50 protein-coding genes (1 of these 50 cut by a window edge) are annotated in these 57,025 nt (G+C 69.0%); 23 read left to right on the top strand and 27 right to left on the bottom strand.

Features of this window, described 5'->3' with window-relative positions:
• The 6 genes from FHS55_RS01020 to FHS55_RS00995 form a co-directional block, all read right to left on the bottom strand.
• A protein-coding gene (locus FHS55_RS01020) for an HlyD family secretion protein (protein ID WP_183187822.1) crosses the window boundary here: on the bottom strand, positions 1–717 show its 5' portion. Its footprint begins 264 nt before the window's first position; only the first 717 of its 981 coding nucleotides appear in the window; it begins with the start codon at positions 715–717; the stop codon falls past the left edge of the window.
• 109 nt (positions 718–826) lie between these two features.
• Positions 827–2,407: a D-aminopeptidase gene (locus FHS55_RS01015; protein WP_183187821.1), complete on the bottom strand. Its 1,581-nt coding sequence runs from the start codon at positions 2,405–2,407 to the stop codon at positions 827–829.
• Between the two features lie 24 nt (positions 2,408–2,431).
• On the bottom strand, positions 2,432–3,925 hold the full coding sequence (locus tag FHS55_RS01010; protein ID WP_183187820.1) for a carboxypeptidase M32: 1,494 nt from the start codon (positions 3,923–3,925) through the stop codon (positions 2,432–2,434).
• A 129-nt stretch (positions 3,926–4,054) separates the two neighbouring features.
• On the bottom strand, positions 4,055–4,384 hold the full coding sequence (locus FHS55_RS01005) for a hypothetical protein (RefSeq protein WP_183187819.1): 330 nt from the start codon (positions 4,382–4,384) through the stop codon (positions 4,055–4,057).
• 201 nt (positions 4,385–4,585) lie between these two features.
• Entirely contained in the window at positions 4,586–6,076 is a 1,491-nt protein-coding gene (locus FHS55_RS01000; protein WP_183187818.1) for an MFS transporter, read from the bottom strand.
• Positions 6,077–6,235: 159 nt separating this feature from the next.
• Positions 6,236–7,555: an MFS transporter gene (locus FHS55_RS00995; RefSeq protein WP_183187817.1), complete on the bottom strand. Its 1,320-nt coding sequence runs from the start codon at positions 7,553–7,555 to the stop codon at positions 6,236–6,238.
• 197 nt (positions 7,556–7,752) lie between these two features.
• On the opposite strand from FHS55_RS00995, the gene cyoA reads away from it, so the two are divergent.
• The 5 genes from cyoA to FHS55_RS00970 are packed head-to-tail and all read left to right on the top strand — an operon-like array spanning position 7,753 to position 12,770.
• Positions 7,753–8,943: a ubiquinol oxidase subunit II gene (gene cyoA / locus FHS55_RS00990; RefSeq protein ID WP_183188577.1), complete on the top strand. Its 1,191-nt coding sequence runs from the start codon at positions 7,753–7,755 to the stop codon at positions 8,941–8,943.
• Positions 8,944–8,951: 8 nt separating this feature from the next.
• Positions 8,952–10,964, top strand: coding sequence for a cytochrome o ubiquinol oxidase subunit I (cyoB, locus tag FHS55_RS00985; RefSeq protein WP_183187816.1), 2,013 nt, complete (start codon positions 8,952–8,954; stop codon positions 10,962–10,964).
• Positions 10,961–11,587, top strand: coding sequence for a cytochrome o ubiquinol oxidase subunit III (gene cyoC / locus FHS55_RS00980; RefSeq protein WP_183187815.1), 627 nt, complete (start codon positions 10,961–10,963; stop codon positions 11,585–11,587). The genes cyoB and cyoC overlap by 4 nt, the downstream gene beginning before the upstream one ends.
• Positions 11,584–11,976, top strand: coding sequence for a cytochrome o ubiquinol oxidase subunit IV (gene cyoD / locus FHS55_RS00975; RefSeq protein ID WP_183187814.1), 393 nt, complete (start codon positions 11,584–11,586; stop codon positions 11,974–11,976). Before cyoC ends, cyoD begins: the two co-directional genes overlap by 4 nt.
• Before the next feature lie 44 nt (positions 11,977–12,020).
• A complete protein-coding gene (locus FHS55_RS00970) occupies positions 12,021–12,770 on the top strand; it encodes an SURF1 family protein (protein ID WP_484477010.1) in 750 nt (249 codons plus the stop codon).
• A 74-nt stretch (positions 12,771–12,844) separates the two neighbouring features.
• Here the strand turns inward: FHS55_RS00970 and FHS55_RS00965 are convergent, their stop codons facing one another.
• The 7 genes from FHS55_RS00965 to FHS55_RS00935 form a co-directional block, all read right to left on the bottom strand.
• Positions 12,845–13,435 (bottom strand): DUF1989 domain-containing protein, encoded by a 591-nt coding sequence (locus FHS55_RS00965; protein ID WP_183187813.1) that lies wholly within the window; start codon positions 13,433–13,435, stop codon positions 12,845–12,847.
• A gap of 86 nt (positions 13,436–13,521) precedes the next feature.
• The gene (locus FHS55_RS00960) at positions 13,522–15,447 is read right to left on the bottom strand and encodes a hypothetical protein (protein ID WP_183187812.1); all 1,926 of its coding nucleotides are present in this window, start codon (positions 15,445–15,447) and stop codon (positions 13,522–13,524) included.
• Between the two features lie 368 nt (positions 15,448–15,815).
• Complete coding sequence (locus FHS55_RS00955; RefSeq protein ID WP_183187811.1) at positions 15,816–16,667, bottom strand: transporter substrate-binding domain-containing protein; 852 nt, start codon at positions 16,665–16,667, stop codon at positions 15,816–15,818.
• A 128-nt stretch (positions 16,668–16,795) separates the two neighbouring features.
• Entirely contained in the window at positions 16,796–17,626 is an 831-nt protein-coding gene (locus FHS55_RS00950) for an amino acid ABC transporter ATP-binding protein (protein ID WP_210286807.1), read from the bottom strand.
• 16 nt (positions 17,627–17,642) lie between these two features.
• The gene (locus FHS55_RS00945; RefSeq protein ID WP_183187810.1) at positions 17,643–18,314 is read right to left on the bottom strand and encodes an amino acid ABC transporter permease; all 672 of its coding nucleotides are present in this window, start codon (positions 18,312–18,314) and stop codon (positions 17,643–17,645) included.
• Entirely contained in the window at positions 18,311–18,955 is a 645-nt protein-coding gene (locus FHS55_RS00940) for an amino acid ABC transporter permease (protein WP_425485776.1), read from the bottom strand. Before FHS55_RS00940 ends, FHS55_RS00945 begins: the two co-directional genes overlap by 4 nt.
• Positions 18,956–19,036: 81 nt before the next feature.
• Entirely contained in the window at positions 19,037–20,407 is a 1,371-nt protein-coding gene (locus tag FHS55_RS00935) for an LLM class flavin-dependent oxidoreductase (protein ID WP_183187808.1), read from the bottom strand.
• 472 nt (positions 20,408–20,879) lie between these two features.
• On the opposite strand from FHS55_RS00935, the gene FHS55_RS00930 reads away from it, so the two are divergent.
• The 6 genes from FHS55_RS00930 (at position 20,880) to FHS55_RS00905 (ending at position 24,790) form a co-directional block, all read left to right on the top strand.
• A complete protein-coding gene (locus FHS55_RS00930; protein ID WP_183187807.1) occupies positions 20,880–21,101 on the top strand; it encodes a hypothetical protein in 222 nt (73 codons plus the stop codon).
• A 167-nt stretch (positions 21,102–21,268) separates the two neighbouring features.
• Positions 21,269–21,685 (top strand): VOC family protein, encoded by a 417-nt coding sequence (locus FHS55_RS00925; protein WP_183187806.1) that lies wholly within the window; start codon positions 21,269–21,271, stop codon positions 21,683–21,685.
• 12 nt (positions 21,686–21,697) lie between these two features.
• Entirely contained in the window at positions 21,698–22,783 is a 1,086-nt protein-coding gene (locus FHS55_RS00920; protein ID WP_183187805.1) for a WD40/YVTN/BNR-like repeat-containing protein, read from the top strand.
• Positions 22,784–22,809: 26 nt separating this feature from the next.
• Positions 22,810–23,118 (top strand): ubiquitin family protein, encoded by a 309-nt coding sequence (locus FHS55_RS00915; protein WP_210286806.1) that lies wholly within the window; start codon positions 22,810–22,812, stop codon positions 23,116–23,118.
• A 50-nt stretch (positions 23,119–23,168) separates the two neighbouring features.
• Positions 23,169–23,540: a YciI family protein gene (locus FHS55_RS00910; RefSeq protein WP_183187804.1), complete on the top strand. Its 372-nt coding sequence runs from the start codon at positions 23,169–23,171 to the stop codon at positions 23,538–23,540.
• Positions 23,537–24,790 (top strand): RNA polymerase sigma factor, encoded by a 1,254-nt coding sequence (locus tag FHS55_RS00905; RefSeq protein WP_183187803.1) that lies wholly within the window; start codon positions 23,537–23,539, stop codon positions 24,788–24,790. The genes FHS55_RS00910 and FHS55_RS00905 overlap by 4 nt, the downstream gene beginning before the upstream one ends.
• Positions 24,791–24,832: 42 nt before the next feature.
• On the opposite strand, the gene solA is transcribed toward FHS55_RS00905, so the two are convergent.
• The gene (gene solA, locus FHS55_RS00900; RefSeq protein WP_183187802.1) at positions 24,833–25,990 is read right to left on the bottom strand and encodes an N-methyl-L-tryptophan oxidase; all 1,158 of its coding nucleotides are present in this window, start codon (positions 25,988–25,990) and stop codon (positions 24,833–24,835) included.
• A 154-nt stretch (positions 25,991–26,144) separates the two neighbouring features.
• Between solA and FHS55_RS23205 the strand changes: the two genes are divergently transcribed.
• From FHS55_RS23205 to FHS55_RS00885, 4 genes are read left to right on the top strand one after another with little or no spacing between them, the layout of a single operon-like run.
• Positions 26,145–27,803, top strand: a complete 1,659-nt coding sequence (locus FHS55_RS23205; RefSeq protein WP_210286805.1) for an ABC transporter substrate-binding protein — start codon at positions 26,145–26,147, stop codon at positions 27,801–27,803.
• A 7-nt stretch (positions 27,804–27,810) separates the two neighbouring features.
• Positions 27,811–28,776 carry an ABC transporter permease gene (locus FHS55_RS00895; RefSeq protein ID WP_210286804.1) on the top strand — a complete coding sequence of 322 codons (966 nt, stop codon included), beginning with the start codon at positions 27,811–27,813 and terminating at the stop codon, positions 28,774–28,776.
• Positions 28,773–29,651, top strand: coding sequence for an ABC transporter permease (locus tag FHS55_RS00890; protein ID WP_183187800.1), 879 nt, complete (start codon positions 28,773–28,775; stop codon positions 29,649–29,651). Before FHS55_RS00895 ends, FHS55_RS00890 begins: the two co-directional genes overlap by 4 nt.
• Positions 29,648–31,681 (top strand): ABC transporter ATP-binding protein, encoded by a 2,034-nt coding sequence (locus tag FHS55_RS00885; protein ID WP_183187799.1) that lies wholly within the window; start codon positions 29,648–29,650, stop codon positions 31,679–31,681. Before FHS55_RS00890 ends, FHS55_RS00885 begins: the two co-directional genes overlap by 4 nt.
• A 16-nt stretch (positions 31,682–31,697) precedes the next feature.
• Here the strand turns inward: FHS55_RS00885 and FHS55_RS00880 are convergent, their stop codons facing one another.
• From FHS55_RS00880 to FHS55_RS00870, 3 genes are read right to left on the bottom strand one after another with little or no spacing between them, the layout of a single operon-like run.
• Positions 31,698–32,534 carry a phosphate/phosphite/phosphonate ABC transporter substrate-binding protein gene (locus FHS55_RS00880; protein WP_183187798.1) on the bottom strand — a complete coding sequence of 279 codons (837 nt, stop codon included), beginning with the start codon at positions 32,532–32,534 and terminating at the stop codon, positions 31,698–31,700.
• Positions 32,535–32,563: 29 nt separating this feature from the next.
• The gene (locus FHS55_RS00875; protein WP_183187797.1) at positions 32,564–33,511 is read right to left on the bottom strand and encodes a DMT family transporter; all 948 of its coding nucleotides are present in this window, start codon (positions 33,509–33,511) and stop codon (positions 32,564–32,566) included.
• Complete coding sequence (locus tag FHS55_RS00870; protein WP_183187796.1) at positions 33,508–34,455, bottom strand: fatty acid desaturase; 948 nt, start codon at positions 34,453–34,455, stop codon at positions 33,508–33,510. The genes FHS55_RS00875 and FHS55_RS00870 overlap by 4 nt, the downstream gene beginning before the upstream one ends.
• Positions 34,456–34,581: 126 nt before the next feature.
• Here FHS55_RS00870 and FHS55_RS00865 point away from each other — a divergent pair, with 126 nt between their 5' ends.
• Positions 34,582–35,430, top strand: coding sequence for a helix-turn-helix domain-containing protein (locus FHS55_RS00865; protein WP_183187795.1), 849 nt, complete (start codon positions 34,582–34,584; stop codon positions 35,428–35,430).
• 70 nt (positions 35,431–35,500) lie between these two features.
• On the opposite strand, the gene FHS55_RS00860 is transcribed toward FHS55_RS00865, so the two are convergent.
• From FHS55_RS00860 to FHS55_RS00840, 5 genes are read right to left on the bottom strand one after another with little or no spacing between them, the layout of a single operon-like run.
• The gene (locus FHS55_RS00860; protein WP_183187794.1) at positions 35,501–36,655 is read right to left on the bottom strand and encodes an NAD(P)/FAD-dependent oxidoreductase; all 1,155 of its coding nucleotides are present in this window, start codon (positions 36,653–36,655) and stop codon (positions 35,501–35,503) included.
• Positions 36,655–37,827 carry an NAD(P)/FAD-dependent oxidoreductase gene (locus FHS55_RS00855; protein WP_183187793.1) on the bottom strand — a complete coding sequence of 391 codons (1,173 nt, stop codon included), beginning with the start codon at positions 37,825–37,827 and terminating at the stop codon, positions 36,655–36,657. Before FHS55_RS00855 ends, FHS55_RS00860 begins: the two co-directional genes overlap by 1 nt.
• A gap of 11 nt (positions 37,828–37,838) precedes the next feature.
• Complete coding sequence (locus tag FHS55_RS00850) at positions 37,839–39,440, bottom strand: FAD-dependent oxidoreductase (protein ID WP_183187792.1); 1,602 nt, start codon at positions 39,438–39,440, stop codon at positions 37,839–37,841.
• Positions 39,437–40,711 (bottom strand): cystathionine gamma-synthase family protein, encoded by a 1,275-nt coding sequence (locus FHS55_RS00845; protein WP_183187791.1) that lies wholly within the window; start codon positions 40,709–40,711, stop codon positions 39,437–39,439. Before FHS55_RS00845 ends, FHS55_RS00850 begins: the two co-directional genes overlap by 4 nt.
• A complete protein-coding gene (locus FHS55_RS00840) occupies positions 40,708–42,060 on the bottom strand; it encodes an aromatic ring-hydroxylating oxygenase subunit alpha (protein ID WP_183187790.1) in 1,353 nt (450 codons plus the stop codon). Before FHS55_RS00840 ends, FHS55_RS00845 begins: the two co-directional genes overlap by 4 nt.
• 103 nt (positions 42,061–42,163) lie before the next feature.
• On the opposite strand from FHS55_RS00840, the gene FHS55_RS00835 reads away from it, so the two are divergent.
• Positions 42,164–43,168: a LysR substrate-binding domain-containing protein gene (locus FHS55_RS00835; protein WP_210286803.1), complete on the top strand. Its 1,005-nt coding sequence runs from the start codon at positions 42,164–42,166 to the stop codon at positions 43,166–43,168.
• Between the two features lie 15 nt (positions 43,169–43,183).
• Here the strand turns inward: FHS55_RS00835 and FHS55_RS00830 are convergent, their stop codons facing one another.
• The 3 genes from FHS55_RS00830 to FHS55_RS00820 form a co-directional block, all read right to left on the bottom strand.
• Positions 43,184–44,272, bottom strand: a complete 1,089-nt coding sequence (locus FHS55_RS00830) for a hypothetical protein (protein WP_183187788.1) — start codon at positions 44,270–44,272, stop codon at positions 43,184–43,186.
• On the bottom strand, positions 44,266–45,678 hold the full coding sequence (locus FHS55_RS00825; protein WP_183187787.1) for a hypothetical protein: 1,413 nt from the start codon (positions 45,676–45,678) through the stop codon (positions 44,266–44,268). Before FHS55_RS00825 ends, FHS55_RS00830 begins: the two co-directional genes overlap by 7 nt.
• 125 nt (positions 45,679–45,803) lie before the next feature.
• On the bottom strand, positions 45,804–46,790 hold the full coding sequence (locus FHS55_RS00820; protein WP_183187786.1) for a hydrogen peroxide-inducible genes activator: 987 nt from the start codon (positions 46,788–46,790) through the stop codon (positions 45,804–45,806).
• 176 nt (positions 46,791–46,966) lie between these two features.
• On the opposite strand from FHS55_RS00820, the gene katG reads away from it, so the two are divergent.
• The 6 genes from katG to FHS55_RS00790 all read left to right on the top strand — a co-directional run bounded on the left by katG (position 46,967) and on the right by FHS55_RS00790 (position 54,830).
• Complete coding sequence (gene katG / locus FHS55_RS00815; protein ID WP_183187785.1) at positions 46,967–49,144, top strand: catalase/peroxidase HPI; 2,178 nt, start codon at positions 46,967–46,969, stop codon at positions 49,142–49,144.
• Between the two features lie 525 nt (positions 49,145–49,669).
• Positions 49,670–50,818, top strand: coding sequence for an ABC transporter ATP-binding protein (locus tag FHS55_RS00810; RefSeq protein ID WP_183187784.1), 1,149 nt, complete (start codon positions 49,670–49,672; stop codon positions 50,816–50,818).
• Complete coding sequence (locus tag FHS55_RS00805) at positions 50,815–51,741, top strand: carbohydrate ABC transporter permease (RefSeq protein ID WP_183187783.1); 927 nt, start codon at positions 50,815–50,817, stop codon at positions 51,739–51,741. Before FHS55_RS00810 ends, FHS55_RS00805 begins: the two co-directional genes overlap by 4 nt.
• Positions 51,741–52,604 carry a carbohydrate ABC transporter permease gene (locus FHS55_RS00800; protein WP_183187782.1) on the top strand — a complete coding sequence of 288 codons (864 nt, stop codon included), beginning with the start codon at positions 51,741–51,743 and terminating at the stop codon, positions 52,602–52,604. Before FHS55_RS00805 ends, FHS55_RS00800 begins: the two co-directional genes overlap by 1 nt.
• Before the next feature lie 62 nt (positions 52,605–52,666).
• Positions 52,667–53,959 (top strand): ABC transporter substrate-binding protein, encoded by a 1,293-nt coding sequence (locus FHS55_RS00795; protein WP_183187781.1) that lies wholly within the window; start codon positions 52,667–52,669, stop codon positions 53,957–53,959.
• A 70-nt stretch (positions 53,960–54,029) separates the two neighbouring features.
• Positions 54,030–54,830 carry a phosphodiesterase gene (locus FHS55_RS00790; RefSeq protein WP_183187780.1) on the top strand — a complete coding sequence of 267 codons (801 nt, stop codon included), beginning with the start codon at positions 54,030–54,032 and terminating at the stop codon, positions 54,828–54,830.
• A 26-nt stretch (positions 54,831–54,856) separates the two neighbouring features.
• Here FHS55_RS00790 and FHS55_RS00785 read toward each other — a convergent pair whose 3' ends face one another.
• Positions 54,857–56,413, bottom strand: a complete 1,557-nt coding sequence (locus tag FHS55_RS00785) for a UxaA family hydrolase (RefSeq protein WP_246339742.1) — start codon at positions 56,411–56,413, stop codon at positions 54,857–54,859.
• 159 nt (positions 56,414–56,572) lie between these two features.
• Positions 56,573–57,025 (bottom strand): FadR/GntR family transcriptional regulator (locus FHS55_RS00780; RefSeq protein ID WP_183187779.1); only part of this gene is annotated, 453 nt, incomplete at its 5' end.

Here is a 57,025-nt window from a genome sequence, read left to right as displayed (position 1 = left end):
GCGCTCGAACACGTTGGCGACCACGCGCCGGCGATCCCCGGTCACCACCGCCAGCACTTCCGTGCCGGGCTGGAGATAATCCCCCTGCCGGGTGACGAAGGGCGCGATGCGGCCGGCGCGGGGCGCCGCCACGGTGGTCTTGGAGAATTCGTACTGCGCCCGCGCAAGATCGGCCTGCGCCGAGGCGATGACGGCGCCGGCCACCGCGACGCGGCGGTTGGCGACGTCCAGCGCGGCCTGCGCGGTGAGCACGTTGGCGGTGGCGGTGGCGACATCGCGGGTGGCGACGTCGAGACTGGCCTCGGTGGAGAAGCCCTCGTTGTTGAGCGACTTTGTGCGCCCAAGCTGGGCCTGCGCATTGGTCAGCACCGCCTGCGCGGAACCGACGCCGGCCTGCGAGGCCTTCACCTCGTCCCGCGCCAGATCGAGGTCGGCCTGGGCCTGCGCCAGCGCCGCCTGCGTCTGCTGCACCTTGAGACGATAGGGCGTCTTCTCGATCTCGAACAGCAGCTGGCCTTCATCCACCGGCTGGTTGTCCTGCACCGCGAGCCTGGAAACCGGCCCCTCGATCTCGGAAGCCATGACGATGATGTTGCTCATCACATAGGCGTCCGCCGTATAGGCGACATAGCGGACGCTGATCTCGTAGAGAACGAACAGCCCCACCAGAACGCCGACGATCAGCATCACGGGGTGGCGCAGCAGGCGGTTGAGCATGAGGCGACGAATCTCCGGAACCGCGCGGGCTTTGGGGGCGCATCATCGCGGCTTTGCCGGCAGGCCTCAATCCACTGCCGCGACGCACCCGCTCGATCCACCGGAAGGATCAACCACCGGAGCGGGCGAATAGAACATCGCGGGCGAGCCAGCAGCCCACGCTCACCCCGGTCACCGCTCCATTCGCGCGGCTCAGCCGCACCGTCCAGTCGCCAGGCGCGGGCGCGTCGAGCGAGCGGTGGCAGGCCAGCCGCCACACATCCTCGCCCACCGGCATCAGCGCCATCATCGGCCCGGCGCCGAGAAAGCCACGAAAGCCGGCGAACCAGCTGCCGCCCGCCTCCACGATCTCCATCTCCGATTCCAGCTCCGCCGAGCGATACAACCCGGCGATGTCCGCGCCCGCGCCGGGCCCCTGTGCCCGGGTCAGCGGGCGGGCCAGCGCACGGATGGCATCGTCCGGCCGCTCGACGAGGATGCCCTCCGGCTGCCGGGTCAGGCTCATGTCCAGCCCGCGCGCGACGCCGTCCTCGCCGACGCTCAGAAGCTCGGCCCCGCCATCATAGGTGGCGGAGAGCGTCCCGTCGGCATTGACGGCGACCTCCAGCAGCAGGCCGGTCGCGTCGTCGAGAAAGCTCCCGGCGAAGCCCCACGCATCCGCCGCGACAGAGCGCGCGGGCCGGTCGCTCTCGCCCAGCGCGGCGGCAATGACGTGCATGGCGGCACCGAAGCTGTCGCTCTCGTGATTGAAGGCGATGGCGACCGACAGCCGCTCGGAGGGCACCCAGTGCCGCGCCAGCCGCCAGCCGCGGATCGCCCCGCCATGCCCGCTCATTGCCCGCCCCCAGCGGGTGCGGCGGATGAGGCCGAGATGATAGCCGGCCGGCGAACCGTCCCGGAACGTCGCGGGCGGGCGGCACAGGCGCTGATAGGGGCTGTCGGGATCTTCGCGCGTGCGGTCGATGAAGCGCTCCCAGGCGATCATGTCGTCCAGCGAGGCGCACAGGCCCGCGTCGCCGGCCCAGTGCAGGCGGTTGATGCCGGCCCGCCAGCCGGTGGCAAGCGTGCCCTCATAGCCGACGGCCCCGCCCGGCAGCGCACCGGTCTCGGGGGCGAACACCGCCGTTTCCATGCCCGCCGGTTCCACCAGCCGCTCGGCGAGAAGGTCGCCGAAATCGCGGCCGCTGGCCTGCTCGATGGCCAGCGCCAGCATGCGGAAATTGCCGTTGGAATAGGAATAGGCCGTGCCCGGGCGGAAATGCAGGCTGCGCGTGAGCCCGATCAGCCGCACCGCATCGGCCGGGCGGAAGGCGCCCTCCGGCATCGCCCCGCACAGCACGCTCAGCGCCCAGTAGTCGCGCAGGCCCGACTGGTTGTTGGCGAGATCGCGCGTCGTCGGCACCTCGCCGTCAAGCCGCGGCAGCTGGGCGGCGACCAGCGGATCGAGCGCGGCCGGGTCGGGCGCCACCGCGAGCAGCGTCGCGCAGGTGAACTGCTTGGTGATGGAGCAGAGCGGGGCGATGGTCGCCGGGCTATAGGGCTGGCGCGTCTCCAGATTGGCGAAGCCCCAGCCATGGCGCACGATCGGCACGCCGTCCTTCACCACCGCCACCGCCCCGCCCGGACCGGGGTAGCGGCGCGGCAGGTCCGCGATGACGCGATCGAGCGCGGCGGTGTCGACGGAGGTCATGACGGTTCCCTTGAGGATCGCGGATCACGCCGCGCCGAGATAGCGGCGGGCGAGGTGCGCCTTGAACACGCCGGCATCGAGCGGCCGGCCGGTGGCGCGGGTCAGCAGCTCGTCCGTCGCGTAGCGGGAGCCCTGCGCGTGGACATGGGTGCGCAGCCAGCCGACCAGCGGGGCGAAATCGCCGCGCGCAATGCCGGGCAGCACGTCCGGCTCGGCGCGGCAGGCCGCGTCGAACAGCTGCGCCGCGGTCATGGCGCCGAGCGTGTAGGTGGGGAAATAGCCCCAGCCGCCCGAGGGCCAGTGAATATCCTGCAGGCAGCCCAGCCGGTCGTTCGGCGGGGTGATGCCGAGCAGTTCCTGCATGCCGGCGTTCCACGCCGCCGGCAGCTCGGCCAGCGGCATTTCGTCGGCGATCAGCGCCTTTTCCAGCCGGTAGCGCAGGATGACATGGGCGGGGTACGTCACCTCGTCGGCATCGACGCGGATGAAGCCGCGCTCGACCCGCGTATAGCGCCGCCACAGGGCCTCGGCTTCCCAGCCGGGGCCGCTGCCGCCGAAGGTCTCGCGCATCAGCGGGGCGGCGAAGGCGAGGAACTCCGGCGAGCGGCAGGCCTGCATCTCCATGATGAGCGACTGGCTCTCATGCAGGCTCATCCCGCGCGCCTGCCCGACCGGCTGGCCCATATAAGCGGCGGGCCGGCCCTGCTCGTAGAGCGCGTGGCCGGTCTCGTGGATCACGCCCATCAGCGCCTTGCCGAAATCGGCCTCGTCATAGCGGGTGGTGATGCGCACGTCGTTATCGGCGCCGCCGCAGAAGGGGTGGGTGGAAATGTCCAGCCGGCCGCGCTCGAAATCATAGCCCAGCGCCGCCATGACGCGCATGCCGAGCCGGCGCTGCGCCTCGACCGGGAACGGCCCCTCCATCGGGACGGGCGCGGGCCGGCGCTGCTGGGCGGCGATCGCCTCCTCGGCAAAACCGGGAAGGAAGGCGGCGAGGTCGTCGAACAGCGCATCGATCCGCGCCGCGCTCCCCCCCGGCTCGTAATCGTTGAGCAGCGCGTCATAGACGGAGAGGCCGAGCGTGGCGCCCTTGGCGGCGCCCGCCTCGCGCTGCAGCTTCAGAACTTCCGCGAGATAAGGCAGAAGCGCGGGGAAATCGGCATCGGCGCGCGCCTGCCGCCAGGCCATCTCGCTGGCCGAGATCGCCTTGCTCGACGCCTCGACGAGATCGGCCGGCAGGGCGGTCTCCACGGTCCACACCCGCCGGATCTCGCGCAGATTGGCCCGCTCCCAGTCGCCCAGCCCGTCCTCCTGCTCCGCCGCGCCCAGCCAGTCGCCGACGCGCGGATCCACCGCCATGTCATGCGCCAGCACGCGCAGCAGGGCGAGACTGTCGGCACGGCTGCCGGCGGCGCCCCGGGGCATCATGGTGTCGCTGTCCCATTGCAGGATGCCGATGGCGTTCGACATCGCGGCGATGCGGCTGAAATGGCCGGTGAGCGCGGCATAGGCGGTCATGAATTACCCTCTTCCGAAGCGGCGCCAAACGTGGCGCGTCGTGTCGGGTCACGTGTCGACACGTGGACGGCCCGTCACGCTTTCCGGCAGTAGCATGCCTGCCGCCGCCATCGCCAGCGGGACGCGGCGTCAGCGCGCGCGGTTGCGGCCGGTCGCGGCCCGCGCAGGGAGGCGGACCAGCCGGAGGGCGGAACCCGAGGGCGCGCGGGTGCCGCCACGACCCTGCGGCGCGTCGTCGTCGCGCGGCAGCAGCATCACCGCGAAGCCCATCTGCACACTGGCGAAGGTGATGCCGACGGAAACGACCAGCACCAGCGTGGCGAGCCAGCCGAACGGGGACCGCCCTATCAGCGTGCCGAGCCGCGCGACATCCAGCAGCAGGAGCGCGCCGACGAAGAACACGGCGAGGCCGAAGCCGATCAATGCATGGCGGAGGAGAAATCGGACAAGCCGGGGCATGCGAGCCTCCCGCGCGGCAGACCCGCCGTCCCAACGGACCTTCGCGCCGCGCATCGCGTCAATCTAGACCCGCCGCCGCCGGATGGAAACCGCGAACCCGCAGGCGGGGGTTCACGCGCGCCGTCCGTCACTTCGGGCTGCACGGCGCCTCCCCAGTCGGGGCGAGGCGGCAAGGCAGGGCGGCAAAGACCCTGCCCTGCCTCACGCGGACCGGCCCGGACCGCTTCCCACCCGGCAGGCGGCAAACACGGCGGCGATGGCGGCGAGCAGGGCGATGACGACAAGCAGCGGCAGACTCTCGCGCACCGCCGCGAGCAGTCCGGCGGCACTCGCCGTCTGCCAGGCACTCCCGTCGCCCTCGATCGCCGCGAGATGCCAGGTCAAGAGGGTCGCTCCGCCCGCGACGCCCAGGCTGGTGCCCAGCGCCCGCATCAGGTTGAGCAGCGAGCCGGCGGCACCCGACAGGGCCGGCGCCACGGCGGCGATGGTGACCGCGTTGTTCGGCGCGATGAACAGGCCGAGCCCGATGCCGAACAGCGCATAGGCGATGGCATCGAACAGCCGGTGGTCCTCCACCCGCCCGAGCGTGGCGATCAACAGCCCGACGCCGGCCAGGCTCGACGCCATCGCCACCCAGCCGATGCGGCGGCTGCCAAGACGCTGGCGGACCCCGTTGCTGAACGGCGCCGACAGGCCGATCGCCACCGGGATGATGGCGAGGTGGAATCCCGCCTCGCGCGGCGGCTCGCCGAAGCCGTGCTCCTGCGCGAAGGACATGAGGAAGAACATGCCGAACAGCAGCGCATAGCCGAGAGCCACCGCGAGCGCCCCGCTGCTGAACGCGGCACTCGCGAACAGGCGCGGATCGATCAGCGGCGCGGGAAAGCGGCGCTCGCGGCGGACGAGCAGCGCCAGCAGCACGAGGGCGAGGGCGAGACCGCCCAGTGTGTAGGGCGAGACCAGCCCCCAGGACGACACATGGTTCAGCACCGCCACGACCAGCACCAAAGCCGGGCCGATGAGCAGCGCGCCGCCCCAGTCGAACGGCGCACCGCGATCAATGCCGGTGCTGCGGGGCAAGGCGAGCCAGCCGACCAGCACGGCGAGCGCGCCGAACGGCACAGTGAGCCAGAAGATCCAGCGCCAGCCGAGCGTGGCGAGCACCAGCCCGCCCAGCGCCGGCCCGGCGCTCATGCCCACCGCCTGCGCCGCCGCGAAGAAGCCCAGCGCCCGCCCGCGCTGCTCCGGCGGGACGGCCTTCACCAGGATGGAAATGCTGTTGGCCCCCAGCAGCGAGCCGCCGACCCCCTGGAGGAAGCGGAACAGCACCAGTTGCTCGAAACTGCCGGCAAAGCCGCACAGCGCGCTCGCCACGATGAAAATGGCGTAGCCGGCGATGTACAGCGTCTTGCGGCCGAACATCTCGCACAGCCGGCCGAAGATCGGCAGGAAGGACACGAACGCCGCGAGATAGGCCAGCGCGATCCAGCTGACATGCTCGATCGGCGCGTCGAATACCCGGCCCAGCGCCGGCAGCGCAAGCTGCACGATGGTCGCGTCGAGCTGGCCGACAAAGGCGCCCACGGATACCAGCCCGACCACGAGCCAGGGATGCCAGTCCTTGCCCTCGAACCATCGGAGCGGCGCCGGCTCCACGAGCAGCCGGTCCAGTAGCGAGCGGGGCGCGGACACGGGCGGGAGGTCTGGAAGGGATGACATGCCGTCCCCATCGGAGCGCAGCGGAAAACCGGGCGGGCCTCTCTGGCGAGAGGTCCGCTAGCTTATCCAAGTACAGGCGCAGTGTCCTCCCCGCGCGGGCCTTTTTCGGCGGCGCCGCCCCGCGCTGGACGATCAGCCGGCGGCGGCGAGTTCGAGGCGGCGGTTGAGCGTCAGCGCCACCATGGTGCAGATCGCGCCCGAGAGCAGATAACCGCCGGAGGCCGACAGGCCGAAATGGCTCGACAGCAGCAAGGCGGCGAGCGGGGCGAAGCCGGCGCCGAACAGCCAGGCGAAGTCATTGGTCAGCGCCGAGGCGGTGTAGCGGTATTTCGGCGTGAACTTGGAGGCGACGATGCCCGAGGACTGACCGAAGGAAATGCCGAGCAGGATGAAGGCGACGACCATGAACACGGTTTCGCCGAGAAAGCCGCCGGCCAGGAATTGCGGGGCGAAGCCGCTGAACACGGCGATCGCCACCGCCGAGCCCGCGAGCAGCCGGCGCCGGCCGATCCGGTCGGCGATCACGCCCGAGGCGAATACCGCGACGAGGCCGCAGAACGCCGCCCCCACCTCGATGATGAGGAAGCGGGTCGGCCGTTCCGAGGTGAACAGGAACACCCAGGAGAGCGGAAACACCGTGACCATGTGGAACAGCGCGAAGGTCGCCAGCGGCGCGAAGGCGCCGATCAGGATGTCCTTGCCCTCCGAGCGCAGCGTGTCGATCACCGGCTGCGGCTCGAGGTCGCCGCTCTCGAACAGCGCGGCATATTGCGGCGTCACCGCCATGCGCAGGCGGGAAAACAGTGCCACCACGTTGATGGCGAAGGCGACGAAGAACGGATAGCGCCAGCCCCAGTCGAAGAAATCGGCCGCCGAGAGATTGCCGAGGAAGAACGCGAACAGCGCGCTGGCGATGATCAGGCCGATCAGCGCGCCGAGCTGCGGCAGCATGGCATACCAGCCGCGCCGGCCTTCCGGTGCCCGCATGGCCAGAAGCGGGGCGAGCCCGTCCCAGGTACCGCCCCAGGCGAGCCCCTGCCCGATTCGCAGGATCGCCAGCATCCACACCACCGCGCTGCCCAGCGTATCGTGCGAGGGCAGGAAGGCGATGGCGACGGTGGAGGTGCCCAGCAGGAACAGCGCCGCCGTCAGCTTGGCACCGCGGCCGTGATGCCGGTCGATCGCCATGAACAGCGTGGTGCCGAACGGACGGGCGATGAAAGCAAGGGCAAAGATCGCGAACGAGTAAAGCGTGCCCGTCAGGGGGTCGACGAAGGGGAAGACAAGTTTCGGAAACACCACCACCGAGGCGATGGCATAGACGAAGAAATCGAAGAACTCGGAAGCGCGGCCGATGACAACGCCCACCGCTATCTCGCCGGGATGCACATCTCCGCCATGAGCATGAATTTCCCGAGCGTCCTGCTCAAGCGTTGTCGTTGTTGAGGCCATCGTTCTTACCAAATCTTGAAAAGATATAAACTCTAGTCTGACGCCCGTTCCGGCCTTTCGATATCGCACGGCACGGTTAGCATCGATCCCCCATGGCAGGGATGCGACACTTCGACATGGCATCTTTGACTTGATATTGGAATTGCTGCGATGCAGCTATTGGCGCCAAATGTGGAACATCGTGGGTGTACATGTCGTTGCGTCGCCTTCATCTCATCGCGCTGCTGCCGCTGGCCGCGGCACTCAGCGGCTGCAACTTCGTCGTGCTCGCCCCGACGGGGGATGTCGCTGCACAGCAGCGTGACCTCCTGGTCGTCTCGACCCTGCTCATGCTGCTTATCATCATCCCGGTGATGGCGCTGACCGCGTTCTTCGCCTGGAAATACCGCGCGTCGAACACGACCGCGCGCTACGAGCCGGAATGGAGCCACTCCACGCAGATGGAGCTGGTGATTTGGTCGGCGCCGCTGCTCATCATCATCTGCCTCGGCGCGCTGACCTGGATGGGTACGCACCTGCTCGATCCGTGGCGCCCGCTTGACCGCATCTCCGCCGACCAGCCGGTGCCCGCCGACGTGAAGCCGCTCGACGTGCAGGTCGTCGCGCTCGACTGGAAATGGCTGTTCATCTACCCCGAACAGGGCATCGCCACGGTCAACGACCTCGCCGCCCCGGTGGACCGGCCAATTCGCTTCCACATTACCGCGTCCTCGGTGATGAACGCGTTCTACGTTCCCACGCTGGCCGGCATGATCTACGCCATGCCGGCGATGCGCACGGAGCTGAATGCCGTTGCCAATTCGCCCGTCGATTCGCGCGGCTTCTCGTCCAATTATTCCGGTGCCGGATTCTCGGGCATGTCGTTCCGCTTCCGGGCGCTGGACGATGCCGCCTTCGCCGCCTGGGTGAACGAGGCCCGCACGGCCGAGAGCCAGCTGACCCGCGCGAACTATCTCGAACTGGAGAAGCCGAGCCAGAACGTGCCGGTGCAGCGCTTCGCCGCCATCGACCCCACCCTGTTCGACGCCATCCTCAACCTGTGCGTCGAGCCCGGCAAGATGTGCATGAGCGACATGATGGCGATCGACGCCAAGGGCGGGCAGGACATCGCGAGCGTCACCAACACGCTGCCGCTAACCTATGACAAGCACAGCCGGCGCGGCACCGTGCTGGGCGGCCAGGCGAATTATGTGGTCGGCATCTGCACTCCCGAGGACCTGTCCACCGCGCTGACCCTGTCCGCGGCCAAACCCGCGCGCAGCGGCGATCTCGCGCCCGTGCAGGGCGCCGGCCTGCCGCTGCCGGCGCTGAACGCGCCGTCCCTCACCCCGATCCGTCTGCCGTCGAGCGCGGCCCTTCCCGGCCCGCGCCGGCCCTCCAACTCCTGACGGCCCCCATGACCGAGCAACCGACGATCGCGCCGAGCTTCCTCCTCGGCCGGTTCACCCTCGAGGCGATCCCCTATCACGAGCCCATCCTGGTCGCGACGTTCATCGCCGTCGCCATTGGCGGTATCGCGGTGCTGGGGGCGATCACCTATTTCCGCCTGTGGGGCTATCTCTGGAAGGAGTGGTTCACCAGCGTCGACCACAAGCGCATCGGCATCATGTACATGGTGCTCGGCATCATCATGCTGCTGCGCGGTTTCGCCGACGCCATCATGATGCGCCTGCAGCAGGCTCTGGCCTTCGGCGGCTCCGACGGCTACCTGCCGGCCCATCACTATGACCAGGTGTTCACCGCCCATGGCGTGATCATGATCTTCTTCGTGGCGATGCCGCTGGTCACCGGCCTGATGAACTATGTGGTGCCGCTGCAGATCGGCGCGCGCGACGTCTCCTTCCCGTTCCTCAACAATTTCTCGTTCTGGATGACGGTGTCGGGCGCCATCCTGGTGATGACCTCGCTGTTCATCGGCGAGTTCGCGCAGACCGGCTGGCTCGCCTATCCCCCGCTGTCGGGGATCGCCTACAGTCCCAATGTGGGTGTGGATTACTATATCTGGGCGCTGCAGATCGCCGGCGTGGGTACCACGCTATCGGGCATCAACCTCATCTGCACCATCGTGAAGATGCGCGCGCCCGGCATGACCATGATGAAGATGCCGGTCTTCACCTGGACCTCGCTCTGCACCAACGTGCTGATCGTCGCCACCTTCCCGATCCTGACCGCGACGCTGGCCCTGCTGACCGCCGACCGCTATCTCGGCACCAACTTCTTCACGAACGATCTCGGCGGCAACCCGATGATGTACGTGAACCTGATCTGGATCTGGGGCCATCCGGAGGTCTACATCCTCATCCTGCCGGCCTTCGGCATCTTCTCGGAAGTGACCTCCGCCTTCTCCGGCAAGAAGCTGTTCGGCTACACCTCGATGGTCTACGCGACGGTGGTCATCACCATCCTGTCCTACCTCGTGTGGCTGCACCACTTCTTCACCATGGGCTCCGGCGCCAGCGTGAACTCGTTCTTCGGGATCACGACCATGATCATCTCGATCCCGACGGGCGCGAAGATGTTCAACTGGCTGTTCACCATGTATCGCGGCCGCATCCGGTTCGAGCTGCCGATGATGTACACGATCGCCTTCATGCTGACCTTCGTGATCGGCGGCATGACCGGCGTGCTTCTGGCCGTTCCGCCGGCCGACTTCGTGCTGCACAACTCGCTGTTCCTGATCGCGCATTTCCACAACGTGATCATCGGCGGCGTGGTGTTCGGCCTGTTCGCCGGCATCGCCTTCTGGTGGCCCAAGGCGTTCGGCTTCCGGCTGGATCCGTTCTGGGGCAAGATGTCGTTCTGGTTCTGGGTGGTGGGCTTCTACGTCGCCTTCATGCCGCTCTACGTGCTCGGCCTGATGGGCGTGACGCGTCGGCTGCGCGTGTTCGACGACCCCTCGCTGCACATCTGGTTCATCATCGCCGCCTTCGGCGCCTTCCTCATCGCGCTGGGAATCGGCTCGTTCCTGATCCAGATCGCCGTCAGCATCAAGAACCGCGACAAGCTGCGTGACACCACGGGCGACCCGTGGGACGGCCGCACGCTGGAATGGGCCACCTCCTCGCCGCCGCCGGACTACAACTTCGCCTTCACCCCGGTGGTGCACGAGCTCGATGCGTGGTGGGACATGAAGAGCCGCGGCGCCGCCCGCCCGCTCACCGGGTTCAAGCCGATCCACATGCCGCGCAATTCCGGCACCGGCCCGATCCTGGCGGCGATCAGCTTCGTGCTCGGCTTCGCGCTGATCTGGTACATCTGGTGGCTGGCGGCGCTCGCCTTCGTCGCGCTGCTCGGCACCGCAATCGCCCACACCTTCAACTACAACCGCGATTTCGACATCCCCGCCGACGTCATCGCCCGCACGGAGGAGGCGCGCACCAAGCTGCTCGCCGCACAGGTGAAAGCATGAGCAGCGCCGCGACCCCCGCCAGCGATGCGCCCGTCTTCTTCGAGCTGAACGAGCATCCGCACCCGGAAGGCCACAGCACCTCGCTGGGCTTCTGGATCTATCTGATGAGCGATTGCCTCATCTTCGCGGTGCTTTTCGCCACCTTTGCGGTGCTGAGCGGCAGCTTCGCCGCCGGCCCCGGCCCGCGCGAACTGTTCGACCTGCCGCTGGTGGCGCTCAACACCTCCATGCTGCTGCTGTCCTCCATCACCTATGGCTTCGCCATGCTGACGATGGAAAAGGACCGCGTGGCCGCCACCCAGGCGTGGCTCGCCATCACCGCGCTGTTCGGCATCGCCTTCCTGTCGATCGAACTCTACGAGTTCCACCACCTCATCGTCGAGGGCGCCACGCCCCAGCGCAGCGCCTTCCTGTCCGCCTTCTTCGTGCTGGTCGGCACGCACGGGCTGCACGTCACCTTCGGCACGATCTGGCTGTTCACGCTGATGGTGCAGGTGAAGCAGCGCGGGCTGGTCGCCGGCAACAAGCGCCGGCTGATGTGCCTGTCCATGTTCTGGCACTTCCTGGACGTGGTCTGGATCGGCGTGTTCACCTTCGTCTATCTGATGGGAGTGCTGCGATGAGCGCGCACGACACCTCCGCCGCGCACGCCCCCGCAGACGGGCACGACGCCCACGGCGCCGAGCCGCACGGCTCGCTGCGCGGCTACATGATCGGCTTCGTGCTGTCGGTCATCCTCACCGCCATTCCGTTCTGGCTGGTGATGACCGGTGCGCTCGGCAGCGCCACCGCCACGGCCTTCGCCATCATGGGTCTCGCCGTCGTGCAGATCGTGGTGCACATGGTGTACTTCCTGCACATGAACTTCCGCACCGAAGGCGGATGGTCCATGCTGGCGCTGGTGTTCACGCTGATCCTGGTGGTCATCATGCTCGCCGGCTCGATGTGGGTGATGTACCACCTCAACACCAACATGATGCCGGGCGCCCACGACATGAGACAGATGCTGTGAGCAAACCGCCCGCCGGGGCGCCGAAAATCAGGCCCGGCAAGGCCGTGCCGCCACGCCGGAGCGCCGGCGGCCTCGGTGATCGGCGCCAGCGGGCGCGCGCGCCGCTTCTGTTCCTGTGCGTGGCCTTCGCCGTGCTGTTCAGCGGCCTCGGCGTCTGGCAGGTCGAGCGCCTGTTCTGGAAGCTCGATCTGATCGCCCGCGTCGACGCGCGCATCCATGCCGAACCCATCCCCGCGCCGGGGCCGCAATCCTTCACCGCCCCACCCACGGGCGAGAGCGAATACCGGCGCGTCGAGTTGGACGGCCAGTTCCTCAATGACCGTGAGACGCTGGTTCAGGCCGTCACCGAGCAGGGCGGCGGGTTCTGGGTGGTGACGCCCTTCATCACCAATCGCGGCTTCGTCGTGCTGGTCAATCGCGGCTTCGTGCCGCCCGAGCGCCGCGCGCCGGACAGCCGGGCAGATGGGCAGATCGAGGGGCCGACCCGCCTCATCGGCCTGATGCGGCTCACCGAGCCGGGCGGCGGCTTCCTGCGCGAGAACGACCCCGCCGCCGACCGCTGGTATTCGCGCGATGTCGCGGCCATCACTGAGGCCCGCGGCCTGGACAAGCTGGTGGCTGTCGCGCCCTATTTCGTCGACGCCGATGCCGCCCCGATGGCGGGCGGCTTTCCCGTCGGCGGCCTGACGGTGGTCGGCTTTTCCAACAACCACCTCATCTATGCGCTCACCTGGTTCGCGCTCGCAGCGCTGTGCATCGGCGGCTTCGTGGTGGTGTGGCGGCGGCGGGTCTGAAATCCGCCGACCGGCTTCCCATGGATGCGCCCTCCCCCGCCGCCAGATGCGAGCGGCGGCGGGGCCCCGCTCGCCTAGCCGAGGATCGCGTAATGCGCGTCGGTCGGCAGTCCGCCATTGATCGGCGTGATGTCCTGCGGGCAGGCCGAGAACACCACGATGCAGTCGCGCGCCGCGCGCAGCACCACCTTGTCGCCGGCCTTGGAGGGCGGCGTGCCCTGCACCAGCGCGAAATCCTGTTCGATCGGGATGTTCATGAACAGGTTGAGCGGCTGGGGGATGTGGTGGAAGTCGAGTCCCAGATCGGCCAGCGCCTCGATCATGTTGTCGGCGCAGTTGCGGTGGTATTCGGCACAGCCAAGGCGCTCATAGCGCCAGCGGTCACAGGCGGCCATGATGGTGTCGTGGATCCCCGAGGACGTATCCGCCTCCAGCACCAGAATCGGCTCGCGCCGGTTGGTGTAGAGCGTGTGGCCCACCGCCGGCATCAGCCGGCCATTCTCGACGCGCGTGTGCATCATCGACATGTGGTGGTCGAGATCCTCGGGGCAGAACGCCCAGGTGTCCACCACCTGGGTGCCCGAACTGTTGATCACCTCGATCGCCTGGCCGCTGGCGAGGCGCACGGCCTTGCCGTGGCGGGCGGGAATGGTCTGGATCATCATGACAATCTCCTTAACGACGACGACGCGGATGGCGGACAGGGACAGCCCCTCTATCGGTGCGGGCGCCGCGGCGGCGGCGTGACAGATCAGACCGGCAGCGTTGGCAGGCGAGCACGGTCGAGCGCGCGCCCCGCCGCGCTATCGGCCATCTCCGCCCGGGCGATGGCCGATAGCGCGGCGGAGGAGGTGGCGAGTTCCGGCACGGCGAGCGCCCGCGCATAGGCGGGCTGGAGATGCCTCAGCGCATCGCCCGTGGCGCGCGAACGCGCGGCGAGACCCGCGAAATCACCGGAGAAGCGGAAGCCGGCCAGTGCCAGGCCGAACACGGGCAGCAGGGCGGCGAAGAAACCGACCCAGTCCTTGAGCGCATAGAGCCCTTCGACGACCGGCTCCTGCCACGGCGTGGGCTGTGGTCCGAAGAAGCAGATCACCGCCAGGGCGGCCAGGAAGGCGAGCAGCAGCCCCCCCGCTCCCGCGAAGAGCCGGTCCACGCCGAGACGCAGGCGCCGCTCCATGGCCGACAGCCGCCGGGCCGTGGCCTGATGATGGTTGATCTGCGCCGTGAGATCCGTGGTCTGCGCCGCGAGCACGGCCTGCTGATAGGCGGTACCGAGCACCGCGCCGGGCGGCCCGAGTTCACGCAGCGTCGCGCGGATGTACCAAACCACCCAGGCATCTTCCTGGTGCGGCGCGTCGACCGGCCGGCGCAGCGCATCATGGGCGCCGAGCAGCCCGAGGAAGCGCAGCGGACGCAGCGCCTGCGCCAGCGCGCGGTAGTCGCGCGCCTTGTCGCGCCAGCGGCCGCGCCGGCCGCGCAGGACGATGAGGGCGAGCAGCCCGATCGCCGCGAGTTCGCCGCCCACCAACCCGGCCGATCCCGTCAGTGCGTGGACATGCGCCGCCACGCCCGCGACCTGCCCCTCCCCGCCCGCCATCAACAGGCCGATGAGCGGGAGCAGAACCGCAACGGCCGCCAGCAGGTAGGTCACGACACAGGCGCTGCGGCAGGTCATCGCGTAATGCGCGGCGAGCGCCTCCGCCGTCACGCAGCGCGGCACGAGCACAGCGCGCACTTCGCGGGTGAAGGGGCCGGCCTCCGGCGCCCGCGCGAAGAAGCCCTGCCAGGCCTTGTAAGTGTCGTCGAGATCACGATGCACGATGCGGCGCTGCCAGGCCCAGAAGCGCCAGCCTAGCTCCAGCCAGCTATAGACCGGCCACGCCGTGGCGGCGGGGGGCCGCTCGACATAGAATTCCCGCAGGCGCTCGACCACGTCAGCAGTCGGGGCTTCCAGTTGCCGGCCTTCCCGCGCGCGTGGCAGGGCGAACAGCGCCGCGATCACCGCCGCGATCGGCCCGTTTGTGGCATCGGCGAGTTCGGCCGCCCGGTCGATGTCGGCCAGCGCGGTGATCACCCGTGGTGGAGCGTCCGTGTCGGGCGCGATCCAGATGACGGGTATGCCCTCGCCGAGGGCACGGGCCACCACCTGCGCCGTGCCGCCGGACGCCATGGCTGGCCGACCGTCCCACACCGCGACAAGAAGATCCGACTGGCGCACGAGGAACTCGTCGAGCCGCGCAGAGCCGGCGGCCTCGCTCTCGGCGCCGCGCCCGTCCTCCGGCAGTTCGATCACGGCGGTGGCGCGGACCAGCGCGGCATCGAAGGCCGGCCGCAGGTCGCGATCACCACGGGTACCGGGCGTCAGGGCCTCGCGGCAGCGCGCGCGCGCGAAGGGCAGCAGGGCAAAGCCCTGCCAGCCTGCCGGCAGGGCTTCCAGAACCGCCGGATCGGCGCCCTCGGCAAGACCGGCGAGCAGGCGAAGCCGGGGGTCGGCCGGCGCGAAGATTCCCTGATGCGCGTTGCGATGCCGCCGGGACGCCTCATCGATCACCGCCAGCGTGGAGCCGAGGGAGCGGACCATCGACGCCCGCGCCGCCTCCGGCAGATCGGCAAGGTGGTACCCCACAAGGCCGATCGACAGGCTCAGCTCGGGCTTTTGCGGCAGGGGGATCATATCGGCGGTATTCCATTGCTAGCAGAAGATTCGGCCATTTCGGCCCATGCGGAACCGGTTTGGCAAGCCGTCATGGCAGCATGAAGCCGAGCTACCCCAATCGCTCGGCGACCGATAGTGCCGATTGGACCCGCGCCACGCATCGGGACGCGGGATGGCCGGTGGCAGCCCCGTGGGTCGGGTCGGCTTTTCCCGAACGCGGACGGATAGGGCGTTGAGCGCAATCGCCGCGCAGCCGCACCCGCGCGCGCCCCGCTCAAGCCTCCCGGCACAGGGATGAGCTGCGCGCGACGTTGCTGCGGACAAGGAAAATCCCGGACCGGCAGGGCCGATCCGGGATCATGGCAGTCCAGAAGCGCTCGCGAGGATCAGAAGCTCGCGTCCGTCACCTGGTCGGGGGTCGCCATCTCGGTGCCGAACCACTTCTTCTGCAGGGCCGCGAGGCGCCCGTCATGCTTCATCTTGATGATGACCGCGTCGACCGCGTCCATCAGCGACTTGGCGTCCTCGGCCTTGGTGCCGATAAAGCCGAAATAGACCGGCTTGCCGAAGGGCGGCTCCACGACTTCGAACACGTCGGGCTTGGACTTGGCGAGGAAGGCGATGTTCGGCAGCGAATTGGCCACCGCGACGACGCGGCCGGCGCCCAGATCGGCATAGGACTGGCTGAAATCGACATATTCCTGGATGGTCGGCGGCGTCGGCAGGGTCTTGGCGAATTCCTGCAGCTGCGCGAGCTGGGCGGTCGCCTTGGCGCTGCCCACCTTCTTGCCGGCGATGTCCTCGGGCTTGGTGATCGAGGTGTCGCCCTTCTTCTTCAGGATGGCGACGGTGGCGTTGGCGATCGGCGAGGTGAAGCGGTAGCGCTCCATGCGGGCCTTGGTGATGGTGGCGGGGCCGGCCACCATGTCGAACTTTCCGGCCTCGAGGCCCGGCAGCACGCTCGGCCAGGGCAGGTCGAGGAAGGCGATCTTGACGCCGAGTTCCTTGCCGATCTCTGCGAAGATCTCCTTGTTCATGCCGGCCTGCTTACCGTCCTCGACGAAGTCGAAGGGCGCGAATTGCAGCTCGGTGCCGACGGTGAGTTCACCCTTGGCCTTGACCTTGGCGAGCAGATCCTCGGCCCGGGCGAGACCGGTCAGCGCCATCGAAGCCGCGACGCCGAGCGCGGCGATGCGCAGGGTGCGGGTCACGGCCGAGCGCCGGGTAAGCTGTTTCATGTAATTCTCCTGTTCCCCTGCCAGGGTCCGGGCAGCCTCATGCCACCGGCCCGGCCTTGTGGATTTAAGTATAGACATAATGAATTGCGTGCCGCAACGCGGCACACGCCGCCACCCATCCTTGCCGCCTAAGGCGCCGCGGCGCCCTCGGAGCCCTGCCAGAACACGTTACGCTCGAAGTAGTTCTGGAGGAACTGGCGCAGCCTTGGGTTGGCATTCTCGCGGAACACCTCATTGGGCGAGCCGGAGGCGGCGATGATGCCGTGGTCGATGAACATCACGGTGTCGGCGACCTGGGCCGCGAAGCCCATTTCATGCGTGACCACGGCCATGGTCATGCCCTCGCTGGCGAGGTCGCGCATCACCTGCAGCACCTCGCCGACCAGTTCGGGGTCGAGCGCCGAGGTCGGCTCGTCGAACAGCATGATGTGCGGCTCCATGGCCAGCGCGCGGGCGATGCCGACGCGCTGCTGCTGGCCGCCGGAGAGCTGGCTGGGATAGGCCTGCGCGCGATGGCCGAGGCCCACCTTTTCCAGCATGGCCCGGGCGCGCCGCGCCGCCTCCTCGCGCGCCATGCCGCGCGAGAGCTTCAGCGGCATGGCGACATTCTCCAGCGCGCTCATGTGCGGCCACAGGTTGAACTGCTGGAACACGAAGCCGACATTGCGCCGCACGCGGTCGACTTCGGCATCCGAGACGCGCCGGCGCCCGCCATTCTCCAGCGAGAAGCCGAGCAGCTCGCCCTCGATATAGATCTCGCCCTCGCTGTATTCCTCCAGGAAGGCGATGCAGCGCAGCAGGGTCGACTTGCCCGAGCCGGACGGCCCGATGATGCAGGTGACTTCGGATTTCTTGATCTGCAGATCGATGCCCTTGAGCACCTCGGCCGAACCGAAGCGCTTCCACACGCCGCGCACATCGATGATCGGACGGGAATTGGGGGTCTTCTCTTCAGCCATGTCCGCCCTCTCCGGTTCAGTTCTGGGTGCGCAGCATGAAGCGGCCGACCCGCTTCTCCAGCCGGCGCGCCGCGGCGGTGACGATTTCGAGGAACGCCCAGTAGACGAGCGCAAGGAACAGCAGCGTCTCGGCGAAGGCGAAGGTGGTGGAGCCGATCGACTGCACCACCGAGGTCAGCTCATTCACGGTGATGACCGAGAGCACCGCCGTTTCCTTGGACAGCAGCACGGTCATGTTGGCCAGCGCCGGCAGGATGATGACCAGCATCTGCGGCAGCTGCACATGGCGCACGATGGCGAGGCGAGAAATGCCCATCATGCGCGCCGCCTCGATCTGGCCGGGCGGCACGGAGACGAAGCCGGCGCGGAAGATCTCGGAGAAATAGGCCCCGCCATAAAGCGCCAGCCCGGCCACGCCCGCCACCATGGGGGTGAGGTCGAGCCCGAAGAACGGCCCGCCATAATAGATGATGAAGAGCTGGATGAGGAACGGCGTGCCGCGCATGACAGCGACATAGACATTCAGCGGCGCCGCGATCCAGCGGTTGGTGAGCAGCTGCACCACCGCGACCATGAGACCGATGGCGAGCCCCAGCACCGTGCCGGCCACCCAGATGAGGACGGTCAGCACCATGCCGTCGAGCAGTTCGCGCCAGTTGTCGGTAAGAATGGCGAGGTTGAAGCTCATCGCGCCGTCTCCGCCTTGAACCGTCCCTCGACCAGCGTGCCCGCCGAGGAAATGACGGCGTTGATGACGAAATAGATCGCCCCCGCCGTGAGGTAGATCTCCAGCGGCTGGAAGGTCGAGGTCGCGATGTTCTGGGCGAGCCGCGTCAGCTCCAGAACGCCGACCACCGAGATGAGCGAGGAGGCCTTCACCATCATCGTCGTCTCGTTGACCAGCGCGGGCAGCGTGAAGCGCACCGCCATCGGCACCTCGATGCGGGTGAGAATCTGCGCGCGGGACAGGCCCACCATGCGCGCCGCCTCGATCAGCCCGGGCGGAATGCCGAGGAAGCCGCCGCGCAGGATCTCTGCGATATAGGCGCCGGTGCACAAGGCGAGCGTGCCCACCGCCGCCACCGAGGACGGCACGTTGAGGCCGATCAGCGGCAGGCAGTAATAGGAGATGAGCAACTGCACAAGCAGCGGCACGCCGCGGAAGAAGCTCACATAAAAGGCAGCGACGCCCCGCCCGAGGCGCGAGGAGGACAGACCCGCCGCGCACATCAGCGTGCCGATGCAGAAGCCGATCGCCACCGAGGTGAGCGAATAGACCACGGTCCACACCGAGGCCTGCAGCAGCATCGGCAGGGATTTGACGATGATCTCGGTATTGAACATCAAGGCTCCCGGCGCGGCGTCCGATGGGTGACGCAGCGTAGCAATTTTCCAGCCATGTCCGTCGATTCAGGCGCCGCCGGCAAGGCCCGCCTGCCGCCGCGCGCGGGCGTATCGGTTTTCCGGTATCGGCAGGCCGAGGCTGGCGCGCAGCGTGGTGCCCTCATATTCCTCGCGGAACAGGCCGCGCCGGCGCAGTTCGGGCACCACCAGCTCGGTGAAATCCTCCAGCGCCGCCGGCAGGGTCGGGCACATCACGATGAAGCCGTCCGCCGCGCGGGTCTGGAACCACTCCTCCATGAAGTCGGCCACCATGGCCGGCGTGCCGGTGATGCCGTTGCCCGTGTGCTTCTCGCTGAACAGCTGGATCAGCTCGCCCACTGTGTGGCCCTTCATGACGAAATCGGTCAGTTCGTCGAACAGCGCCTTGGAGCCCTTGGGCGCCGACGGCAGACGGTCCTTCGGGAAGGGCGCGTCGAGCGGCACGCCGGAGAGGTCCGCTTCCAGGAACTCGGCGAGCATCGCCCGGCCGACATCGGGGTGCAGCTTGCCGGCGAGATAGGCGACCTTCTCGCGCGCCTCGGATTCGGTGCGCCCCACATTGATGACCACGCCCGGCATCACCTTCAGCTCGTCCGGCCCGCGGCCGAAGCTCGCCATGCGCTCCTTCAACGTGGCGTAGAAGGCCTGGCTGCGCTCCAGGTTGGAAGCGAGCGAGAACACGATCTCGGCGGTTTCCGCCGCCAGCTCGATGCCCGCCGCCGATCCGCCGGCCTGGGCGATCACCGGCCGCCCCTGCGGGGTGGCGGCGATGTTGAGCGGCCCGCGCACCTGGAAGTGCTTGCCCTTGTGGTTCAGCGTGTGGAGCTTGTGCTTGTCGTAATAGACGCCGCTCTCGCGATCGAGCTTCAGCGCATCGCGCTCGAAACTGTCCCACAACCCGAACACCACATCGACGAACTCCTTGCCGCGCTCATAGCGCAGCGCGTGCGGGTCCAGCCCCTCGCGGTTGAAATTGTAGCCGGTCTCGTCATGGTCTGATGTCACTACATTCCAGCACGCCCGGCCGCCGCTGAGATGATCGATCGAGGCGAAGATGCGGGCGAGGTTGAACGGCTCGTAATAGGAAGTGGAGGCGGTGGCCACCAGGCCGAGATTGGATGTCGCCACCGCCAGCGCGGAAAGCAGCGTCAGCGGCTCGAAGCGATTCATCTTGGTCGGCAGGCGGCACAGCGCCTCGGGATCGCCGATCGCGGCAGCCGGCGAATCCGCGAGGAACAGAAAATCGAACTTGGCGGCTTCCGACATCTGCGCCACCTTGAGCAGGTGGGCGAAATCATTGGCGCCGTTCACGTCGCTGCCCGGATGCAGCCACCCGGCCGGGTTGTAGCCGAACGTGTACACGAAGGTACCGAGCTTCAACTTGTCCGAACGTCCCATGGCGGCCATCTCCTGCGCATCGCCATTTTATATGTATAGACTTATTTGTCGAGATCATCGGCGCGCCCGCCAACAGGGGCATGACCGGGGCGCATGATCGGTGCGCGGACTGGGGCGCGGACCGGCCGCCACAGCTCCGGCGCCTCTCCGGCGCCAGCGCTCAGGCCCGTCATGTCATCCCCGCCACGCTCGACGCCTCCTTGCGCGAGATGACGCGCGCCTTCCGGCAATGAAACGGGCTCGTCCATTTCCGAACATCACGGTTTTTGCCGGTTACTGTTTCGCAAGCACACGCATCGCGGCGCACCGTTCCAATTGGGCAGATCCCTCTTTTTGCCGGATCTAGAACCTCCCCATCCATTCCGCTCCGGAATGCACCGGCAGGGCGTGCTGGCGGATCCGGTTGCGCGATCGACCAACCCATTGAGGCCGCATGGCGGTCGCCTGTCGAATCAAACTGCGAGGTAGCGCGATGTCTCCCGGATCTCCCCTGTCGACCGTTTCCGCGGCCCTGTTCGGCATGACGCTCGGCGTCGCCGGCCTGGCCGGCAGCTGGCGCGCCGTCCAGCTCGCCACCGACCTGCCGCGTCAGGTGGCCGGCGCAATCGAGCGCACGGCCTCGCCCTATAACGCCGTCCGGCACGGCGGACTGGAGCGGCTCGACCGGCGCGCCTTCGCCTCGCTCCGGCCGTAGGCCGCGCGCCGGAAGCCGGCCGCCGACCCTGCCGACGCCCCAGCTGCCGTTTGGGAAAAATTCTCGCCGCGATGTCGGATTAGCCTTCCCCCGTTCGTCCTCGTGTCGCGGGCGCCGGCCTGCCTTGGCCGCGCCGCGCCATGGAGCCCGAGGGGGAGGGAAAAGCAATGAACGTCCAGCCTTATCTGATGTTCAACGGCCGCACCGAGGAGGCCATCGCCTTCTACACGGCGGCGATCGGCGCCAGGCTGAACACGCTGATGCGCTTCAAGGACGCGCCGGATCCGCCCCCGCCCGGCATGATGCCGGAGGACTGGGGCGACAAGGTCATGCATTCCAGCTTCACGGTCGGCGACGCCGAGCTTCTGGCCTCCGATGGCTGCCAGTCGGATGGCGCCGCCTTCGCCGGCATCTCACTGGCGCTCACCGTCGCGTCCCCGGAGGAGGCCGAGACGACCTTCGCCGCGCTCAAAGAGGGCGGTCAGGTGACCATGCCCCTGGCGCCGACCTTCTTCTCGCCCCGCTTCGGCACGCTGACCGATCGTTTCGGCGTGTCCTGGCTGATTGTCGCCTCGGCGACGTGAGGGGAGGCAGCGATGACGCAGCGGGTCTTCCTCCTCGTCGGCACCCGCAAGGGCGCCTTCATCCTCGAAAGCGACGGCGCCCGACGCGACTGGGCGCTGCGCGGACCATTCTGCGAGACGTGGCCCACCAATCATGTCGTGGCCGATCCGGCCAGCGGCACGATCTATGCCGGCGGCGGCAATGAATGGTTCGGCCCGGCGGTATGGAAATCCACCGATTTCGGCGCCTCGTGGAGCCATTCGAGCCAGGGGCTCGCTTATGAGGCCGGGCAAACGCCGGTCAAGGCGGTGTGGAGCCTCGCCGTCGGCGCGGAGGGCCGGCTGTACGCCGGCGTGGAGCCGGCCGGGCTGTTCGTGAGCGACGATGGCGGAACGAACTGGAGCCATGTCGAAGCTTTGCAGCAGCACCCGACACGGCCGGAGTGGAATCCCGGCGGCGCCGGGCTGATCCTCCACTCGCTGGTGCTCGACCCCAGGGATAACGGCCGGATCTGGGTCGGCATCTCGGCGGCCGGAGTGTTCGCCACCGAGGATGGCGGCGCCAGCTGGGAGCCGCGCAATCGCGGCACGCGCGCCGATTTCCTGCCCGAGGGGCAGAATTACCCGGAATTCGGCCAGTGCGTGCATTGTCTCGTGCGGGCGCCGGGCGGCGGCGCGCGGCTCTACCAGCAGAACCATTGCGGTATGTACCGCTCCGACGATGGCGGCAGGCGCTGGGAGAGCATCGAAGAGGGCCTGCCCTCCTCCTTCGGTTTTCCCGCCGCCGTCCATCCGCGCGATCCCGACAGTCTCTACCTCATCCCGCTGAACGGCGACATCAAGGGCCGCTTCATGCCCGGCGGCAACACGGCGGTGTGGCGCACGCGCGACGGCGGGTCGAGCTGGCAGGCGGGGCGCGCGGGCTTGCCGCAGGGCGACGCTTACTTCAACGTGCTGCGCCAGGCGATGGCGACCGACACGCTGGAGCCGGCCGGGGTGTATTTCGGCACCAATGCCGGCGCCCTCTATGGCAGCATCGACGAGGGCGATACATGGACCTGCCTGGCCCCCTACCTGCCGACCATCACCTCGGTCGAGACGCTGGTGATGGAGCGGTGAGGACGCGCGCAGCGGAGCCGCACGCCATGGGCGAGCACGTGCCGTCGCAGGCACCGAGCGAGATGCGGGCGCCCGTGCTGGTGCGCCTGCCGCCCCATCTCGTCGTGCTGTTTCCCGATGCCGAGCCGCGCGTCGCGCTGCAAGCCGGCAGCGTGGCGGAGATGGTGGCGGCGCTGGACCGCCTCTGGCCCGGCATGGGCGCGCGCCTCTGCGACGAGACGCCGGCCATCCGGCGCCATGTCAACGTATTCGTCGACGGCCGGCGCGCCCGCCTCTCCACGGCGCTGGCGCCCGGCACTGACGTCTTCATCATCACCGCGATCAGCGGCGGCTGACGCGCCCGTCGCCGGCCCCATCCGACCCTGTCGCAACTCGGGAGACCCGCATGTTCTACGCGCTGCTCTGCTACCATCAGGAAGACGTCGTCTGCGCCTGGACCCAGCAGGAGGACGACGCGGTGATGGAGAGGCTCGCCGTGGTGCACGAGCGGCTGGCCCGGGCGGGCAAGCTCGGCCCGGCGGCGCGGCTGCTGCCCACCACCGCCGCGACCACGCTGCGCAAGGACCAGGACCCGCCGCTGATACTCGACGGCCCGTTCGCCGAGACGAAGGAGCAGTTGCTCGGCTTCTATCTGCTGGATTGCGTGGATCTGGAGGAAGCGCTCGCCATCGCCCGCGAGCTCGGCGTGGCCAATCCCGGCGGCGCCTATGAGGTCCGCCCCACCCGCCTGTTCCTCGACGGCGGCGCGCGGGGATGAAGGAGGAGGAGGCGCACCGGATCGGGGCGACCCTCACGGCGGCGCGCCCGCAGGCGATCGCCGCGCTGCTGCGCCACTTCCGCGACCTCGACCTTGCCGAGGAGGCCTTTCAGGAGGCCAGCCTCCGGGCACTCAGGACCTGGCCGGAGAAGGGCCCGCCACGCGATGCCGCCGCCTGGCTGATCTTCGTCGGCCGCAACATCGCGCTCGACGCGGTGCGACGGCGGGCGCGGCAGAGCGAGCTGCCGCCCGAAGACGTGCTGGCCGAGGCGCTGTCCGATACCGGCGACGCGGAGGCGGCGATCGTCGAGCGGCTGGACGGCGCGCAGTATCGCGACGACGTGCTGCGCCTCCTGTTCATCTGCTGCCACCCGGACCTGCCGGCGGCGCAGCAGATCGCGCTGGCGCTGCGCATCGTCTCCGGGCTCTCCGTCCGGCAGATCGCCCGCGCCTTTCTCGTCAGCGAGGCGGCGATGGAGCAGCGCATCACCCGGGCCAAGGCCCGCGTCGCGCGCGCCGATGTGCCGTTCGAGGCGCCGGGCGCGGTGGAGCGGGCGCAGCGTCTGGGCGGGGTGGCGGCGATGCTCTATCTCGTCTTCAACGAGGGATATTCAGCCGCCGGCGACACGTCCGCCGCCCGCGAGCCGCTCTGCGAGGAAGCGATCCGGCTGGCGCGGCTGCTGCTGCGCCTGTTTCCCGCCGAGCCGGAAATCATGGGCCTCGCCACCCTGATGCTGCTGCAGCACGCCCGCGCCGGCGCCCGCTTCGATGCCGCCGGCGCGGTAATCCTGCTCGACCGGCAGGACCGCCGGCTCTGGAACCGGGCGATGATCGCGGAAGGGCTGGCGCTGCTCGACAAGGCGTTGCGCCACCGGCGGCCCGGCCCCTACCAGGTGCAGGCCGCCATCGCCGCGCTGCATGCCCGCGCGCCGACGCCCGAGGCGACCGACTGGGGCGAGATCGACCTGCTCTACGGCACGCTCGAAATCCTGCAGCCCTCCCCTGTCGTCACCCTCAACCGGGCGGTGGCGGTCTCCAAGCTGCGCGGCCCGGAGGCGGCGCTCGCGCTGGTGGAGCCGCTCGGGGAGCGGCTCGCAGGCTATTTCCACTATCACGGCCTGCGCGGCGCGCTGCTGATGCAGCTCGGCCGAACCGTCGAGGCGCGCGAGGGCTTCCTGGCGGCGATCGGCCTCGCCACCACCGCGGCGGAAGCCGCTCATATCCGCGCCCATCTCGACGCCCTGAAGTGAGGCGCCCGGGAGTGGCGCGGCCGGCGCGGGAAGGTGCCGCCGTCAGGCTGTCGCCGCCTTGGCCTCGAGCGCCGCGAAACTGAACGCCGTGATGGGCAGCGCCGTCTCGCCGTGCTGGGCGAGATCGGCGAGGATTTCCCCCACCACGCTGGCGAACTTGTAGCCATGGCCCGAACAGGGTGAGGCGACCACGACATTGGGCGCGCCGGGCAGCGTATCCAGCAGGAAGTCCTCGCCCGGCAGCATCGTGTAGCGGCAGGTGGTGGCCGCGAGGCGCCGGCCCGCGGCCAGCGGCAGGCGCCGGGCGATGAAATCGTCCAGCAGCGCGGTATCGGCGTCGTTGACCGGCGGGTTCGGCGCGTCGGGATCGGTGATCGGCTCGCGGAAATGCGCGTGCTTGCCCACCTTCACCCCCGCGCCATCCAGCTGCGGGAAGCCGAAGAAGGAGCCGACCGGGCCGGCATCGCGCAGAAACACCGGCATGGTGCCGAGCGCGGTGGCCGCCTCGTCCTTCGGCGCGTACCACGCCACAACCTGGCGGATCGGGCTCGCCAGCGCCGCCAGCGCGGGGATCAGCTGGCCGATCCACGGCCCCGTCGCCGCCACCACACGCCCCACTCGCACGCGCTCCGTGCCGATATGAAGGGTCACGCCACCATCATCGGGGGCGATGGCGGTGACGCGGGCCGGCATGCGGATCTGCGCACCATTGCGCCGGGCAAGGTCGAGACAGGCCGCGACCGCCGCTTCCGGCCGCACGAATCCGCCCTGTGTCTCGAACACGGCGATCTCGTCGGCATCGAGCGCGAAAGCGGGATAGCGCCGGGCCATGTCCGCGCGATCGAGCACCTCGTGGTCGAGATCATAGGCGCGGCAGGAGGCCAGCGTGCCGGAGACGATGGGGCTGTCCGGCCGGCCGATCTGCAGCACGCCGGTGATGGTGAGCACGTCCCGCCCGGTATCGCGCTCCAGCGCCCGCCAGTTCTCATAGGCGCGGCGCAGCAGCGGCACGTAGCTCGGATCCTCGAAATAGCCGAGGCGGATGATCCGGCTGTCGCCATGCGAGGAGCTAAGACCATGAGCCGGCGAATATGCCTCCAGCCCGAGCACGCGCTGCCCGCGTGCCGAAAGATGCGCCAGCGCGGCACTGCCCATGGCACCGAGGCCAATCACGGCGACATCATAGTCGAGAGCGGTCATCCGGGCATCCTCGCATTTGTGCTGCAGCGCAGCGGCTTTTCGGGCTTGCGGCCGGCTTCGCCGCCGTCGAAGATAGGTCAGCATGCCACCCCATGGCATGGGTTTTGTATAGATATAATCATAATCTTCCAGAGTACCGAACAGGAGCCGTGCCATGTCTAAGCTCATCGGATTCGTGAACAAATGGCGGCAGGGCGCGAGCGAGCTCGAGAACGGGGTCGTCGACCAGTTCCTGCTGGGGCAGCTTGATCGCCGGGCCTTCTTCCGCCATGGCAGCCGCATCGGCCTGTCGGCGGCGGTCATGGCCGGTGTACTGCAGGGCGCTGGTTTCGCGCCCATCGGCCGCGCCTTCGCGCAGGGCAAGTCGGGCGGCACCATCCGCGTCGCGCAGATCACCCCATCGGGCGCCATCGAGCCGGTATCGGTCGCCGATCAGGGCGGGCTCCTGCCGCTGGCGCTGGCCGGCGATTTCCTTGCGCTCGACGGGCCGGACCTCGTGCTGCGCCCGATGCTCGCCACCTCCTGGAAGCCGAACGAGGACGGCAGCGTCTGGACCTTCACCCTGCGCCCCGGCGTCAAGTTCCACGACGGCCGCACCATGACCGCCGACGACGTGGTGGCCTCGATCGACCGGCTCGCCGACCCCGCCAACGGCTCCAACGCGCTGTCCGCCTTCAAGGGCGTGCTGTCGAAGGGCGGCACCACCAAGGTCGACGACCTGACGGTGAAGTTCACGCTGGACGCGCCGAACGGCAACTTCCCCTATTACGTCTCGTCGGACAATTACAACGCGATCATTTTGCCGGCTGACTACAAGGGCGATTTCGAGAAGAATTTCAACGGCACCGGGCCGTTCAAGATCGAGACCTACACCCCCAAGGTCGGCGCCACCTTCGTGCGCAACCCCGATTACTGGGCCGGGCCGGCGCTCGCCGACAAGGTGGAGATCAGCTTCTATGCCGAGCAGCAGCCGCAGGTGCTGGCCGTGCTGGGCGGACAGATCGACCTCGTGCAGCAGATCGTGGCGCAGGGCTCGCAGAGCCTGTTCGACAATCCCGCGGTCAAGATCCTGCGCCTCAAGTCGAATGCCCATCGCCAGATCCACATGAAGAACAAGGGCGCCTTCGCCGACAAGCGCGTGCGCCAGGCCGTGGCGCTGACGCTGGACCGGCCGGCCATCATCAAGGGCCTGTTCAAGGGCATGGCCGACCCGGGCAATGACAGCCCCTTCGCCCCGGTCTTCCCCTCTACCGACACCAGCGTGCCGCAGCGGGTGAAGGACATCGCCAAGGCCAAGGAACTGATGGCCGCCGCCGGTGCCGAGAAGGGCTTCGAGGTCACGCTGACCACGATGCAGATGCAGGAACTGCCGACCATTGCCAGCCTGATCCGCAATTCGGCCGGCGAGATCGGCATCAAGGTCAACCTGAAGATCGAGGATGTCGGCGCCTATTACGGCGACGCCGTGCCCGGCAAGTCCGACTGGCTGGACAGCGAGTTCGGCATCACCGATTACGGCCATCGCGGCACGCCCAACGTATTCCTCGCCGCCCCGCTGCTGAGCACCGGCACCTGGAACTCCGCCGAGTTCAAGAACCCGGAATATGACAAGCTGGTCGCCAGCTACATCGCCGCGCTCGATCCGGCGGCGCAGAAGGCCCAGGCCGGCGCCATTCAGCGCCTGCTGCTCGACGAGACACCGGTCATCTTCCCCTATTTCTACGATTACCTCACCGCCACCTCGTCCAAGCTCACCGGCGTCGAGGGCACGGCGATGGGGCAGATGTTCCTGCACAAGGCCGGGTTCGTCTGATCCGCCCATGTCTGGCGCGTTGGGGCCTTTCCTCCTCAAGAGGCTGGCGCTGAGTCTGCTCACCCTGTGGCTGCTCAGCGTCGTTGTCTTCTTCGGCTGCCAGGTTCTCCCGGGCGACCCCGCCCGGGCGATCCTCGGTCCGCTGGCCGATCCGCGCGCGGTGGCCGCGCTGAACGAGAAGCTCGGCTCCGACCGGCCGCCGGTGGAGATCTACCTGTCCTGGATGGGCGGCCTCATCACCGGCGACATGGGGCAGTCCTATGCCTATCGCTCGCCGGTCGCGCCATTCATCGGCAGTGCGCTGGTGAATTCGCTCAAGCTCGCCGCCACGGTCTTCGCCATCGTGGTGCCGCTCGGCATAGGCGCCGGGGTGCTGGCCGCCCTGCGCGCCGGCCGTCCGATCGACCGGCTGATCAGCGTCGCCGGCCTGTCGCTAACGGTGATCCCCGAATTCGTCTCCTCCATCGCGCTGATCCTCGTCTTCGCGGTGCTGCTGCGCTGGCTGCCGCTCTCGGCGAGCTGGCCTGCCGGCAGCGGGCCGCTGGTGCAGTTGCAGCATCTCATCCTGCCGGCTCTGCCGCTGGTGATCGTGCTGTTCGGCTACATCGCCCGGATGACGCGGGCCGGCATGGTGGAGGCGCTCTCGGCCGACTACACGCGCACCGCCATCCTCAAGGGTCTGCCGTGGCGCACGGTGCTGTCGCGCCATGTGCTGCGCAACGCGCTGTTGCCGACCATCACCGTGATCGCGGCGCAGATGGGCTATGCGCTGGGCGGGCTGGTGGTGGTGGAATCTCTGTTCCGCTACCAGGGCATTGGCAGCCTCGTGCTCGGCGCCGCCCGCGCCAAGGATTTCGCCATGCTGCAGGCCGGCATCCTCACCGTCGGTGCGTTCTTCGTGGTGACGACGCTGCTGGCCGACATCGTGACGACGCTGCTCGACCCGCGACTGCGGACGGGAGGACGCCGATGAGCGAGGCGCTGCCTCTCACCGAGCCCGCGCCCGGCCTTGCCCGGGAGGCCCGCACGCGCGGGGTCGTCGGCCGGCTGCTGCGCACGCCGAGCTTCCTGATCGGCATCACCATCCTCCTGTTCTGGGCGGTCTGCGCCGTGTTCGCGCCGTCCTTCGTGCCTTATGATCCTTATGCCGACGACCTCCTGAACACGCTGCAGCCGCCCTCGGCCGAGCACTGGTTCGGCACCGACCAGATCGGCCGCGACGTGTTCTCGCGCGTGCTGGTGGGTGCGCGGGCCATCCTCACCATCGCGCCGCTGGCGACGCTGGTCGGCACGGTGGCCGGCACCGCCATCGGCCTCATCACCGGCTATTTCGGCGGCTGGGTGGACGCCATCATCGGGCGGCTGCTGGAGGTGATGCTCTCGCTGCCGCTCATCATCGTCGCGCTGCTGGTGCTGGTGGCGCTCGGCCCCTCCACGCCCACCGTGGTGGTGGTGGTCGGCCTCGTCTTCGCTCCGCTGGTGGCCCGCACCGTGCGCGCGGCGGTGCTCACCGAGCGCCATCTCGACTATGTCGCGGCGGCGGCCGTGCGCGGGGAAAGCGCGCCCTACATCATGAGCGTCGAGATCCTGCCCAACATCACGCCGCCCATCATCGTCGAGGGCACGGTGCGGCTGGGCTATGCCATCTTCACCATCGCCTCGCTGAGCTTCCTCGGCTTCGGCGTGCAGCCGCCGACGCCGGACTGGGGCCTCGCCATCGCCGAGAATTACGGCGTGCTGATCGGCGGCTTCTGGTGGACCGTGGTGTTCGACACCGCGGCGACGGCTTCGCTGATCGTGGGCGTGAACCTCGCCGCCGAATCCCTGCAGAGGGCGCTGGCCGAATGACCGACCCTGCCGTTCCGCCCGTCCTGCGGCTCGACGACATGAGCGTCTCCTACCGCATCCGTGGCCGCGCCGTGCCGGTGCTGAGCCAGGTGAACCTGTCCATCGCCAAGGGCGAGGTCTATGGCCTCGTGGGCGAATCCGGCTCGGGCAAATCCACCGTGGCGCTGGCGGTGCAGCGTGTGCTGCCGGCGAACGGGCGCATGTCCGGCGGCCGGGCGCTCATCAACGGGCGCGACGTCGGCGCGCTCGACCGCGCCGCGCTGCTGCAGATGCGCGCCCGCGAGGTCGCCATGGTGTTCCAGGACCCCGGCCGCGCGCTCAACCCCTCGATCACCATCGGCCGCCAGGTGGCCGAGGCGTTCGAGATTCTCGGCGCGTCCGGCCACGAGGCGCGCCGGCGCGCGGAGGAGATGCTGACGCGGGTGCGCATTTCCTCGCCCGCCCGCGTCATGGAGCGCTATCCGCACCAGCTCTCGGGCGGCATGCAGCAGCGCGTGGTCATCGCCATGGCGCTCGCCAAGGATCCCTCGCTGCTCATCCTCGACGAGCCGACCACCGGGCTCGATGCCACGATCGAGGCGGAGATCCTCGATCTCGTCGACACGCTGCGGCGCGAGTTCGGCGCGTCCATCCTGTTCATCAGCCACAATCTCGGTGCGATTGCCGGGCTGTGCGACCGGGTCGGCGTGCTTTACGCCGGCCGGCTGGTGGAGGAAGGGCCGGTGCGCGACCTGTTCGCCGATCCGCGCCATCCCTACACGGCCGGGCTGCTGCGCTGCCTGCCGCGACCGGGCCTGCGCAAGGACCTCGCGCCCCTCGACACCATTCCCGGCTTCCCACCCGCGCCCGGCTCCATCCCGGTCGGCTGCGTCTTCGCGCCGCGCTGCGCGCTGGCGGACGAGACCTGCCGCACGATCGACCCGCCGCTGGTGACCACCGGCGCGGGACGGGTGAGCCGCTGCCACCATCATGACCGGGTCGGCGACCTGCCCCATGCCGTGCCCCGCGCCGCCGCCGGCACGCTCGCGCCCGCCGGCGCCTCCACCGGCACGCCGGTGCTCGAACTCACCGCACTGTCCAAGACCTATGGCTCCGCGCCCTATGCGGTGCAGGCGCTGCGCGACGTCTCGCTGCGGCTGATGCCGGGGCAGACGCTGGGTCTGGTGGGCGAATCCGGCAGCGGCAAGAGCACGCTCGCCCATGCCCTGCTCGGCCTCATCGCGCCGGACGCGGGCGGCGGCATGGCGCTGGACGGCGCGGCGCTCGCCCCCGAGGTGCGCCGTCGCACCGCCGAGCAGATCAAGACGCTGCAGATCGTGTTCCAGAACCCGGATTCAGCGCTCAACCGTTCGCACAGCGTGCGGCGGCTGATCGGCCGGGCGATCACCCGGCTCGGCGGTCTGAAGGGCGCGCAGCGCGAGGCGCAGGTGACGCGGCTGCTGGAATCGGTGCGCCTCACCGCGCGCCAGCTTTCCGCCCGCCCCCGCCAGCTCTCGGGCGGCATGAAGCAGCGCGTGGCGGTCGCCCGCGCCTTTGCCGGCAATCCGCGCCTCGTGGTGTGCGACGAGCCGACCTCGGCGCTGGACGTCTCGGTGCAGGCGGCGATCCTCAACCTGCTGGCCGAATTGCAGGCGGAGCGGCAGGTCGCCTATCTCCTGATCTCGCACGATCTCGGCGTGGTCCGCTATCTCTCGGACTGGATCGCCGTGCTCTATCTCGGGCGCCTGCTGGAAGTCGGCCCGGCGGCCCGGGTGCTGGATGGCCCCCATCATCCCTATACCGAGGCGCTGCTCTCGGCCGCGCCTTCGGTCAGCGGCGAGCGGACCGGACGCATCCGGCTCACCGGCGCGATCCCGAGCGGGGTGAGCCCGCCGGCCGGCTGCCTGTTCCACACGCGCTGCCCCCGGCGCATCGGCCCGATCTGCGACACCGAGGAGCCCCCCTTCACGGCGGACGCGCATGGCCATGCCATTCGCTGCCATCTGCCGCGCGCGGAACTCGGCCGCAGCCTTGCGCCGGCGACAGCCTGACGCCATCCGTGAGCCGTCAGGCGAGGGCGGGATAGCCCATAGCCACCGCGTCCGCCTCATAGCGCAGCAGCACTTCATAATCGGCCGGGTCGGCCGGCTCCACGCGGGTGAGTGCCAGCCCGGCAAGGAGCGGATCGTCCTGTGCCCTTGCCAGCGCCTCGTTGATGGCCTGGCGCAGCTCCTCCGCCTCTTCCGGACGGGCGCCGCCGCAGGTGATGAAGGGCAGCGTGGGCCCCGCGGCCGTGCGGGCGAGAACGCGCAGGCCCGCGACGAGATCCGGCCTATGGCGGGCGGCGAGGCCGAACGTCACGCAGTCGATCGCGGCGACATCCGTGGCGCCGCCCTGCACGCTTTCCAGGCTGAGCAGATGCCCGCCGCTGGTCAGCACCGCTCCGAAGAAGCGGCCCTCGCGGGCCAGCGGGGCGATGGCGTGGCGCAGCAGGTTCATTCCGGTATTGCTGTCCGGCCCGTTCATGGCCACCCGGCAGCCGCGCAGATCCTCAAGACGCTCGAATGGCGCATCCTCGCGCACCACGATGAAGCTGCAATGGCGCGCGCCCTCGCAACCGGGCAGCCCATAGACCGGCGCGCCGATCACCGTAACCGCCTCGCCCAGTTCGGTCATCAAGGGATAGCCGCAGGTCTGTCCGACCAGCAGCGCCGGATCGTGCCAGATGGCGCGCAGCGCACGCGCGCGCTCCAGCCCCGCGGGGACGTCGCGCCGGCCACGCGCGGCAAGACGCGCGCGGATCGCCGCCCAGAGCGCGTCATTGGCGGCATGGAGCCAGGGCGGATCATACACGCCGAGATTGGCGAGGCCGGGAGAGGGGCGATTCAGGGTCAGGTGATTCATGGTTAGGTGTTTCGTGCTTGGCCCACTCATCATCGTGCCTCGACCTGTCGGGCGGGTTCCGTCGCCGTGTCGACGCCGCGTCGCGCGCCGAACACCACGAGGATGGCGGATCCCGCGATAAGCATGGCGCCGATCAGCGCCGGCGGCGTGGGCCATTCGGCATAGATGGCGACGCCGAATACCAGCGCCCAGACCAGCCGGAAGACGTCGAGCGGGATGACCACGGCGGCGCTGGCCCGGCGCATCGCCTCCAGGAAGAACACCTGCCCGAACACGTTGCAGACCGCGAAGAAGCCGAGCCACGCAAAGTCGCTCGCGCTCGGCCAGGTCCAGAGCGGCACCGCCAGCAGGCCGGCCAGTGCACCCATGCCGATCGCCAGCAGCAGCGCGCTCACCGCGCTGCCATCGCCGCGCGACTGCAGCTTGGCCACCAGCATGGAGGCGGCGAACAACACCGCCGAGCCGAGCGCCGCCGCCGCGCCGAAGCTGCGCGCATCCCCTAGGGCGAAGGCCTGCCCTCCCACCAGCTCGAGCGCGACCTGCGGGCCGATGACCAGCAACGCACCGCCCAGGCCCACGGCAATGGCGATCCATTGCAGCGGGAAGACCCGCTCGCCCAGCACGGCGCGGCTGCCCATCGCCGCGAACAGGATGGCGGTGAAGCCGAGTGCCGTCGCCTCCGCCAGCGGCAGGCTGCGCAGAGCGAGATACCAGGTGAGGATGGCCCCGCCATTGAGCAGCGCGCGCAGGGCATGCAGCGGCAGCCGCGCGCGAGCCACGCGCGGACGCCCGGCAAGCGACCACAGCGGCAGCAGCAGCGCCACGCTGAACAATTCGCGCCAGAAGACCAGGATGAACGGGTGCAGCGTCTGGCTCACCCCGCGCACCGCCGCCTCCATGAACGAGACGACAAGGCCCGAGGCCAGCATGAAGCCGGCCCCGACAAGCGTGCTGCGGGAGATCGCGGGGAGCCTCATGAATCCAGCGGCACGCGCCCGAGAGGATGCTCCGGCTGGTCGTGCGCGCGCAGCAGGAAGCGGCGGAACACCTCGCCATACCCCTTGTAGAGCAGGCCGCCATTGCGCTCCAGGAAGGCGGCGCGGTTGGCGCGGTAGACCGCCGGCAGCTTATACCATGGCAGCGTCGGGTGGGCGTGGTGCACGGCGTGGAGATTGTTATAGAGGAACAACAGTCCCATTACCGGCGAGCCCTCCACGATGGCGGTACGCTTGAAGACGGCGTGCTCCGCCTTGTGCTCGGCGAAGGAGCGGACCATCAGCAGCGACGTGCCAGGATAGAGTATCAGCGCGGCATAGGCGAGCGGATTGAAATCGCAGACGAAAACCAGCCAGGCCAGAATTACCGCGCAGCCCGCCAGATGCCGCGCCCAGATGCGGGCGAGATGCCGGTCGCCCGCCAGCATCGCCTTCGCTTCCGACAGGAGATAGCGGCTGACCGACCAGAACGGCCCGATCACCAGCCGGCCGAGAAGCCGGGTCTGTGCCTTGACCAGCCAGCGCCCCACCAACCCCAGTTCCTGCCAGTGCTCCTCGGTCCAGTAATAGGATTCCGGGTCGTCGAGCGGGTCGGTCAGCACCTCGTCGCGGTGATGGCACAGGTGCAGCACCCGGTAGCGCTCATAGGGCAGCCAGAGCGAGAGCGGGATCGCGCCGAGAAACCGGTTGAACCGGCGCCAGCGGGTGGGGTGGCCGTGGATGATCTCATGCTGCAGCGACCCCTGCCAGGCCAGCAGCCATGCCCCCAGAGGCACCAGCACATAAAACGGCAGCTCGGCGTGGAAGAATGTCACCAGGCCCCAGCCACCATAGATCCCGGCGGCGAGCGTGAGCGTGGGCCATTCGATGCTGGCGCGACGCGTTGAATCTGGGTGCTTTGCGAACGGGGAAGCGGTGATTTCCATGGTACGATCCTCCCGCCGCGACGGTACAGGCGCAACGCGGGATAACAAATCGCCACGTGGGAATTGTCGCATAAAGTGCCCATTTGGTGATAATTCACAACGCTGGTGCACTTCAGGAGCAAAGCCATGCGACGGCAGGTCGTGCAGATCTTTCGCGAGCGTCTTGCGCTGGTGATCCAGCGCTCGAAACTCCCGCCCTCGGCCTTTGCCCGCTCGCTGGGGATCGACCGCTCCACCCTGTCGCAGGTTCTGTCGCCGACGAACGACCGGCTGCTGCGCGCCGAGACGCTGGCGATCCTGTCGGCCCGCTATGGCATCTCGGTGGACTGGCTGCTCGGCCTCACCAGCCAGGAGCGGCCGGGCGCCGATGTGGTCGAGCAGGTGCGCATCGAGGGTCAGGCGGGGTCGCCGGCCGATGGCCGCTTCCTGCGCTGGTACGCGGAGGCCGAGAATGCCGGCTATCCCATCCGCACCGTGCCCCGCAGCTTTCCCGATTTCCTGAAGCTGCCGGAGGTGATCGCCTATGAATATGCCGGCTGGCCGGAAATCGACGCCGCCGCCACCTCGCGCTGGGCGCAGGAACGGCTCGACGGCATGCGGCGCTCCGATCTCTCGCAGGAAGCGTGCCTGCCATTGCAGGGATTGCAGGCCTTCGCCCGCGGCGAGGGGCAATGGGAGCAGCTGCCGGCGGCGCTGCGGCGCGAGCAGCTGCGCGTCATGAGCGAGACCTGCGAGGCGCTCTATCCCAGCCTGCGGATCCATCTGTTCGATGTCCGCCGCACCTATTCGGCACCGCTCACCGTGTTCGGCCCGCAGCGCGCCATTCTCTATATTGGCGGGCTGTTCTTCGTGTTCACGGCGAGCCCGCAGGTACGCCTGCTGAACCAGCGCTTCGACGATCTCATCCGCGCCGCGGTGGTGCAGCCGGCCGGCGTCTCGGAGGCGCTGGCCGGACTGGCGCGAGAGGTCGGGTGAGACGCGGGGACGCGGCGCGGAACCGGGCGGCGGGGCTCCCTCTCCACGCGGGAAGAGGGATCGCCCGCGCTCAGGCCGCGGGTGCCGGCACCGGCGCGGCGAGGTCCAGCAGGCCGGCCAGCTTGGCGATGGTCTCTTCCGCCGCGCGTTCGCCGGCAATGGCGGCGGCCACGCTGTCGCCGACCAGCGGCCCCAGCTTGAAGCCGTGGCCCGAGCAGGCACTCACCACCCACGCGCGCCGGCCCCAGGGACGCACCGCGAAACGCTCGGAATCATCGCGCGTGACCGTGTAGAAGCAGATCTTGCGCTCCAGCACCTGATAGCGGTCGAAATCGCGATAGCCGAGGCGCGCCGCGCTCTCCAGCCGCGCCACATCGTCATCGGTGGCGAGGCGGTCGCCATCGGCGTCGCCGGCGCGGGTGAAGACATGGTCGCCGATCTTGAGGCGGGTGCCCCGGCGGGGCGGCAGCGTATAGGTGCCACTGTCCACGCCCATGTCGATCAGCACCGGCGCCGCGGCCCAGGCCCGCGCCAGTTCCGGCGGCGGAGCGAGATACATCACCGCCTGCCGCGAGGCCACGACCGTGTCGGCGAGGAGCGGCGTGAGCGTGTTCACCCAGGCGCCGGCGGCGATCACCACATGGTCCGCGCGATATTCGCGGCCATTGGCCACCACCCGCCCGGCCTCCGGATCGACCTCCTCCACCCGGCTGTCGGCATGGAAGCGCACGCCGCGATTGCCGAGATGGATGACGAGATCGGTGAGGATGCGGATGGGAAACAGCATGCCGCCCTCATCCGTCTCCACCGCGCGGGTCAGCCCCTCGGTCTGCACCATCGGAAAGCGCTCGCCCACCTCGGTGAGCGGGATGTCGCGGAAGCCCGAGCCCATGCGGGTGAGCGAACGCACGGTCGGCTCATACCAGCCGACCTCCTCGCGCAGGAAATAGATCACCTTCGAGCGATCGAAATGATCGGTGCCGGTCTCCTTGAACATCCGGTCATAGACCGCGAAGGCCTCCGGCATCAGATAGGCGTAGCCCTCATGCGCGCCATAGGCGTGCCGTGTGATCCGATGGTCGTCATAGGAGGTGGCGCGCGGGTTGGGGATCGGCCCCTGCTCGAACACCGAGACCTGGAAGCCCCGCCGCTCCAGCGCCCAGGCGGTGGACAGGCCGGCAATGCCGGCGCCGACGACGATGACGGTTCCGCGAGGTCCGGGCATCAGAGAGCCGCTCCTTCGGTGGGCGTGGCCGGCTGCGGCGGCAGCCAGTTGAGGTCGCGGCGCCAGTCGCCGGAGAGTTCTTTGAAACGGGCGCGGCTCAGCTTGGAGAGGTCGGCGAAGGAGCAGACGCCATCCAGCACGAGATCGCGGATCGCGTGGCCGCTCGCCGGGGAGAGGCCGAAGCCGACACTCGACATGGTGGCCACCGTCACGTTGTCCGGCGCGCTGAGGCGCTCGATCACCGGGCGGCCGTCCGGCGTGTTCTCGATCACCCCGGCCCAGCTGCGGATCACCCGCGCATGGGCGGCGCGCGGCAGAAGGTCGGCGAGGCGCCGCGACAGGCCGCGCAGCACGCTGCCCGAGGGGCGCGGCGGCGGGCCGTCGAGCGGCGTGTCGTCATACCATTCATGCGGGCCCCCGCCATAGGCGAGGTTGCCGCGCAGCGTCTGGCGCCCATACAGGCCATTGCCGTCGACCCCGCCGGTCGGCATCAGCGGCAACGGCTCGGTCACGATCATCTCCGCCCGGGCCGCCGCCATGGGAACGGGATTGCCGAGCATGGCGGAGAGCTTGCCGGTCTGCGGCCCGGCGGCGATCACCAGCGCGTCGCAGCCGAACCGGCCAGCCGAGGTTTCCACGCCCACCACGCGCCCGCCGGCGGTCTCGAAGCCCGAGACCGCGACATGCTGGTGGATCGCCACGCCGAGGTCGCGCGCGGCCCAGGCATAGGCCTGCGAGGTGCGCTGGGGATTGGCATGGCCGCCGAAATGCAGGTGCACGCCGCAAATGGCGTTGTCGCCGGCCAGCGGCACGCGCTCGCGCACCTGCTTGCCGTCCAGCACTTCCCATTCATAGCCGGCGGGAATGCGCATGGAGAGGCCGTCGGCGAAATTGGCCTTGCGCTCGTCCACCTGGAAGACGATGCGCTCGCGGCGATATTCCGTGGGATAGCCGAGCAGTTCGTCCATCTGCGGCCACAGCCGCTGCTCCTCGTGGAAAAGCGGGCTCTGGTAATGCGTGCAGCCGCCGCCATTGCGGCCCGACGCCTCGAAGCCGACAATGCCCTTTTCCAGCACGGTGACGTCGACGCCCGAGCGCGCCAGCCACCACGCGGTGGACAGGCCGGTGACGCCGCCGCCGACCACCACGACCGATGTTCCCTTGTTCGTCATGAGCGGCATCCTCAATAGGGCATTCCGGCGCGGATCTGCTCATCCTCGCGCGCGGTGCCGATGTCGTCGTAGGAAATCCACTGCGTCACGATGCCGAACCACACGTTCCAGTTCTCCGTCATGTCCGCCGTCTCGTGACCGTCGGCGAGCACGGCGAGCGGCAGCGGGCGCACCGGGGCGCGATAGCCGGCGAGCGGGATGGAGGTGGCCGGCACCTCGCCGCCCAGCGCCATGGTCAGCGCCACCTGCTCGCGGCAGCGCCGCGCCTGGCAGGCGCCCATGCAGGCGCGGGTGAGGCGCTTGATCTGGTCCTGGTCGAGCGGGCCATCCTGCGCCAGCGTCGCGAGGTTGCGCCGGGCGATGGCGTTGGAGCTCCAGCCGAGATAGCGCGGCGGCTGCACGGCGAGCAGTTCGCCGCGCGTCACCTCCTCGCACAGGCACACCATCACCTCCGGCCCGCCGGTGGCGAGCAGCGCCCGCGTCCAGTCGAGCTGATAGGCGAGCGCATCGGGGCCCACCGGCCGGAAGACGGCCTCCGGCGCCTCCGCCGGGCGCCCGAGCGAGGCCAGCGCCGCACGCGCCGCGCTCCGTCCCGCCGCCGCGGCATCGCCGCCGAGGCCGGTGCAGTCGCCGGCGGCGAAGACATGCGCCAGAGAGGTCGCCCCCTGCGCGTCGACCACCGGCACGTGGCCACCGCGCTCGGGCACCATGGCGCGCGCGGCGCCGAGCACGTCGAACAGTTCGATCACCGGCACCGCGCCGACGGCGAGGCACACCGTGTCGCAGGCCAGCGTGCGGCGGCGCCCGGGCTCGGACGTCTCCACCAGAATGATGCCGGTGACGCCATCCGCGCCGCCCTCGGCCGCCAGCGGGACATGCGCGGTGATGATCTCGACGCCCTGCCCGGCCAGCGCGGCCAGCCGCGCGGCATCGCCCACCGGCGCGTCCCGCGCTTCCACCAGCGCCAGCACCTCCAGCCCGCGCGCGCGGGCAAGCTCGGCGGTGGCGATGGCGAGTTCTCCGCTGCCGAGGATGACGAGGCGCCGCCCGGCAAAGGCATCGTAGCGCACGAGCAGCGCGTGCAGGGCCTGCGCGCCCATCACGCCGGGCTGATCGGAGCCGGCAAAGGACAGGTTGAGATCGCGCGCGCCGGTGGCCAGGATCAATCGGTCGAAGCCCAGCGTCCAGCTGCGCGCCTCGTCGGCCAGGCCGATGACCCCGGTGGCGAGCGAGCGCAGCCCCGGCCCGTTCACCCAGGCGCCCCAGGCCGAGGTGGACAGGCGGACATCGACGCCGAGCTCGAAGGCTTCCGCCAGCGCTGGGTTGGATTCCAGCACGTGCTCGACGAGGCGCTCGGGCGTCTGCACCGCGCTGGTGGCGCGGCCACCGAAATGGAACGGCACGTCCATGCCGATCAGTCCGGGCGAGACCGGGTTTTCGTCGATCAGCACCACCTGCACGCCGGCGCGGGCGGCCTCGGTCGCGGCGGCGCAGCCGGCCGGGCCGGCGCCGATGACGACGAGTTCGGCATGCTCGTCCGGCGTCGCGGTCTTGCCGGCGATGGAATGGCGGTCGGGAGCGGGCAGGATCAGGCGGGTCTCGGGGCGGGTCATGGAATCGCGTCCAATGCTGAAGCGAGATCGGCGACGAGGTCATCCGGGTGTTCGATGCCGACCGAGATTCGCAGCGTCGCGTCGTCGACGCCCACCTCCGCGCGAATCTCCGGCGGCACGGAATAATGCGTGGTGGTGGCGGAATGGCAGATCAGGCTCTCGGTACCTCCGAGGCTGACCGCCATGCGGAACACCTGCAGGCGGTCGAGCATGGCGAAGGCCTCGCTTTCCCCGCCGCGTATGCGGAAGGAGAAGGTGGAGCCCGCGCCCGTGCATTGCCGGTCGAACACCGCGCGGGCGGGCGTGCCGGCTTTGAGGAAGCCGAGATAGCTCACACTCGCCACCTTGGCATGGTCGCGCAGGAAGGCCGCGACCACCGCCGCATTGGCATTGGCCCGGGCATTGCGCAGCGGGAAAGTCTCCAGCGAGCGCAGGGCGAGCCATGAGGTGAACGGGTCGAGATGCGTGCCGAGCAGCGTGCGCAGCCGCCGCAAGGGGCCGATGAGCGCGGCCGGGCCGGAGACCGCGCCGCCGATCAGGTCGCTGTGGCCGCCGGCATATTTCGTAAGCGAGGTCATGGACAGATCGGCGCCGTGGGCGAGCGGGGCCTGCAGCAGCGAGCCGAGGAAGGTGTTGTCCACCACCACGACCGGCCGCCGCCCGCCCTGCCGGGCGGCCAGTGCGTCGGCGGCGCGGGCGATCAGCGCGATATCGGCAATGCCGTTGGTCGGGTTGGCCGGCGTCTCCACGAAAATGAGGCCCACCGGCCCGTGAGCGGATGCCGTCTCGACGGCCTGCGCCACGCTCGCGTCATCGACGCCGTCGCCGATGGCGACCGCGGTGATGCCGAGCCCGGCCAGCGGACCGTGCAGCAGCCCATGCGTGCCGCCATAGAGCGGGCGCGTGTGCAGCACGCTGTCGCCGGGCTTGAGATGGGCGAGCAGCACGGCGGAAATCGCCGCCATGCCGGAGGCGAAGGCCGCCGCCTCCTCCGCCCCGTCCAGCGCGGCGAAGCGCTTTTCCAGCAGAGCGAGGCCCGGATGATCGAGCCGGGCATAGATGAAGCCCGCCTCGCGCCCGGGCGCCGCGCCGTCGAAATAGTCCCGATGCGCCTGCTTCGCCGCTGCCGCGGAGGGGTAGGCGAAGGTCGAGGTCAGAACGATCGGCGGCTTGACGGCGCCGAACGCATCCTGCGGATCATAGCCGTAGCCCACGGCCAGCGTGTCGGGGTGGCGAACACCCCGCACGTCGTCACTGCCACTCCCGCTCAAGCCCGGCCCGCCTCATGCCCGCCCGCCTCATGCCCAGCCTCATCGGCCGCCAGCCCCGGCGCGAAGGCCGGCTCCGCGTCGGCTTCGGCCGCCCCGGAAATGACGCCGCGCAGATCGATCGGCCGGCCGTCGACGCCGGTGCGGGCGGCGATGTAGTCCATCGCCTTGTCGCAGTACCAGTCGGTGAAGAGCAGCACGTAGGATTCATCCGTGGGGCTGTAGGGGCCCGGCACATAGCCGACCGAGTTGACGCCGCGCTGGTTGTTCTCGACGAGGTCGCGGTCCTGGATGTTGGTCACGTTCCACAGCTGGGTAAGCTTCTCGACGTCATAGTCGACGCCTTCCACCGCATCCTTGTGCACCAGCCACTTGCACGTCACCAGCGTCTCGCCGGTAGCGGTCGGCATGGCGCTGAAATAGACCGTGGTGTCGGCGGTGGAATGGCAGAAGCTGTGCGGCTCCACGGCCCAGCGCAGCGAGCCGACATCCGGCTCATCGCCGGCGATCATCAGCTTGGTGCAGGCGAGCGCGCCATCAATGGTGAGCGAGAGGTGGCCCTCGTTGAGCGGGAAGCGCTCGATCTGCCACCACGGGCCGATGAAGGGCCCCTTGCCGAGCCCCGCCGCTTCCAGCCGGGCGGCAAAGGCGGCATGGCGCGGGTCGCCCTCCACCTCGAAATGCCCGCCGGAGGCTTCCTCGATCGGGAAGGTCAGGCACAGTTCGGGATGGCCGACGCCGCAGTGATAACACTCGCGGGCATTTTCCATCACCAGCTTCCAGTTGCCTTTCTCGACCAGCGTGTTCTGGAAGGCGAGCTTGGCCTCCTCCAGCCGGTGGGGCGCGAGCAGCGGCTCCAGCTCGCGCCGGAAGCGGGCGAAGGCCGGCGGCTTTTCAGCGAGGCACACGAACAGCGCGCCGGCGACATTCTCCACATGCACGGGCCGGAGGCCGTGCTCGGCGGGGTCGAACGTCTCGGGCATGTGGCGGGCATGGACCAGCGAGCCGTCGAGATCATAGACCCACTGGTGATAGGGGCAGGTCAGGCGCCCGCGCGCGCCGGTGCCCTCGGCGCAGATCTGCGCGCCGCGATGGCGGCAGGAATTGTAGAAGGCGCGATAGACGCCCTCGCGATCGCGGGTGATCACCACCGGCGAGCGGCCGACCGTGAGCGCCATGTAGCCGCGCGGCTGGGGAATCTCGCAGGTGAAGCCCGCGAGAATCCACGACTGGCCGAAAATGGCGTCGAGATCGAACGCATAGACGTCCGGGCTGTTATAGAGTTCCTGCGGCAGCGAATAACCCGGCCTGCGCTCGTTGATGAGCGCCCGGATCCGTTCCAGATCAAGCATGGCTGTTCCCCTTTTGCGCGATCTTGGCATCGGGCCTGGAACGGTTCAAATTACGTTTTTAGATAGACCTATCGCATGTAGGCAAAGGTCCGGAGGCAGAGGCTTGGGCGGCAAAGGTTCGGCGTTTCCTCGTCCCGACGCGGCGGACGCCGCGCGGCTTCCCGAGGCCGCCGAGCCGGATGGCGGGCGGGTGTGGCTGCCGCTCAACGCGCTTCGGGCCTTCGAGGCGGTCGGCGGGCGGCTCAGCTTCACCGGCGCGGCGGCGGCGCTGCATATCTCGCAGAGCGCCCTGAGCCGGCATGTCGGGCGACTGGAGGAATATCTCGGCTGCCGGCTGCTGGACCGGCGGGCGCAGGGCATGGCGCTGACCGCCGCCGGCGCGGCGCTGCTGCCGGTGGTGGCCGATTCCTTCGACCGCATCGAAGAAACCATGAAGATGCTGCGGCGCGATCCCGGCCATGCCGGGCGCGTGCTCAAGATCCACATGCCCCCGACCTTCCTGCATGTGGCGGGACTGACGCTGCTGGCCGAATTCCGCCGTGCCTTTCCGGGCCTGCCGATCGACGTGTCGAGCAGCAACGGCATCGGACTGCCGGCGGGGCGCAGCGTCGATCTCGCGGTCGTGTTCGACAGGCCGCATCTGGGCGACGCCATCCGCGATCCTTTATGGATGGTCAGCCAGACGCCGGCCTGCACGCCAGAGATCGCGGCGCGGGCGGAGGGGCTCGATCTCGCCGAATTTCTGCGCAGCACCGAATTGCTGCACGTCAAGCTGGAGGGCGAGCCCTACAGCACGTTCTGGTCCGTCTATGCCCGCCATAACGGGCTCGATATCGGCGTGCAGCGCGGGCTCGCCTTCGAATCCGAGGTGCTGGCGGTGCAATGCGCGGTGGCGGGCGGCGGCGTGACGCTGGTCGATCCCGACATGTTCGCGGCCGACATCGCCGGCGGCCGGCTGGTGACGCCCTTCCCGGACACGACCTGCGCGAGCGGGTTCGGCTATTACCTCACCGTGCATCCCGACGACATGGTCGACCCCGCCGTCGCGCTGTTCCGCTCCTGGGTGGTGCGCCGCTATACGCAGGCGCCCTCCGACGACCCTGTCTGAGGCGCGTCCGCGCCGTCAGTAAAGCCCGCCACCCGACGCCGAGCCCATGTCGAACGGCACGGGCGCGCGGGCCGGTTCATTCATCGCGAAAGGTTCGTGCTTCGCGGCCGGCGGCGCGCCGTTTGCGACAGCAGCCCGGGCGGGCATGGTTCGGGTAGCCGGCTTGGGAGGCGCTTCCTTCGCAGAAACGTCCTTGGCCCCCGTCTTGGTCGCCGTCTTTTCCGCCGTCTTGGCCACCGTACCGGGCGGATTCGGGACCGGAAGCGGCGCGGGAGCCGGCGCGTCGAGCGAGCCGGCCTTGAGCAGCGGATCCGTCGCGGCGCGCACGGTCATCACCTTGACCGTCGGCGCGGCGACGGTCGGCACGGCCGGGGACTCGGTGGCGATCGCGACCATGGCGGGTTTGGGCGACAGCCGGGACATGTCCTTCTGCCCCGACGACGCGACGCCCTGCGGCGCGCCACCCGCTGGCGGTGCCGAGGCCTGCGGGGCATTGACCGGCTGGGTTTTGGCGGGCGGGGCGTCGGCGGGCGTGACCTCCACCGGGGGCGTATCGACCCGCCGCGCATCGACCGAGATGGTCGCGAGCCGCCAATTGCCGCCAACCGCCTCGAAGCCGAGGTCGAAGCCGATGCGCAGGGGCGTGGTGGGGAAGAAGCCGACCAGCCGCAACACGCCGTCCGCGTCGACGGCGGGCGCGCGGGCGAGCTTGGCGTCAAGCAGCAGCACGGCGGCGAAATCCAGCGAATTGTCGCGCCACGCCCGGAAGCGGTCGGCCAGTTCCGCCGCGTTGTAGTTCTCGCGGAAGGCCGGCGCGCCGAGGTCGCGCAGCACGGAATAATTGCCGGTGACATTGGCCTGGTTCACCGCGGCGAGCGTTCCGCGCAGCAGCGCGAGCAGAACCGGCGCCGGCGGAACCTGCAGCGCCCCACCCGATGCCGAGACCGGCGCGAGGACGGGCGCGGTGCTCGCGGCGACGGGATTGGCGGGCGATGGCGCGGCCGAGGTGGCGAAGCCGGCGGGCAGCGCGGTCAGAGCCGGTGGCACCAGCATGAGCCCAAAGGCCACGGCGAGGGCGATCGTCGAGGGGCGAACGCTCACCATGCCATGACAAGCCCCGCCTTGCCGCCGATCGTGCCCTCCTTCAGGCCGAATCCGATGCCGCCGGTAAAGAACAGCGTGTCGTCCATCAGCCGGGCGATGCCGGACAGCGCCATGGCATTCTGCCCGCCGAACGTGCCCCATTGCGCGCTCAGCGCCATATCCTTGCCGGCCGGCAGGTTCGGCGTGTCCATGGCCATCGCCATGGCGACGCCTTCCTGCACACGATCGAGCTGCTGATAGACGCCGTCGAGATTGTAGAGGTCGCCGAGCGAGGCCGAGGCGAGGTTGCCCGCGGCATCGGTCGTCACCACCTGCACCGCGCCGGACTGCGCCGCTCGGCTGGCCGACGAGGTGAGGCCCGGCATCGTATAGGTGCTGGAGGCCGTGCCGAGCGCCACCTGGTTGGCGCGCGTGGTGGTCGCGCCACTGCCGATGGCGGTCGAACTCTCGAACGAGGCGTTGGCGCCGTTGCCCACCGCCGTGCCATAGGCCGCCGAGGCATTGGCGCTCTGGCCGACCGCGGTCGAGCCTTGCGACGCGGCGATGGAGCCCTGGCCGAGCGCGGTGGAGTTGACGCCGTTGGCGGTGGAATTCCAGCCGAGCGCCGTCGAGTTCGCGGCATTGGCGGCAGCGATGCTGCCGACGGCGGTGGAGCCCTGCGCGTTGGCCGTGGCGTTCTGGCCCAGCGCCGTGGAGCTCACCCCATTGGCGATGGCCTGCTGGCCGAGCGCGGTGGAACCCGTGCCGTTGGCCGTGGCGCCCTGCCCGACCGCGGTGGATTGCTCGGCGCTGGCGCTCGCCCCCTGGCCGAGGGCGGTGGCCGCGCTGGCATTGGCCTGCGCGCCATAGCCGAAGGCGGAGGCGTTGGTGCCCTGCGCGGCGGCACCCGAGCCAACCGCCGTGGTGTAATCGAGATTGGCGGTGGCGCCCTGCCCGATCGCGGTGGCGTTCAGCCCGTTGGCGCTCGATCCCTGACCGACAGCGGTGGCGGCCACGGCGTTCGCGCTGGCCTCGGTGCCCACCGCCGTGGTCTGGTCGGCATTGGCGGCGGCGCTGCGGCCGACCGCCGTGGAGGACGCGCCATTGGCCGCGCTGTTTTGCCCGATGGCGGTGGAGGACACGCCGTTGGCGACGGAAAGCTGGCCGAACGCGCTGGAATTCGTGCCAAACGCCTTGGCGCCCTGCCCGACGGCCGTGGCGCTCGCCTGTGTCGCCTCGGCACTTTCACCGATGGCGGTGGAATCCGTGCCGGTGGCCGATCCCGCGCAGCTCAGCGCCGTGGCGGTGAGGTCGCAGGCAATGTCGGCCGCCTGTGCGGGAAACGCGAGCAGAACCGCGAGTACGGCAAGCGAGGGGCGCAGCCATCTTCCACTTCCGCGCCCGGCTCGCTGCGGTCTCGTCAGCATGTTCGCGTCGTCCCGCTCGAATGACCGCCGAGCCCCGGCATCGGGGCCAAACCTCGCGCGAGCATGCGTGCGTCATGGTTAACGAAGGGTAAAAGTCGCGCTGGCGGGCCGCCCGGGCAGGGGCATCAGCCGTGCGGCAGATCCCGCAGCGCAAGCTCCGCCCCACCCTCGGCCCCACTTTCCAAAACGCCGGCCTTCGGCCCCATGCCGGCGCTTCGCGTGCCAACGAGGCCGATATCGCGCACGATGCCGGCAATGTGCTGGAACTGCTCGGCCAGCGGATTGCTCTTGCGCCAGACCATGCCGACCGTGCGATAGGGACGCGGCTGCGGCAGCCGGGCGACCGAGACGAAAGCCGAGCGCGTTTCCACCGGCACCGCCATTCGCGGCACCAGCGTGACGCCGATCCCGGCGCCCACCATCTGCACCAGCGTGGTCAACGAACTGCCTTCCATGAGGTCGCGTGCGGCACTGGAGGGCATGTTGCAGAAGGAAATCGCCTGCTCGCGGAAGCAATGTCCTTCTTCCAGCAGCAGCAGGCGCATCTCGCGCAGCATGTCGGAACTGGGCACCGGCTTGTCCGCGTCCTCGCGCGGGCGCACCAGAATGAATTCCTCGTCGAACAGGGCATATTCGGCCAGCGCCGGCTCCGACACCGGCAGGGCGACGATCGCGGTGTCGAGCCGCCCCTCCACCAGCCCCTCGATCAGCTTCTGCGTCACCATTTCGCGCGGGCGCACGTCCAGTTCGGGGAAACTCACCGCCAGACGCTGGATGACCATCGGCAACAGATAGGGCGCCACGGTGGGAATCACGCCGATGCGCAGGCGCCCGGCCAGCGGCCCGTGCGAGGCGCGGGCCAGAGCGTGAAGTTCGTCCACCGCCCTCAGGATCTCGCGCGCGCGAACCGCGAAATCCTCGCCGAGCGGGGTGAGGCGGATACGCCGCGAGCCCCGCTCCACGAGCGGTGCGCCGAGAAGTTCCTCAAGCTCTTTCATCTGCAGGGAGAGCGCGGGTTGCGAGATGGCGCAAGCCTCGGCCGCGCGCCCGAAATGGCCATGCTGGGCCAGCGCCTCGAAATAGCGCAGATGCTTCATGGAGATCTCGGTCATAAGTTCTTCATATCGCGATGATTAGAAAATGCAAATTTTCATTATGATGTTTCTGAAGTAGACGTCTGCGGCAGACGGAATTCGACGCCGCCGACCGTGCGATTGGAAGCGACGGCGCGGTGGGCGGCGGGTGCATCGTTGAGCGCGCAAGCGCGCAGTCACTGGCGGAGAGCAGAATGGACGACATAACGAAGAAGCCGGCCGGCAAATGCCCGGTTCTGCATGGTGCGATCACCGAGACCGGCCAGTCCAACACGGATTGGTGGCCGAAATCCCTCAACCTCGACATCCTGTCCCAGCATGACACCAAGACCAACCCGCTGGGCCGGGAGTTCAACTACCGCGAAGCGGTCAAGACACTCGATTTCGAGGCGCTGAAGAAGGACCTCCACGCCCTGATGACCGACAGCCAGGATTGGTGGCCGGCGGACTGGGGGCATTATGGCGGCCTGTTCATCCGCATGACCTGGCACGCGGCCGGCTCCTATCGCCTCGCCGACGGGCGCGGTGGCGCCGGCACCGGCAACCAGCGCTTCGCCCCGCTGAATTCCTGGCCGGACAATGCCAGCCTCGACAAGGCCCGCCGCCTGCTGTGGCCGATCAAGAAGAAGTACGGCAACAAGCTGAGCTGGGCGGACCTCATCGCCTATGCCGGCACGGTGGCCTATGAGTCCTTCGGCCTGAAGACCTTCGGCTTCGGCTTCGGCCGCGAGGATATCTGGCACCCCGAGAAGGACGTCTACTGGGGCGCCGAGAAGGAATGGCTCGCGCCCAGCGACGAGCGCTACGAGAATGTCGACGTTCCCTCGACGATGGAAAACCCGCTCGCCGCCGTGCAGATGGGCCTCATCTACGTCAATCCCGAGGGCGTGAACGGCAAGCCGGACCCGCTGAAGACCGCCGCGCAGGTGCGCGAGACCTTCGCCCGCATGGCGATGGACGACGAGGAAACCGTCGCCCTCACCGCCGGCGGCCACACGGTCGGCAAGACCCACGGTAATGGCAGCGCCACGGTGCTCGGCCCGAGCCCGGAAGGCGCGGATGTCGAGGAGCAGGGCCTGGGCTGGCACAACCCGGACCAGGGCGGCAAGGCCAGCCGCGCCGTCACCAGCGGCCTCGAAGGCGCCTGGACCACCCACCCCACCAAATGGGACAACGGCTTCTTCGAGATGCTGTTCAACCATGAATGGGAGCTGCGCAAGAGCCCGGCGGGCGCCTGGCAGTGGGAGCCGATCAACATCCGGGAAGAGAATCGGCCGGTCGACGCCAGCGACCCCTCGATCCGCCACAACCCGATGATGACCGACGCCGACATGGCGATGAAGGTCGACCCGATCTATCGGGAAATCTCGCTGCGGTTCAAGAACGACCCGGCCTATTTCTCCGAGGTGTTCGCCCGCGCGTGGTTCAAGCTGACGCATCGCGATCTCGGCCCGAAGGCGCGCTATCTCGGCCCGGACGTGCCGGCCGAAGACCTGATCTGGCAGGACCCGGTTCCGGTCGGCCCCACCGGCTATGACATCGTCGCGGTGAAGGCCAAGATCCTCAACAGCGGCCTGACCATCGGCGAACTCGTGTCGACCGCGTGGGACAGCGCCCGCACCTTCCGCCACTCCGACAAGCGCGGCGGCGCCAATGGCGCGCGCATCCGCCTCGCCCCGCAGAAGGACTGGGAAGGCAACGAGCCGGCCCGCCTCGCCAAGGTGCTCGGCGTTCTGGAGCCGATCGCGGCGGAGACCGGCGCCAGCGTCGCCGACGTCATCGTGCTGGCCGGCAATGTCGGCGTCGAACTGGCGGCGAAGGCCGCGGGCTTCGACGTGACCGTGCCGTTCTCGCCCGGCCGCGGCGATGCCACGGACGCCGAGACCGATGCCGCCTCGTTCAGCGTGCTGGAGCCGATCCATGACGGTTTCCGCAACTGGCTGAAGAAGGACTACATCGTCACCCCGGAGGAGCTTCTGCTCGACCGTGCGCAGCTTCAGGACCTCACGGCCCCGGAACTGACCGTGCTGCTCGGCGGCCTGCGCGTGCTGGGCGCCAATCACGGCGGCTCCAAGCACGGTGTGTTCACCGATCGCGAAGGCGCGCTGACGAACGACTTCTTCGTCAACCTGACCGACATGAACAACGCGTGGAAGAAGGCGGGCAACGGCCTCTACGAGATCCGTGACCGCAAGACCGACGCGCTGAAGTGGACCGCCACCCGCGTGGACCTCGTGTTCGGCTCGAACTCGATCCTGCGCGCCTATGCCGAGGTCTATGCCCAGGACGACGCCGGCGAGAAGTTCGTGCACGACTTCGTGGCCGCCTGGGCCAAGGTCGCCAACGCCGATCGCTACGACCTGCTGGCCTGACGCGAGAAATCCTCCCCCGCGCTCCCAAGCGGCGCGGGGGAGGGCTCAGCTTGCCTGCCCCCCGATCCGCATCCACCCCCCCACCCGCGCGCCAGACAGCCCTGCGAGGGCCCATGTCTGCCGCGCCCTTCCGGGCTCCATCCTTTACCGGCCGATGCAAGCCGGGGCGCCGCACCTCTGGCGGCGCCCGCGTTGATGCGTGAACCGTCCCTGCGAGCCGAACGGCGCGGCCCCCGAAGCCCCGTCTGAACGACAGACTCCACCGATACCCTTCCTTCGCCGGCTTCGCGTGTCCGACAATGGACGACGGGCATGACCCAGCGTGAGTATCGACAAAAGTCTGATATCGACGCCGAAGTGAAAATCCTGCGCGCCGTGCGAAGCGGAAAATGTAGATAATCACGGCGGCAGACGTTTGAACGATTCACGCAGACGATCCACGGATTGTCACGCGCCGTTCTACGGAATGTCATGCCTCTGTCGCACAACGGGACAAAGACGCGCCTCTGAAACCGGGAGCGCGGCATGACACCCCAATCACTTGACCTGGTCGGGATCGGCAAAAGCTTCGGCGGCGCCGATGTGCTGGAAAACATCGATCTTGCCATCCGGCCCGGCGAGTTCCTCTCGCTGGTCGGCGCGTCCGGCTGCGGCAAGTCCACCCTGCTGCGCATCATCGCCGGGCTGGAGACGCCGGATCGCGGCTCGGTGGCGATCGGCGGGCAGGACGTGACCGAGGTCGATCCGAGCGACCGCAACATCGCCATGGTGTTCCAGAGTTACGCGCTCTACCCGCACATGAGCGTGCGCCAGAACATCGCGACGCCGCTCCGGATGCGCCGCCTGCCGCTGGCGGCACGACTGCCGGCGATCGGCCGGCTGGTGCCGGGGCTGGAGGCGACCCGGCGCGAGATCGCCAGCGCCGTGGAAGACGCCGCCGAGGCGCTGCAGATCCGCCCGTTGCTGGACCGCAAGCCGGCTCAGCTTTCCGGCGGCCAGCGCCAGCGTGTCGCGCTGGCGAGGGCGTTGGTGCGCGCACCCGCCGCCTTCCTGATGGACGAGCCGCTGTCGAATCTCGACGCCAAGCTGCGCGCCCATATGCGCGAGGAACTGGCCGGCCTGCATCGCCGGCTCGGCGCCACCTTCGTCTACGTCACCCACGATCAGACCGAGGCGATGACGATGTCCGACCGGGTGGCGTTGATGGAGGCCGGGCGCATCCTGCAGCTGGGCACGCCGGCCGAACTCTATGAGCGACCCGCCTCGCTCGGCGTGGCGCGCTTCATCGGCACGCCGGCCATTAATCTTCTCCCGGTCGAGATCGACGGCACGGGCCGCATTTCCGGCCTCGGGCGTGATCTTGGCCTCGAGGCGCCGCAGGGCAAGCGCGGGCCGGCGACGCTCGGACTGCGCCCGGAGGATCTGCGCTTCGTCGCCAATGGCTCGCCCGCCCGCATCCTGCGCACCGAGCATCATGGCGCCGATCGCTATGTGACGCTCGAAATCCTCGATCGATCCGCGCCCACCCTCACCCTGCGCCAGCGCGCCGACGAGGAGCCGATTCCCGGAGCGGACGGCACGGTGGCGCTGGGCTTCCATGCCGGGCGCGCGCATCTGTTCGGCGCCGACGGCGCGCGGCTCGCGCTGCGCGAGCGGCGGCAGGCGGCGGCATGAGCGCGCTCGATCTCGTTCTTCCCTCCACCGGCGCGGCCGCCACACGCCGCTCGCGGGCCGAACGGCGGATGATGCGCCGGGGGCTCGTATTCGCGGCGCCGGCGGCGCTGCTGCTGCTGGCGACCTATATCGTGCCGCTCCTCGTGCTGGGCGGCTTCAGCCTGACCGACTACAAGCTCGGCGCCGTCTCCACCCGTTTCATCGGGCTGGAGAACTTCGTGCAGGCGTTCCACGACCCGGTATTCCGGCGCGCCCTCGCAAACACCATGCTCTATGCGGTGATCGTCATTCCCTGCGGCGTCGGCCTCGCACTGGGCGTGGCGCTGCTGGTGCAGGGGCGCCGGCGCAGCCGCCCCTTCTGGGAGATCGCGTATTTCCTGCCCGTCACGGCGACGCTGGTCGCCATGGCGACCGTCTGGCAGTTCCTGCTGCACCCCTCGCTCGGCCCGGTGAACGCGGCGATACGGGCGCTGGGCTATGCGCCGGTGTCCTTCCTGGCGACGCCCTCGCTGATGATCCCGACCCTGGCGGTGATCGGCATCTGGCAGGTGCTCGGCTTCAACATGGTGCTGTTCCTCGCGGGCCTGACCGGCATCCCGAAGGACCTGAATGAGGCCGCCCGGCTCGACGGCGCGAAGAGCCCGATCGACCGCTTCCTGACCGTGACATGGCCAATGCTGGGGCCAACGACGATGTTCGTGGTGGTCACGACCTCCATCACCGCCTTCAAGGTGTTCGAGACCGTGGCCGTGCTCACCAAGGGCGGCTCGGGCTCGGAGACGCTGCTCTACGCGCTCTATCTCGAAGGCTTCGAGTACTCGGAAACCGGCTACGCCGCGGCGCTGACCCTGCTGTTCCTCGCGCTCATCCTCATCCTGTCGATCTGGCAGACGCTCCATCTCGACCGCAAGGTGCATTACTGATGGTCGCCGCGCCCCGCCGCCTGCCGTCCCGCCGCCTGCTTGCACGCTTGCTTGCACGCCTGCTGCCCCATGCCGTGCTGGCGCTCGGCGCGGGGGTGATGCTGCTGCCGTTCTACTGGATGGTGCTCACCTCGATCCGCCCGCCGGCGGAGATCTTCAACGTCTCGCTCTGGCCGATCCCCGAGAATTTCGCCGGCGTCGCGAACTATGCCCGCGCCGCCGCGCAGGCGCCGATGGCGCGCTTCATGCTCAACGGCCTCATCGTCTGCGCGGGCATCCTCGTGGTGCAGGTGGCCACCGCCGTGCCGGCTGCCTATGCGCTCGCCAAGCTGCGCTTTCCCGGCCGAAGGTTGCTGCTCGCGGTAGTGATCGCGGCGCTGTGCGTGCCGATCCAGGCGCTGGCGCTGCCGCTCTTCGTGGGTCTGGCGAAGGTGCAGTTGCTCAACACCTATTTCGCGCAGATGGCGCCGTTCTTCCTCTCCGTCTTCGCCATCTTCCTGTTCCGCCAGTCCTTCCGCTCCTATCCCGACGAGGTGATCGAGGCGGCGCGGCTCGACGGGTTCACCGAGATGGAAATCTGCTGGGGGCTGGTGATGCGCGGCTCGCTGCCCGCCCTCGCGGCCTTCTCGGTCTTCTCCATCGTGGCGCACTGGAACGATCTCTACTGGCCGATGATCGTGGTGTCCGACACCGCCCTCGCCCCGCCCCCGCTCGGCATGCTGCTGTTTTCCGATGCGGAATCGGGCGCCGACTACGGAGCGCTGATGGCCGGCGCCGCCATCGTCACCGCGCCGATGGTGCTGTGCTTCCTCATCGCCCGCCGCCACTTCATCGCCGGCATCACCATGACCGGCGTCAAGTAACGCGCCGGCAAGACGCCCGCCCCTCTCACCCCGTCAGCCCCCTTTGCGATAACGGAGACCCCATGTCGCTTTCGCACCGCCTCGCGGCCGGCGCCCTCGCGCTCAGCCTCGCCGCACCGGGCCTCGCCGTGCCGGCCTCGGCCGAGGACATCACCCTCAACGTGCTCTACAACCTGCCGGGCTTCACCCGCTTCCACCAGCCCCTCGCCGAGGAGTTCCAGAAGCGCAACCCGGACATCAAGATCAGCTTCCTCGCTCCGGCGCCGGGCTATAATGACGGCCACCAGCAGGTGCTGCGCGCCGCCGTGACCGGGCAGGCGCCGGACGTATTCTTCTCCGGCTACAACCTGCTGGGCGAACTGGTGCACACGCTTAAAGCCCGCGACCAGATTCTCAGCCTCGAACCGCTGATCGCGGCCGATGGCGGCGAGGCCTTCATGGACGCCAATTTCGCGCCGCAGATGGCCGCGCTCGGCAAGGTGGACGGCGTGCAGTATGGCCTGCCGGTCAACGCCTCCTCGCCGATCCTGTACATCAATGCCGATCTGGTGCGCAAAGCCGGCGGCGACCCCGACCACATGCCCACCACCTTCCCCGAGCTGATCGCGCTGGCCCGGAAGATCCATGAACAGGATCCCAAGGTCGCCGGCATGGCCTATGACATTGGCGGCTGGCCGGATGACTGGCTGTGGCAGTCGCTCGTCTTCGAGCAGGGCGGCGAGCTGGTCGACCCCAAGACCAACAAGGTGGCCTTCGACAACGAGATCGGCCTCACGGCGCTGAAATATACCCGTCAGTTCGTGACCGAGGGCGGGCAGCAGGTGCTGGACTGGGACCAGTCGCGCCAGCAGTTCGGGGCCGGCCTCACCGGCTTCGTCTTCTCTACCCCGGCGCATGTGCAGACCATCGAAGGACTGGTCGGCACCCGCTTCGAGCTGAAGACCGCGACCTTCCCGCTCGACAATAAGGAAAAGGGCGGCGTGCCCACCGGTGGCAATGCGGCGGTGATCCTCACCCAGGACAAGGCCAAGCAGGCGGCCGCCTGGAAATACCTGAAATGGGTGACCGGGCCCGAGGCGCAGAACATCATCGTGCGCATCACCGGCTACCTCCCCACCAACAAGCGCGCCACCGGCCCGGATTATCTGGCGCCCTATTACGCCGAGCATCCCAATGTCGCCACCGCCGCCCGGCAGGCCGACAAGTCGCGGCCCTGGGCCGGCTATCCCGGCGGCGATTCCGTGCGCATCTGGCGCACGCAGCGCGACATCATCGGTACCGTGATGCGCGGCGAGATCACCCCCGAGGAAGGGCTGAAGCAGATCGTCGACAAGACCAACGCCCTGATGAAGTGATCAGACCACGCGATCAAAGAAGAAGCGGAGCGGGGGCCGAGGCCCCCGCTTTCCCGTTGCGGAGCCGACAATGAAGATCATCCAGATCACCGATACCCATCTGGTCCCCCCCGGCGAGCGGCTCCACGGCCTCGATCCCGCGGACCAGCTGCGCCGCGCCGTCGCCGATATTGCGGCGCGCCATGCCGATGCCGACCTCCTCGTCATCACCGGCGACCTGTGCAATGACGGCGACCCGGAAGCCTACGCGCTGCTGCGCGAAATCCTCGGCTCGCTCGCCATGCCGGTGCGGCTGATGCTGGGCAATCACGACCGGCGCCCGGCCTTCCAGGCGGCATTCCCGCAGGCGCCGCGCGACGCAGCGGGCTACGTGCAGTCCTTCCTCGACACGCCCTTCGGCCGGCTTCTGTTCCTCGACACGCATGAGGCCGGCCTGATCGGCGGGCGCTATGGCGCGGACCGCCTCAAATTTCTCGACATGGCGCTGGCCGGGGCGGGCGAGGATCCCGTCACCCTGTTCATCCATCATCCGCCGGTGCCGGACGGGCTCGCGCATTTCCGGCATATCGGCCTGCACGACGCCGGGCCGTTGATGGCGCGGCTATGCGCCCATGTGGGCGGCGTGCGCCACATCGTGTTCGGCCATATCCACGTGCCGCTGGCCGGCACCTCGCCCGAGGGCTTCGCCTATAGTTCGGGGCAGGCCTGCGCGCACCGTTTCATCACCGATATCGACGAGCCCGCGCCGTGGTGGACCGGCGGCAATCCCTGCTACCGCATCCTCCTGCTGGACGAGCTGGGCTTTCGCGCCTACGCGGCCGAGGTCGGCCAGCCGCGGCTGGGGCGCGCGCCGGTCTGCGTCGGCCCATAGCCGCACCAGCGGGAGATCGGCGCGGCTCACATCACCGCGCCGATCTGCCAGGGCACGAACTCGTTGCGGCCATAGCCGAGCAGCTCGGACTTGGAGCGCCGGCCGGACGCGATGTCGAGCACCAGCTGGAAGATCTCGCGGCCCTTCTCCTCGATCGACACGCCGTCCAGCACGTCGCCGCAATTGATATCCATGTCCTCTTCCATCCGGGCGAAGAGGTCGGAATTGGTGGCGAGCTTGATCGAGGGGGTGGGCTTGCAGCCATAGGCCGAGCCGCGCCCGGTGGTGAAGCACAGCACATTCGCCCCACCCGCGACCTGGCCCGTCGCCGCGACCGGATCATAGCCCGGCGTGTCCATGTAGACGAAGCCGTGGCGGTCGATCCGCTCGGCATAGCGATAGACCCCGCGCAGGGTCGAGGTGCCGCCCTTGGCGACCGCGCCGAGCGACTTTTCCAGAATGGTGGTGAGCCCGCCCGCCTTGTTGCCGGGCGACGGGTTGTTATTGAGCTCGCCGCCGGAGCGGGCGGCATAGTCGGTCCACCACTCGATGAGATCGACGATCTTGCGCCCGACCGCCTCGCTCTCGGCGCGGCGGGTGAGCAGGTGCTCGGCACCGAAGATTTCCGGCGTCTCGGAGAGGATGGCGGTGCCGCCATGGCGCACGAGAAGGTCCACCGCCGCGCCCAGCGCCGGGTTGGCGGTGAGGCCGGAATAGCCGTCCGAGCCGCCGCATTGCAGCGCCAGCACCAGTTCGGAGGCCGGCACGGTCTCGCGGTGGACGGCGTTGGCGGCGGGCAGCATCTCGCGGATCCTGGCGACGCCGGCCTCGATCGACTTTCGGGTGCCACCGGTCTCCTGGATGGTCAGGCTCTGGAAATGCGGCCCCTCGACGATGCCGTATTCCTTCTTCAGCCGCCCGATCTGGAACACCTCGCAGCCCAGCCCGACCAGCAGCACGGCGGCGAAGTTCGGGTGGCTGGCATAGCCCCATTGGGTCCGGGCGAGAATATCGAACTCCTCGCCCTTCGCACCCATGCCGCAGCCCGTGCCGTGGGTGAAGGCGACGACGCCGTCGATATTGGGGTAGGCGTCCAGCATGCCGGAGCGAGTCACCGCGTCGGCGATGAACTCCGCCACCGTGGCCGAGCAGTTCACCGAGGACAGGATGCCGATATAGTTGCGCGTGCCGACCCGTCCATCGGCGCGGCGGAAACCCTCGAACGTGGCCGGCGCCTCGCCCGGCAGCAGGCCGCCATCGGGCTTCGCCTCGGACGCGAAGGCATAGTCGCGGGCGAATTCCTGCATCTGCACATTGTGTTCGTGCACCCAGTCGCCAGCGGCGATGTCGGCGCCGGCAAAGCCGATGATCTGGCCGAACTTGCGGATCGCCTCGCCCGCGGCGATCGGGGCAGCGGCGATCTTGTGGCCCTTGGGCACGTGCCGCAGCGCCACGATCCCCTCGGCCAGCGCGGTCCCGGCGGGGAGGCTGTCGACCGCGATGAGCACGTTGTCGGCCGCGTTGAGACGCAGCGTGCGCGGCGGGGTGGTCGAGCGAGTGGTGGTCATCGGTGCGGTGGTCATGAAGGTCAACCCGATCGGTGCCCGTTCCGGCACAGGCGCGGAGCCTCGCCGAAAGCCGGCCCGCCCTGCGGCGGGGAACTGTCTTTTATATATAAACGACCGGCTGCGAGCGACAGTGTCAACGTGATTTTTCGTGTTCTCCCGAGGCCCGCCGCGGCGTCAGCGCGGCTCGCTCTCGATCCAGCGGCGCTTGGATTCCTCCAGATGCGCGTGCATCCGCACCTGCGCCAGCGGCACGTCATGCGCTTCCAGCGCGGCGAGGATGGCCTCGTGCTCGGCCAGCGCATGGCGCCAGGTGGCCGGCGTGTCGAAATGCGCGCGAAACTTGGACGAGATGGGGCTGTGGCGCTCGTCGAACAATTCCCCGACCAGGCGGACGATCACGCTGTTGCCGGTCTGCGCGGCGATGGCGAGATGGAATTGCCGGTCATGTTCCAGCGGCTTGCGGCCTTCCTCGATATCCGCCCGCATCGCCTCCAGAGTCAGCTTGAGGCCGCGCAACGTCGCGGTGGTGAATCGGGCGCCGGCCAGGCCGATCACGGCCGCCTCCACCGTCGCCCGCGCCTCCATCAATTCGACCGCGCTCTCCCCCGTCGCCGCCTGCGACAGCGC

The organism is Ancylobacter tetraedralis, from assembly GCF_014195655.1.
GTDB lineage: Bacteria > Pseudomonadota > Alphaproteobacteria > Rhizobiales > Xanthobacteraceae > Ancylobacter > Ancylobacter tetraedralis.
The sequence above is the reverse complement of the archived record's forward strand: the minus strand, read 5'-3'. Positions and strand labels throughout refer to the sequence as shown.

Bases quoted from the DNA above. Each gene is read 5' to 3' on its own strand.
- FHS55_RS00840 (WP_183187790.1), bottom strand. From the start codon at position 42,060: ATGCTTGATCTGGAACGGATCCGGGCGCTCATCAACGAGCGCAGGCCG.
- cyoC (WP_183187815.1), top strand. From the start codon at position 10,961: ATGAGCAGCGCCGCGACCCCCGCCAGCGATGCGCCCGTCTTCTTCGAG.
- FHS55_RS00950 (WP_210286807.1), bottom strand. From the start codon at position 17,626: ATGGCTGAAGAGAAGACCCCCAATTCCCGTCCGATCATCGATGTGCGC.
- FHS55_RS00960 (WP_183187812.1), bottom strand. From the start codon at position 15,447: ATGATCCCCCTGCCGCAAAAGCCCGAGCTGAGCCTGTCGATCGGCCTT.
- FHS55_RS00820 (WP_183187786.1), bottom strand. From the start codon at position 46,790: ATGACCGAGATCTCCATGAAGCATCTGCGCTATTTCGAGGCGCTGGCC.
- FHS55_RS00810 (WP_183187784.1), top strand. From the start codon at position 49,670: ATGACACCCCAATCACTTGACCTGGTCGGGATCGGCAAAAGCTTCGGC.
- FHS55_RS00965 (WP_183187813.1), bottom strand. From the start codon at position 13,435: ATGATGATCCAGACCATTCCCGCCCGCCACGGCAAGGCCGTGCGCCTC.
- FHS55_RS00870 (WP_183187796.1), bottom strand. From the start codon at position 34,455: ATGGAAATCACCGCTTCCCCGTTCGCAAAGCACCCAGATTCAACGCGT.
- FHS55_RS00795 (WP_183187781.1), top strand. From the start codon at position 52,667: ATGTCGCTTTCGCACCGCCTCGCGGCCGGCGCCCTCGCGCTCAGCCTC.
- solA (WP_183187802.1), bottom strand. From the start codon at position 25,990: ATGACCGCTCTCGACTATGATGTCGCCGTGATTGGCCTCGGTGCCATG.
- FHS55_RS00895 (WP_210286804.1), top strand. From the start codon at position 27,811: ATGTCTGGCGCGTTGGGGCCTTTCCTCCTCAAGAGGCTGGCGCTGAGT.
- FHS55_RS00785 (WP_246339742.1), bottom strand. From the start codon at position 56,413: ATGACCACCGCACCGATGACCACCACTCGCTCGACCACCCCGCCGCGC.
- cyoB (WP_183187816.1), top strand. From the start codon at position 8,952: ATGACCGAGCAACCGACGATCGCGCCGAGCTTCCTCCTCGGCCGGTTC.
- FHS55_RS00885 (WP_183187799.1), top strand. From the start codon at position 29,648: ATGACCGACCCTGCCGTTCCGCCCGTCCTGCGGCTCGACGACATGAGC.
- FHS55_RS00890 (WP_183187800.1), top strand. From the start codon at position 28,773: ATGAGCGAGGCGCTGCCTCTCACCGAGCCCGCGCCCGGCCTTGCCCGG.
- FHS55_RS00865 (WP_183187795.1), top strand. From the start codon at position 34,582: ATGCGACGGCAGGTCGTGCAGATCTTTCGCGAGCGTCTTGCGCTGGTG.
- FHS55_RS00905 (WP_183187803.1), top strand. From the start codon at position 23,537: ATGAAGGAGGAGGAGGCGCACCGGATCGGGGCGACCCTCACGGCGGCG.
- FHS55_RS00935 (WP_183187808.1), bottom strand. From the start codon at position 20,407: ATGGGACGTTCGGACAAGTTGAAGCTCGGTACCTTCGTGTACACGTTC.
- FHS55_RS00825 (WP_183187787.1), bottom strand. From the start codon at position 45,678: ATGCTGACGAGACCGCAGCGAGCCGGGCGCGGAAGTGGAAGATGGCTG.
- FHS55_RS00995 (WP_183187817.1), bottom strand. From the start codon at position 7,555: ATGGCCTCAACAACGACAACGCTTGAGCAGGACGCTCGGGAAATTCAT.
- FHS55_RS00860 (WP_183187794.1), bottom strand. From the start codon at position 36,655: ATGCCCGGACCTCGCGGAACCGTCATCGTCGTCGGCGCCGGCATTGCC.
- FHS55_RS00850 (WP_183187792.1), bottom strand. From the start codon at position 39,440: ATGACCCGCCCCGAGACCCGCCTGATCCTGCCCGCTCCCGACCGCCAT.
- FHS55_RS01005 (WP_183187819.1), bottom strand. From the start codon at position 4,384: ATGCCCCGGCTTGTCCGATTTCTCCTCCGCCATGCATTGATCGGCTTC.
- katG (WP_183187785.1), top strand. From the start codon at position 46,967: ATGGACGACATAACGAAGAAGCCGGCCGGCAAATGCCCGGTTCTGCAT.
- FHS55_RS00880 (WP_183187798.1), bottom strand. From the start codon at position 32,534: ATGAATCACCTGACCCTGAATCGCCCCTCTCCCGGCCTCGCCAATCTC.
- FHS55_RS00945 (WP_183187810.1), bottom strand. From the start codon at position 18,314: ATGAGCTTCAACCTCGCCATTCTTACCGACAACTGGCGCGAACTGCTC.
- FHS55_RS00925 (WP_183187806.1), top strand. From the start codon at position 21,269: ATGAACGTCCAGCCTTATCTGATGTTCAACGGCCGCACCGAGGAGGCC.
- FHS55_RS00830 (WP_183187788.1), bottom strand. From the start codon at position 44,272: ATGGTGAGCGTTCGCCCCTCGACGATCGCCCTCGCCGTGGCCTTTGGG.
- cyoD (WP_183187814.1), top strand. From the start codon at position 11,584: ATGAGCGCGCACGACACCTCCGCCGCGCACGCCCCCGCAGACGGGCAC.
- FHS55_RS23205 (WP_210286805.1), top strand. From the start codon at position 26,145: ATGTCTAAGCTCATCGGATTCGTGAACAAATGGCGGCAGGGCGCGAGC.
- FHS55_RS00910 (WP_183187804.1), top strand. From the start codon at position 23,169: ATGTTCTACGCGCTGCTCTGCTACCATCAGGAAGACGTCGTCTGCGCC.
- FHS55_RS00855 (WP_183187793.1), bottom strand. From the start codon at position 37,827: ATGACGAACAAGGGAACATCGGTCGTGGTGGTCGGCGGCGGCGTCACC.
- FHS55_RS01010 (WP_183187820.1), bottom strand. From the start codon at position 3,925: ATGACCGCCTATGCCGCGCTCACCGGCCATTTCAGCCGCATCGCCGCG.
- FHS55_RS00805 (WP_183187783.1), top strand. From the start codon at position 50,815: ATGAGCGCGCTCGATCTCGTTCTTCCCTCCACCGGCGCGGCCGCCACA.
- FHS55_RS00930 (WP_183187807.1), top strand. From the start codon at position 20,880: ATGTCTCCCGGATCTCCCCTGTCGACCGTTTCCGCGGCCCTGTTCGGC.
- FHS55_RS01015 (WP_183187821.1), bottom strand. From the start codon at position 2,407: ATGACCTCCGTCGACACCGCCGCGCTCGATCGCGTCATCGCGGACCTG.
- FHS55_RS00920 (WP_183187805.1), top strand. From the start codon at position 21,698: ATGACGCAGCGGGTCTTCCTCCTCGTCGGCACCCGCAAGGGCGCCTTC.
- FHS55_RS00915 (WP_210286806.1), top strand. From the start codon at position 22,810: ATGGGCGAGCACGTGCCGTCGCAGGCACCGAGCGAGATGCGGGCGCCC.
- FHS55_RS00875 (WP_183187797.1), bottom strand. From the start codon at position 33,511: ATGAGGCTCCCCGCGATCTCCCGCAGCACGCTTGTCGGGGCCGGCTTC.
- FHS55_RS00800 (WP_183187782.1), top strand. From the start codon at position 51,741: ATGGTCGCCGCGCCCCGCCGCCTGCCGTCCCGCCGCCTGCTTGCACGC.
- FHS55_RS00790 (WP_183187780.1), top strand. From the start codon at position 54,030: ATGAAGATCATCCAGATCACCGATACCCATCTGGTCCCCCCCGGCGAG.
- FHS55_RS00955 (WP_183187811.1), bottom strand. From the start codon at position 16,667: ATGAAACAGCTTACCCGGCGCTCGGCCGTGACCCGCACCCTGCGCATC.